Below are 57,671 nucleotides of genomic sequence, written 5' to 3'. Positions count from 1 at the left end.
TTGATTTAGCTGGAAATGCTGAAAATGCAAAAACAATAGAGCTTAGTGAAGATAAATTAGCTCCTACAACAACTTCAAATACATCTGAAGAATGGACTAAAAATGATGTATCAGTTAATCTAACAGCTACTGATTCTGAAAGTGGTGTTGCAAAAACATTCTATTCCATTGATGGTGCTAACTATACTGAAGGTACTTCTTTCACAGTTACAGAAGCAGGTACTCATAAGATAACATTCTATTCTGTTGATAATGCTGGAAATACTGAAACTGAAAAAACTTCATATGTGAAAATTGATAAAATTGCTCCTGTTACTACTTCAAATGTATCAAAAAGTTATACTGATAAATTCAAAGGATGTCCTATGATGTTTTCAGGATTTAATTGTATGTTTGAAGGATATATCAATATAGCATGGTTCAATTTCACATTTAATGGTTATATAGGTATAAATCCACACTGCAATAAAGATTCTATGTTAGTAAACTTAACAGCTACTGATTCTGAAAGTGGTGTTGCTAAAACTTTCTACTCTATTGATGGAGCTGATTATATTGAAGGTACTTCTTTCAATATTACTGGAGAGGGTGCCCATAAGATAACATTCTATTCTGTTGATAATGCTGGAAATATTGAAGAAACAAAAACAACTTATGTGACAACAGATAAAACGGCTCCTGTTACTACTTCAAATATAGATTGTGAATGGCATAAAGATAATGTAGATGTTGATTTAGCAGCTGTTGATAATGGAAGTGGTGTTGCTAAAACATTCTATTCTATTGATGACTCTGATTATCTTGAAGGTACTTCTTTCACTGTTACAGAAGAAGGTATTCATAAGATAACATTTTATTCAGTTGATGTTTCTGGAAATACTGAAAAAATAAAAACAGCTTATGTAAAAATAGATAAAACTGCTCCAACTATAGAAATGAATCTAGCTAATGAATATAACCTTGGTAGTGTACTACCAACTTATAAATCATCTGATAATCTTTCTGGTATTGCCAATGAAAAGATGGTTGTCTTTAAACCAGATGAAACTACTGGAAAAGTTATCACAAATGATACAGATTTTATTCTTGATAAACTTGGTACTTATAAAGTAAATGTTACTGTTACTGACTATGCTGGTCTTAGCACTACAATAGAAAAAACTTTTTCTGTAAAAAAGGGTCCAGAATTATCAGATAAGGATATACAAGTATTATCAAGAGATGATTGGCAAATGTGTGAATTTAATAATACACTTTATCCAAGAATAAAAATAAGGAATGTATCAAATAAAGATATAAATCTTTCAGATATGCAAATAAAATATTTCTTTACAAATGAAGGAAATGGAGAAAGTATATTTGACTGTGATTGGGCTGGTTTAAATTGGTGTCCAGTAACAGAAAGTGTAAAAGGCAATTTTGCTAGAGATAACGCTGGAAATACTGCTTTAACTATTTCATTCCAAAGTAACAGGAAATTAAAGCCTGGACAAGAATTAGAAATTCAAGGAAGAATTCATGATCCAAACTGGAAAATATACAATAGATTTAATGATTATTCATTAAATACTTGGTACTATTCTAAAAATGATAGAATATCTGTTTACTATGATAATACTAAAGTTTATGGTACTGAACCTAACTTAGAAACTAAAGATGATAACGAAATAACTAGCAACGACTTTACACTTTTATCTGAAGATGCAAATCAACAAGCACAATATAATAACACTCTTTATCCTAGAATAAAGATAAAAAATATATCTAACAAAAAAATTAGATTTTCAGATATGAAGTTAATGTATTTCTTCACAAGTGATGAGAACACTAAAAATATATTTGCTTGTGATTACCTTGCAGTTAATAATAGATACATGCCAAATAACATCAAAGGTGATTTTTCCTTAGACAGCTCTGGCAATACAGCTATGACACTTTCATTTAATGATGATGGAAAAATCTTTATGCCAGGAGATGAAATTGAAATCCAAGGCAGAATTTATAATTCAAATTGGAGATTATATAATAGGTTTAATGATTATTCATTAAATACAAAAGATTATTCACCTAATAATAGAATATGTTTCTATGTTAAAGGAATAAATGTTAATGGTATAACACCTTAACACAAAAAGTAGGACAAACTATCATCAAAATAGTTTGTCCTATTTTTTTTGTAATTCCACATCTACATTCTAATGAAAAAGAGATTTTTTTATATCAAAAATATCAATATCTACATCTGGTTTAAATTTTGCGGAAGATGCATAATTTAAAATACTAAACAAGAATTGCTTTCCCTCTGGCTTATCTACTATTTTTTCAAAGTTACAAGTACACACTAATAACTTGCCATTTAAAACATTACATTCAAACAACATTCCAAGCTTATGATTTCTCTCAAAATTATCAATAGTTTGAACCATAGGATTAAGCTTTTCGGATATTCTATCAAGTATAACCGAACGTGAATTTGAAACAATACTCCACCATTGATAAGTAGAATACTCCTCACAAAGAAAGTCCATAAAAATAGGATGAGTATTATCTATAAGTAACCCCATTGTTCCAATTGGCACTTCACGGTTCATGCTCTCAGAAATTGACCTAAACATTGGATAACACCAAAAATCTGAAGCATAAAAACCTTCAATAGAATTTATTAAATTATCTAGCTTTGGAAATAGCAATACATTTTCACCATTATCAAGTAATGAAATTGCCTTTTCAGATAATTCATTAAATATATTTAAACCTGATTTATCAATAAAAATCGTCTCAGGATAAACCCACAAATCATAACTTTTCTTGATATCAGTTCCTTCAAGTTCAAGTAATAGAGTAAACTTCTTCATAACCTCTACTTTTGGCATTTTAAAACTTATATCACAAATATCAATATAATTTTCATCACTAATATTTGAAACAAAAGCTTCTCCTTCTTCATATATATCCATACTATCTTTTAACTTCCACAACAGTTTAATATTTTTCAATTTAATATTACTATAATAACTTAACTCAATATGAGCACTAAAATTTTCTTTTTCTAAATAATTAAACTTGCAAAATCTTGCTAAAAGAACAGCATCTGAACAAAAACTACGCCATTCTTCTGGTGAAATTAAACCTTTAGAATCCATAAAAGCATCAAGAATTCCTACTAAAGCTGTTCCTTGTCCAGTGAAATCTTGAATATCTAAAATCTGAAATCCGCTTAACTTCCTTGAACGAAACGCTGCCTCTAATTCTTCTTTATAGCAACTAACAGCAAGCTTTCCTGAAGCCTTAAAATATTTTTCTGCTAAATGCCCTAATCCTTTTTCTTCAAGACGCTTTTTAAAAGTTTCAAAGTTTTTTGCCTTTAATGATCCCTTATATTTTTTTATTTCCTCAAAATTAGGGAAAGTTGCATATTGTCCAATTTCATGAGAAACTACAGGAATACTTGGAATAAGCTGATTGTTACTAGCAGTTGTTTTTACACTCTTTACTCCAGTACCAAATTGAATCTCCATAATATCTCCACCAGTATGTTTATTGTTTTCAACAGCAGTTGGAAAAATACTTTCATCATAATCTTTCAAAGTACTTGGCTCATCTGTTTGAACATGCCCAAGTGGAGCATCGCACATAGCATAAGATCCTCTAATAAGACGTTCCCTTGAAAATCTTACACCACAAAAGAAATCTTCATTTTCCAAAATTACAGGAGTAAACTGAAAGTTATTTGAACCTTGAGTATAAAGATGGCGATTGTCAAAACTCTTATAATTTTTTAAAATAGTATTTAATCTATCCTTACTTCCCCAAAGTTCATTTCCTAGAGACATCATAACAAATGAAGGATGGTTCCCAAAACTTTTTAGAATAGAATACCCCTCTTGAATTAAGAAATCTTGTTCAGCTTGATTATGATTTTCATCTCCTTCATCAGTAATTGTTCCCCAAAATGGGAGCTCTGGCTCCATATAAACTCCAAGTATATCAGCAGCTAAAAAAGCCGCTTGAGGTGGACAGCAAGTATGGAAACGATAATGATTTATCCCATAGGATTTTGAAATTTTTAATATGTCTATCCATTCATCAACATTTGTTGGGGCAAATCCAGTAATAGGAAAAATTAATCCATCATGCTTTCCTCGTAGAAAAGTTTTTCTGCCATTTACCTCAAATTTATCTCCAGCAGCTTTAAACTCACATATACCAAATATTAATTCTTTTGCATCAATAGATAAACCATCAATTATAATTTCAAGATTCAACTTATACAAGTTTGGTTCATATTCACTCCAAAGTAATGCTTCATCACCTAAAAAATATTTTACAGAAATATCATTAGAATCAAAATCAATTAGTTTTTTTTCTGCTCTATGTTTATTTTTACTATTAAAGCTTACTGCTGAAACTGATAAAATCCCATTATCATTTCCAATAACTTTTGCTTTTATTGTTACTGACTTATCTCTTATATCAGTATAAACTTGAACATCATCTATATATGTTTTATTAAAGATTTGTAGTTCTATTTTTCCTGTAATACCATTCCAATTTGTTTGTGTATCTGGAGATGTTAAATGTCCCCCTTTGGTAGGATAATCTGTGTTATCAACAAGTATAATAATTTTATTCTTACCCTTTAATAAATAATTTGTAATATTATAAATATGTGGAGTACATAAGCTGTTTTGTGTTCCTACTTTAATATTATTTATCCATATAGTTGTAATACGAGTTCTTTCTAAATATAGAAAACAGTTCTTATTATCAATATCATAATTAACTTCAATTTCTCTTGAAAACCAAGCATGTCCCTCAAATTTATATTCATCTGTCAAATATCCAATCTCAACACTTTGATTTTTCTTACCTTTTCTAGCATTAGATGTTGTCCCTGGAAGTGTAATTGTATCATTTAATAATTTCTTTAGTCCTTGCTTTTTTTCATCTAATTGAAATTTCCATATCCCACTTAAATCAATTTTTGTATACATAAGCTCACCTCTCATATAATAGTTTAAGACTTCTTTTATTCCATATATTCCCTCTTAGTTAATTTACTACTATTCTATTTTAATCCTTTACATATGTCAATTTAAGGATTTACCTTCAATACTATATTTACCAAAAAAGAAACCCACAAAAATCTAAATTCTAAATTTTTGTGAGCTATGAATTATATCTATTTATTTATAATCTTCTTTTCCTGGAACATATTGTACAGATATTTTTGAAACCTTTCCTGTTTGTTTATTAACTATTATCTGAACTTCTTCTAGAGTTTGTTTAGTATAAGTATAATATTCTAATGAAGCGCTATCTCCCTTTTTAATATTTGCTCCTGAATAAGCAGCTTGTACCTCTTCTCTAGTTGATCCAACTTTTATTCCCTTAGGCAATTCAATAGGAAAATTTGATGTATAATCATCACCAATAACTTGTGTTATAAAACAATTTTTTGCATTAGTAGATTTACCTGAATTATTAAAAACAGCAGTTCTAATGGTTTGATTACCCTTCCTTAAAACAATTCCATTTTGAAATTCTCTTGCAGAGATATCTCCTTTTGGTACATCTTGAAAAGACCATCCATTTTTCTCAAATTCAGAAAATGGAGCTGGCATATGATATAACACTCCATCATACTTTACATTAAAGCTTCCTATATCATCAGTAAGTTCAGTTGGAGCTTTATAACTTTTCACACTTTCAGGAACTTCTCCACTACTACTATCTGAACTCTTAGAATCTGAAGCTGATTTATCATTTAAATTTTGCAATTCTATCCTAGAAACTTTCCCTGATTTTTTATCTATGTTAATTTCTACTTTTTGATATGAATCTACTTCATAATACATATAAGTACTTGTATCTTGTTCACTAGTTCTTGTTGGATTTCCATAAGCTTTTATTACATCATCTTTTGTTGAACTAAAACTAATTCCTTTTGGTAATACAAGTGTTGCTCCATCTTTAAGCATAAAACTATCTAAATTAATGCCACCAACTTTACACTTATTTAATGGCAATTCATCTTTTCCTGTATTAACTACGCTAGCATATATTTGCTTGTCTCCATTTTTCATAACATTTGTAAGAGTATATTGGTTTGGAGCAAGTTTTTTATCCCCTATATTATCCTTGAAACTCCAACCATTCTTTTCAAACTCAGAGTAATCTGCTGGAAGTTTATATGATTGTCCATTTAAAACTATTTCAAAACTATAAAGATCATCTGATTTTGGAACTGAACTCTCTTCTTTTTTAGTTTCACTAGTATCTTCTACATTTTGTTCATTATTTGTATCTTCTGGTTTAATTGCCTTTCCACATCCTATAAAGAATGTAGTTGTAAGTAATAAACACATAATACTTAGTACTTTCTTCATTATTATCCCCCTTGTAATTCTATTTTCCAAGCCATCAAGAATTTTACCTCAAAGGTCACATTTTGTCAATTACAATTGAGCACAACAATTTTTTCTTTGTTTTTTCGTATATTTAGAGTATATCTATAATACTTTTAAACTTTAGCTAATAATTCAAATACTATTTTTCATATTAGCTATGTATAAATACTGTTTTTAGCTTTTTCATATAAATATTCTGTTGCAAACTGAATTCTTGTAGCATTAAATCCTTCTTCAAGAGGATACAAAAAGTAAGTGTTATCTAATGTTGAGAGAGTTATACATTGACCTTTTCCTCTATAATTGTATTCTGTATGAACAGAATACATAGTAATTGGTGAAAATTTTAATGTATTAATTTCATTTTCACCATAATCTTTAAATTCAAGTGAAAAACCATTTATATCATGTTGAAAGTAATTACCTTCTTCTATTTCTTTTATTACCTGTTTTCGTTGCCATTCATACCAATTAGGAATATGTGAGAAATCAATTGTATTATCTACTACTTTTGATAAATGTCCATCTCTCCTTTCCATTTCCCCATACTGTGTCATATGCCATCTACTCCCACATCTTTTGCAGAATATATCAGCATTTTCTGTTTCCATTTGAAATTTACTACTACATACTGGACATTGATATAATGCACATTCTATTCCTTCTGCTCTTTTTTCATAAGTAATTTTCTGTTTCGTTTCATACTGCCATTTATATTCATCATAAGTTAAATACTCCTGTATCTTTCTATTAACGCCATCTATTGATGTTTCAGCCAATTCTTCTTTTGTAAATATTTGTGTAATTGTAGCTTCAAGTTTTGCTTCTTTTCGGATTGTAGTATTCCATATAGGCGATTGCAAATAATTCCCTTTCATATTTAATACTACAACAGGAACCTTTAACATTTTTGCAAGTTTTCCTACAGCTTCAGGAATCTTAGAACTGGTTCCTACGTTTGCATATCTCGCTTCAGGATAATAAACCATAATTCCTTTTCTATCTATAACTTTTTTCATATTTTTAATAAGTGCTATATCATTTACAAATTTTCTTGTTCCAAGACATCCTATTTGGCGATATTTCCACTCTCCATAACATTCAAAACCTTCAAGTTCTGATATATAATTAGCTCTATGGGGAAATATAGTTAGTGGTGTTATACAGAAATCCATAAAAGAATGATGATTACAAAGTACTAAATAGGGTGGTTTTAATTTTTTCATTCCAACTTTATTTATTTTTAGTTTTGCTTTTTTTGTAGTAAACCAACAATATGGCCAAAAAAGCATCATTGCCAATAGATTTTGCTTTGGTGGAATCTTATTTCTATCAAATGGTGTTGTTACTATTTTCTTTTTTCTTCTCATATCAATAACCTCATTACTATATTGTAATTTCATTTCTGTCTTGCAAAAGATATCTATTTATACATGGAATTCTGCTTAACCCATAATATAACGCTCCTGATGTAAAAAATGAAAATCCTGTAGGGGTAAAATGAAATAGAAACATATTATGTACTTCTGCTGTTACAGGATTATAAATTATTAGTGACATTCCAATACCAACTACAACACACAGAAAACCAACCCAATTTATACCTTTGGTATACTTATATGCACAATATCCTTTTAAATTAAAAGCAGAACGAAGTGAAATTTTCTGTTTGCGTACAAAAAAGAAATCAACAAACAGAAGTGCAGCTAAAGGGGCATAAACAGAAGCACTTATAGTTAAGAAAGGCCCAAAAAATTGTATTATTCTTCCCCATATACAAAGTATGATTACATATACAGCTAGAATTACAATTATTACATTATATTTAGCTTTTCTAAATGACGACTTAAGCATTACTCCATATATATATGAACCAACTGCCTGTGTACCTATATTGGCAAATGCAACTAATAACAATGAAGCAAATGCAAGTGCTGGAACTGATAATGTTGCAATCATTGTGGTAGGATCATTTGTAGTCTTTCCTACTGCATATTGCATAGCAATAGACATTACTGCTCCTACAACAACGAAAAATGAACCAGATACGCCTTGTCCAAGTACACCTGCCCAATATCCAGCTCTTTCATTCTTTGTAAGCCTAGGAACTCCTGCCATTCCACCTACAAGAGTAATTACAAATGCAAAATTTGCTTCAATAGAAATAATGTATGGAATAATATTGTTTGAATATCCTGTGTTTTGAGGTTTATAATCCCATATTATATGAGCTGGCACTGATGTAAACCCTATAACAACAACCATTACGCCTGCAGCAAGAAGAAGTGGTACAAGTATACGAGTTGCCCAAGTGATTGTTCCTATACCTTTATATGCAATTAAAGTACCTATAATTACACATGATATTGCCAAAATTACGTGAATAAATGGAGGCAAGGAAATTCCAAAAATTTCAGCCAAATTAGTCATAGATGATGCAAACAAATCAGCACAAACAGCATACCAAGGATAATTAATAACTATAATTATTAATGCCATTATTTTTACCCCACTTATTCCAAAAACCGAACGTAACCATATCCATATATCAATTCCATATCTGACAGATAGAATAACAGGAAGTTGATATATTACAAGCATAAGTATTGCACCAATAAATGCTCCTATAAGTAATTGTTTAAACCCAACAAGTGTTGTAAGATATGTTCCTTGAGTATAACTCCATGTAGCAATGCAATATCCTGATAATATTAAAAATGCATCTAGAAAGCCGTATATTTTTTCATTTTGCAATACAGGAATAATTCCAAATACAGCTTCTCTTTCCATCTGTTTATCTACATTATTATCCATTTTAAAATTCCTCCTATGTTATAAATAAGCTCCAATAATAAGTATGATTATACATATAAATACCACCACTACTGTAGTTATATAATCTAATCTACTAAATCTTTTAGCAAATAAATGATTCTCACTTTCCATTAAATTAATACGATTCTCAATTTCTTTATCTACCTTATTTTCATAATCCATTTCCATATTATTATTCATTATACATATTCCTTTCTATAAATCAGATTTAATTATATTGTATATAAATATATATTGTCCATAACTTAAGGATTTGGTAAATAAATAAAGATTTTATTATAGAAAGCTTCTCTAAAAAAGGCTTAATTTCCTTAAATCTGTATTCTAGTAAAATAAAAAAGAACTATTTTTATCATATCTAAATAATCATTTTCTTATAAATACGATAAAATAGTTCTAAAATATTTTAAATTATATAATTTGTTATTTGAAAAATAATGTTTTGTAAAATTTATTTTTCACTAAGTTTACTACTGGTACTCCAACTATAGTTACAATAACAAACTCTCCAATAGCAACTTCTGCAATTGATAGTAAAAGTGGAAGTTGATAGAGATAATTAAGCATCCATCCAACTATTAATCCATTAAAAATAGTAGGCCAAAGTGATGCTATTATCAGAGAAAGATTTTTATTATTTACAAATTTTCCTGTGAGATATATAGCATAAACACTAATAAATGTTGCTACTGTACCAAATATAATATCCATTATTCCATTTGGTCCTAACATATTAGAAATAAAACATCCTAAAGTAAGTCCAACAATATAAAAAGGATCAAAAAATGCTAATAAAACCATTATTTCTGACACTCTAAACTGTATAGGTCCATAGCTAATTGGAGCTAAAACAAGTGTTATAACTGCATAAAGTGCTGCAATAATAGCTGTTTTAACAAGCCTTTGTACCATCTTATCATTATTCATATAACTGCCTCCATTTCGTTAATTATATTGAAAATCAATATTTTATATAATTTATTTAAAATCCACATAAAAAAATCGCAGGAAAAATCCTACGATAAATAAACTCAACAAAAATAAAAGATTTTATTAAATAAAATCTTTATACTTCTTAAATTATTTAACCGTAGTTTTGTTTTAAGTCAGGAGGCTTTCGAACTGACTAAATGTAAATTTTTATCCTAAATGATTATATCATATTTTTTTAGATATTAATACTAAATCAAATATATCAATTATGCCATCTTTATTGAAATCAAGGCTTGAGTTCCAATTATATCCTGTATTTCTAGTATTGTAACCATTAGCAACTAATGCTACATCTAGTATACTTACAATTCCATCTTTATTAATGTCATATGCCTCAAACATTTCTTGGAATGTTATAGAGTTACTCCCTGCATAGATCTGTGCATAAGATCCTCCAACTCCCTTTATTTTAAAATCTGTATTGCAACTATTAAACGTTAGAAATCCTATGCTACTAACGCTTTGTGGAATAGTCACTTCTGTTAAAGATGTACAATAATAAAAAGCATAATCTCCAATACTTGTAGCACTGCTTGGAATTATTATATTGGTAAAAGCATAACAATGGGCAAATGCATTAAAATCTATTATTTTAACAGTGTTTGGGATTGTTATGTTTTGAAGAACTTTACACATAATGAAAGCTCTATATCCTATTTTTATGACACCATTTGGGATTGTTATATTTGTAAGAGCTGTACAATTTTCGAATGCACTATTCCCAATATCGGTAAGATTACTTGGAAGTACAACACCTGTAAGAGAGAAACAATTGTAAAATATAAAATTGCCAGTATCCATAAGATTATTTGACAATCTTACATTTGATAAAAGTTGACAGTTATAAAACAAATAATTTCCTATACTTGTTACACTATCAGGCATTACTGCGGTTCTAAGAGATTTACAATCCTTAAATGCACCCTCACCAATGTATGTAACACTATTTGGTATTGCTATATTTGTAAGAGAAATGCATTCAAAAAATGCATAGGTTCCAATGCTTGTAACAGTATTTGGAATTGTTATTCCTGTAATTGCTTTACAATCTTGAAAAGTAGAATTTCCTATACTAATAAGATTGGTTGGAAGTGTTATATTCTGAAGTGATATACAATATGCAAATGCACTATCACCTATATTGATTATACTATTTGGCATTGATATATTTGTAAGTGATGAACAATAATAAAATGCAAAATCCCCTATACTTGTAATAGTATTTGGAATTATTACACTTGTCAGTGATTTGTTTTTAAAAGCATTACTTCCTATGGTTGTAACACTATGTCCATCTATTGAACTAGGAATTGTAATATTAGTATTGCCACCATTATAACCTGTTATTGAATATGTTACTCCATCATCAGATTGCCAAGTAAAACCATTTGCATCTATTCCTGTTGTAGTTGCAATAGCAGGTTTTACATTAAAGATTAAAAATAAACTTACAAAAATAAATATTAAGGATATTATCTTTAGTTTTATGTTTTTCATCTCTCTTCTCCTCATTAAAATAAAGAATCATACTATATTTTATTATCGTATTTTTCTTATTTAAATTTAATTTTAAATATAAAATAAACTTCATTATTTTATAAATATGAATTATACTTTAACTAAAAAATGCCCCTAATCCAAAAGCATTAGGGACACTTCTATTCTATTTAACTTTATAAAGTTAATATGTATTCCTCAACTAAATAAAAAAATACTGTTATTGCAAGTAAATCTGCACTTCCACCAGGACTTATGTTTTTTTCTATAAACTCTATGCTCAATTCATTTATTTTTTCCCTGCCTTCAACAGTATTCATTCCGCCAAGATCAATTATATTCTTTGCTTTTCTTTTTACTTCTTCTAATATTGGTGGATTATGCCTATGAATAATGGTAGTATCATTACAAACAACCATTATTTCAATTAAAGTATGAACCAACCTATCATTTAAATTTAAATTCGAATTTTCTTTGTAAAGTTTTAAAGAGTAATCAAAAACTGTTGGAATTCCTCTCTCTACTTCACCTCTCACGCCTTCATTCTTATATTTTAAATATAGTTTTTCACCATGTGATAGTTTAGACTCATCGTTTAAAGATAGTAACTCTTTATCCACTATGCCTTCTGTCATTTCTTTTATAATACTATGTATTTCATAAAATGACTTTTCTTCATACATAGCTTTTCCTGTAGCTGCACACGCAATTCCCATTAGAAATAACATTCCTTTATGAGTATTTATTCCTTTTGTTTTAGTAAACATATCTTTTTCAGCTTCTACTCCAATAGCTCTTATACTTTTAAAAATTTCCTTGCAGCATCTATGACTATAACCTTCTTGCACAAATAAAGCTAAATATTTACTAAATACTGCAGTGCTATCAATAAAAGTAAAATAATTCATATCTTTATGTGCTCCATTAGATACTGGTGATACCAACCCTGGAGACGGAGCGCAAGTTATTTCATATAACATTGCCTGCATTGCAAAACTACTAATTGTTAATGCTATTTCATTTAATTTAACTACATCTCTTTTTCCCATACTATTTCTCCATAAATTATTTTAATATAATTGGAAGTTATAATTTCTAACATAACCTATCTTAAACTTACTAAAACTTCATCATCTTTTATATCTTTTTCCTTACTTTTAAATATCTTTGGTAAATATTTAAAGATAAATTCTATTGTATACACTATAGTAAAAGAGAAAACTGCTGTCATTATCCATAATAAAATTAATCGTAAATTATATGGCATGATTTCTCCTGCTACTCCCATAACCTTTATCAAAATAGTTATTACAAAGAAATTAGCTAAATATGCTCTATATGCATATTGTGATAAAAATCTAAAAAAAGGCAATGTTCTAGAACTATTTTTTATTAATGCTAATGCAATACCATAAACTATTATTATAGCAAACATATTATATATAAATATTGAAGGTTTTAAATAAATCGCATTGGCTAAATCAATATTAGAGAATCCATTTGAAAATATCTCATTATTTGCAATATTAAATGCTATAAATAACAATGGAATAGCAATTAGTTTTGTTTTTGAAACAAATTTATTCCACTTTTCATAATTAGCTGAAGCAACTGTTCCAAGAATAGCATAAATACTGAATCCAATAAATGAACGGTCTAAATAAATTAAAGCTTTATTTGTTGTTACATTGAAAATATAATTTTGATAAAAAAATACAAATAGTATATAGAATATGAATCCTCCAATTAAAACAGGATATGCTTTCTTTTTATCTGATGTAAGTTTAGCATATAAATACCAAAGAACTGGTACCAATATATGAAATTGAAACATCATAACTAAATACCATGTGTGAGGAGCATTTGTACCTAAAAGATATCCTTCTACAAAATTTCCAATACTTTTATAATCAGAAATATTCATTAATATGTAAATAGTTGACCAACAAAAATATGGAACTAATAATTCTTTAATTTTGTGAGTCAATTGTGTCTTATATGGTACATTTCTTATTTTACATATATCAAAACATATAGCAAAAATAAAGAATGGTGCAGAATATTTTAAGAAATCAAGTATAATAACAGATTCTACCTGTTGGCCAACTTGTAAGTTTTGCTTCATCATTACTCCTAAAATTCCATGCCACATAACTGCTAGAACAGCAAAAACTTTCATTATATCAGGTTCTGATGTTTTTTTACTTAATGCTTCTCTTAAACCGTTACTATATTCACTTTTATCATTTAACATTAACTTCATCCCCTTAAATTTTATCCTTCTCTTTCACGTTTTATAAGGATACATGTAGATTCAATTCCACTATTTAATGCTGAAATACATCTAGCATCTAAGAACTCTTTTTGGGCCATATTAATAAGAGTTTCCCCTGGCCCAAGTTCCACAAATAATCTAACACCTCGTTCATACATTAATGTAGTAGAATCATGCCATCTAACTGTATTTGCAACTCCATTTGAAAGATCTTGTCCTATCTCTTCTACTTTTCGCAGCACTCTTGCTCTGCAATTACCAACAAATAATGCTTTAGGCAATTTTAATGTTGTATTTGATATTTTCTCTGCCATTTCCTTAGAAACACCTTCTAGAAGTTTGCAATGAGAAGGGACACTTACATTTAAAATTTTAGTCATATGAGCTCCCATAGATCGTGCTAATACAAATACTTTTTCAATTGCTGATATTAGACCTGCAATTGTTATCTGATCATATGTATTTAAATTAGCAATATAAACTGGGGAATTTTCTGTATTCACTTGATTTACTAGTAGATTTATACGCATTTCATCAAGTCCAACAATAACTCCCATACCATAATTTCTAGAATAACTCTTTTCCATGAGCTTTCCTCTAAGTTCAACTATTGAAACTGCATCTGAAAATTCTAATGCCCCAGATACAACTGCTGCTGAAAATGATCCTACTGAATGTCCTGCTACTATATCAGGAACTGCTCCTTCTGATTTTAATACTCTTGCCATGGCAACCCCTGAAATAAGTAAGGAAAGTTGAACTGAAACAGTTGACATAAGAGCTTCTTTAGTATCTAATTCAAATGCATTTCTTCCTAATACTTTACTTGCCTCTTCAATAGTCCTTTCAACTTCAATATGCTTTGGTAATTCATGAAGCATATTGGGATGCTGTGAACCTTGACCTGGAAATAAAAAAGCTACACTCATACTATCCCTCCATCTGTTCATCAGACCATGGATTTTTAACTAACTTTGGTCCATTAATAGTTCTAAGTAAAACGTTTCCATTACCTCTTGCATACTCCACTAAAGATATGCTTCCCTTTGATGTTTCAAGCTGGACGTCTATCTTCATAGGCATTTCTAATAATTCTTTTGTAATATCTTTAGCTATACAAATTGGTAAAATTTCAGGTGTCCTAACTATGATGTCTAAATCACTAGCATTAGTTATAGTTTCAATTCCACTTGCTAATTCAAAACCAACACTTCCTGTAGGTCCCCAAATTATGTTATAACTTTTGAAAATATTATCCACAGATTCAAGTGTTTTTAACATTTCAGTTCCACTGATATGCTTATTAAATCTCCATAACTTTCCTTCAACCAATTGTTCAGGTGTTATGACTTCAATTATATTACTATATGATACTGCTGCAGCTAATCTTTGACTTCTATTATCACCACGTATTCCTACTGGAACCATGTCATTTATTAGGGGTGCGCGACGCACCACTACTAATGGTGCTCGCTTCACTGCCTTATCAATCCAAGTAATGTCTCTAAAATCTACAATTAGATCATTTACTGTTTTAATCTTTAATAAATCATTAACCCTTAATTCCATTCTTCTTTTAACCTATTACGTACTTTAATTCCAGCAGCTCTTCCTGTAATAGCTTTTTCTGAAGTAAGACGATTGCTTAAATCTTTAACTCCAGAAGCACGAGTAACTTCTATTGCTTTGGTTAATTTTTCTTTAATAGTTTCAATATCTTCTACTTTTGGCGCTTCTGCATCAATTCCACTCACTAACTCTTCAAGAGCTCCTAAAGTTGAATATGACTTAATATCGTAAGCCATAGAAGGGACTTTTTTAGCTGCTTCATCTAACTCTTCTACAGTACGTTTAGTTATTCTAGCTGCAGATTGCTTTGACATTGCGTGAACTAATACTCCTGGATCATCTAATGCAATAATTCTATTTGCTTGATATCCATGTGTTAAAAATGCACCTGATATAGCTGGTCCAACTAATAAAGAAATAATTGGATGTCCTGCATATCTTGCTGAGGCATATGCATCAACAGCACCTGCACAAGACTGGAATATACCAAGTAATTCTTCTTTATACCCATAAGCTTGGCTTGGTACATCTACAACTGCAATTATTGGACGCTTCTTTTCTTTATCTGCATCTTCTTCCATTGCTTCTCTTACATATTTAGCAATAGTCCAACCTTCTTCTAAACCAACTTCTCCTTTTCTAGCTCTTGGAAAACGGTTATTTGGATTAGGTACAACTGCTATATATCTAACATTTTCGCCATCTAATTCAACATCAGCATATAATACTGACTCTACATTTCCTACTTTTATGTCTGATATACCTGTCAATTTTTCAAACCATAATCTTCCTCTGCTCATTACCTTTTCAGTTTTTGCAGATTCTTCTACCTTCACATTTTTAGCTTCTTTTGAAATTTCATCATTTGTCCACATTTTACGAACATCCATTGGTCCTATTGCTTTAGACGGATCAATCTTCTCAAGACGTGATAAAAATAAATCTATCTGTTTGCTTCTAAGAGTAGAAGGTTTTCCTTCTTTAACTGCAGCCTTAACAGCTTCAACAATAGTAGTTATATCATCATCTACAAGCACATCTGCAAGTCCTATAGCTTGACGTTGTGCTCCACCTGTTGTATCCCATATAAGTTTCTTATCACTAGAATCAAATTCAGCTACGCCTGCTTCCTGCTCAATAACTTCTGGTCCATTTAATGTCATTCTTCCCTCACGAGTAATAATGATTTTACTAAATAAACCTGCTGTCATAGACATTCCACCAAAACATCCTATCTTTCCTGGTACAACACCTATTACAGGTACATAATTACGTAATGCAACAATTGCTGACTGAATTTCAGAAATAGACATAAGTCCATAGTTGGCTTCTTGAAGTCTAACTCCACCACTATCATGTACTATTACTGTATTAGTCTTTATTCCTTCTTCATTATCTTTAACAGCTCTTTCTAATGCTCCAGCAATTTTAGCTCCTGAAACTTCACCAATACCTCCACCTTGGAAGGCACCTTCTATTGAAATAACAACAGTTCTTTCATTACAAATTGTTCCACGTGCTACTACTACTCCATCATCACATTCAGGTACAATGCCTTGTGGTTCTAAATGTGGTGATTCAATTCTTTCAAATGGTCCGAGTAACTCCCTAAAAGTACCTTCATCAAGTATTGCTTTTGCACGTTCACGAGCTTTTAATTCTACAAAACTATTTTTGAGTTTTATCATCATTGCTCACCTCCAAAGCTTGTAATAATCTTAATGTAACCATACCTGGTGTTGCACCAAAGTCATTAATTTCAATCTTTGCTGCAATATTATTATCTCTAAAGAATTTATCTAATATATCCTTCCATATTTGTCCGAATCCATCAAATCTAGTTCTTACTACAACATAAGCCTTTTTTTCTTCAAGTGGTTCTAACAAAATTTCTAAATCACCAGAACCAACCACTCCAACATATGCACGTTTAGGTACAGATTTAGTTGCTGAATATTCAAAGGTTAATTTTTCCATATCTAGCTACCTCCAAATCTTAATTTTTTAATTTTTTCTATTAAAATTTATAATGTACTTACCAACTTCTAAATTTAGCAGGTGGTTCATATAACCCTCCTGACCAATCTACAAGATCATCAATACTCTTTGCCGCAAGCAGTGAACGTTTTGCATCTGTACGTTTTATCTTAAGATCTTCTGGGAATGCAACTATTCCTTCTTTTCTTAATTTATTAGTAATTTCTGCACTGCTTCCTTTACCAAGTGGAGTTACTCCTGCGATAGCAGCTAATGCTTGTTTACGTTCCTCCTCATTTTGAGCTTTATATAAATAAGCAATTCCTTCTTCTGTTACTACATGTGTTACATCGTCACCATATACCATAACTGGTGCTATTGGTAATTTAGCATCCTTTCCAACTTTGATGGCATCTAAAGAATCTACAAATACAGGTTTATTACCTTGTTGGAAAGTTTCAACCATCTGTATAACTAGCTTTCTACCACGCTGAATATCACTTTCTCCTGTAATCATGTTTAACCAAGCATCTGAAGAATGTCTTCTTCCATGTGGATCTGCTCCCATATTAGGTGCTCCACCATAACCTGCAAGTCTTCCAAGAGTAACTGTTGATGAATTACCACAAGCATCCATCTGAAGTGTTGATCCTACAAATGCGTCTACTGCATATTGACCAGCTACCTGACACATTGCACGATTTGATCTTAAACTTCCATCTTTACCTGTGAAAAATATATCTGGTCTTGCTGCAACATATTTTTCCATTCCCAATTCCCCACCAAAGCAGTGAATACCTTCTACCCATCCACTTTCTATAGCTGGAATTAAAGTCGGATGAGGATTAAGAACCCAATTTTTGCATATCTTGCCCTTAAGACCAAGCGACTCTCCATATGTAGGAAGAAGTAATTCAATTGCTGCTGTATTAAAACCTACTCCATGATTAAGTGATTGTATATTATGACGTTCATATATTCCTCTAATAGCCATCATCCCCATAAGAACATGCATTTCACTAATTTGTCTAGGATCTCTAGTAAATAATGCTTCTAATTGATATGGCTTATCAGATACAACAACAAAGTCCACCCATGAACCAGGTATATCTACTCTAGGAACCTCATCAACTAACTCATTAACTTGTGCTATAACAATTCCATCACGAAAGGCTGTAGCTTCAACAATAGTTGGAGTTTCTTCTGTATTTGGTCCAGTATAAAGATTTCCTTGTGCATCTGCCTTATCTGCAGCAATTAAAGCTATATTTGGCGTAAGATCAATAAATAATCTTCCATATAATTCAAGATAGGTGTGAATTGAACTAACATTCACTGTTCCATCCTCAATCATTTGGGCCATTCTAAGACTTTGTGGTCCTGCATAGGAAAAATCTAATAATTTAGCGATTCCTTTTTCAAAAATATCAAGATGCTCTGGTCTAGACACACTTGACATAACCATGTGTAGATTGTTTATTTTATTAGGATCCACTTGATTAAGTGCATTAGAAAGAAAACTTGCTTGTTTTTGATTATTTCCTTCTAAAGCTACACGGTCACCAGGTTGTATAAGCGTCTCAAGAGCTTCCACTATTTTGTTTGTTGGAATTACTCGTCCATTCACTAACTTTTCCACTTTAGAAATTTGACGTGCTTTTCTATCACGACGGGTAGTCCACAAACGATTTGAACCATTAATTAATGTTGACTTATCCATGATTTATTCCCCTTTCTTCAGGTAACGTTTTTATAACTAATCGTATAAATTAAGATTGGTAAAAGTACATAATCTCATAAACATATTTTACGAATTATCTAAATTTACTTACTTCTTGCCTATAATTATAAGCTTGATATATATATAACGTCTAATATATAATTATGTATGATATTAATACATTCTAATGTATGAAAGGGTGATATTATGGAATTGCTACAACTTAAATATTTTCAATCTGTAGCTCGTCTTGAACACATGACACATGCAGCAGAAGAACTTCATATTCCTCAACCAGCACTTAGTAAGACAATTTCTCTTTTAGAAAAAGAGCTTGGTGTTTTATTATTTGATCGCCGAGGAAAATATATATTTTTAAATGAATATGGTAAAACTTTTTTAAGAAGAGTTGACCAAGCATTAACAGCCTTAGAAAATGGAAAACATGAATTAAATGATTTATCAGGAAAAGAATTTGGGGATATTAAGCTAGTTATTCTTTCTGCATCACCACTTATTCCTGATCTTTTAACTTCATTTCGTAAACACCACCCTCATATAAATTTTAACCTTATTCAACATTTCTCTAACTCAGTTTCCACAACTGATTTTGACTTATGTATATCTTCTTCATTACAAAGAGTTGATAACACTACTACTATACCTTTAATAACTGAAGAAATCTTTTTAGCAGTCCCACTAAATCATCCACTCTCTAAACGTACTAGTATAAATTTAACGGAAGTTACAAATGATGATTTCATTAGTTTAAAACGTGGCAAAGATCTTAGAGAAATAACTGATACTTTCTGTAAATATGCTGGATTTACTCCTAATGTCATTTTTGAAAGTGATGACCCTGCAACAGTACGTGGTTTAATAAAGGCTGGTCAAGGTATTGCATTTATTCCTGCAATTTCTTGGGGAGGGACCACTGGCTCTTCTATTAAACTCTTACATATAAACGAACCAACATGTGAACGTGTTATATCTCTAGGATTTACAGCAGAGCGATATCTTCCAAATGCTGCACAATTATTTCGTCAATTTACTATTGATTATTTTACTGAACTCAATTTAAAAACTCACAAAAATCCAAACTAGAACTTTATAAATTTTTGCTAACCATGTGAAATTAATTTTCAAATATTTCAAACAAAAGAAAAGGAACTTACTACAGAAAATAGCAAGTCCCTTAATTTTGTTATAAAAAAAACTAGATTAATATTAATACTAATCTAGCTTTATTTTTAATTTAAATCCATCTATGTTGGTATTTTTGCTTATCTCTAGCTAATTATCAACTCTTCTTAAATCTCGATTTTACTGCTCGTTTCACTACATCAAAAAAACTTAATGAATAAACCATATGATCTGAATCAACATAATTTCGAACAGTACGAAGTACTTTTTTTGCTTCTTTAGAAGAAAAAGTATACGTACCATTTTTCTTTGTCCTTATTGCATATCTTGGAATCCACTTTCCTTTAAACAGTACAGATGCAATTACATAATCAACCTCTTCCCAAGGAATTTGAATATATTTGCGAAAATCACGAGAATTATAAAACTCAAAGCCTTTATCACCAATCATTATTTTCCCATAATCCGCAAAACCTGTGAAAGATGTTGCATCAATTGCTAGATCTACCTTTGTATTGAGTGATTGAACCATCTAATCTACCTCTTTTCTACTTATATACACATTTATTTTTATTATATATTTTTCATATATAAAAGCCTAGACTAAAAAGCCTAGGCTAAGAAAAAAATATTACATTAAGCCAATTAAATGGAACACAATTCCAATTATAAACAATCCAAGAATAATAACAATTGGAGATACCTTCTTTTTAAGTAACCACATACAAAGAAGTGTAATTAATAATCCTGCAAGTCCAGGAATTAATGAATCCAAGTTATTTTGAAGTGTTGTAACTTTAGTATCAGTTAATGATAAACCTGATGCTTGTTGTTGTAGAGCTTGTTGAATACCATTTGCTCCATCAGCAAGTTTGCTCCAATCAATGAAGGCACCATCACTTAATTTAACAGATGATACTACTGGTGTAAATTTAACAGATACCCATCTATTAACTAATGATCCTAAAATGAACATACCAAGGATAGATGCTCCTTTTGTGATATCTTGTAATAAACTACCTGATAAATCATCACTAATACGAGATCCTGCTTTGTAACCAAACTCTTGTGTATACCACATAAATGCCATACGGATGATATTCCAAGCAAAGAAAAATATAATTGGTCCAAGTATATTACCACTCATAGCAAGCGAAGCAGCTAATGCTCCTAAGATTGGTCTAACAGTAAACCAGAAAACTGGATCTCCAATACCAGCTAAAGGTCCCATCATACCAACTTTAACACCTTGAATAGTTACATCATCAATTGGCATACCATTTGCACGTTCTTCTTCTAAAGCTAATGTTACACCAAGAACTGGTGAAGCTACATATGGATGAGTGTTAAAAAACTCTAAGTGACGTTCTAATGCAGCTGCCCTATCTTCTTTAGTCTTATATAATTTTTTGATTGCAGGGATCATTGCATATGCCCAACCACCATTTTGCATTCTTTCATAATTCCAAGAACCTTGAAGGAAAAATGAACGGAACCAAACAGAAATACGATCTCTTTTTGTTAATTTTAATTCTTTTGACATTTTCGTGTTCTCCCCCTTCTTAGTAATTATCAATAATATTGCCTAATGGATCACCTGTATTCGAACCTCCACCATTACCTGAGCCACCTTGTTTGCTAAGTGCTAAGTAAAGAAGAGCTAACGCTATACCTATTGCACCTAATCCTATAAGTGTAATTTGTGTAACAGTTGCTAATACAAAACCAATTGCAAAGAATGGCCATACTTCTTTTGTAGCCATCATATTGATTACCATTGCATAACCAACAGCTACAACCATTCCTCCACCAATTGCCAAACCATCTGTTAACCAAGCAGGCATAGAATCAAGTAATGAACGAATTGGCCCAGCACCAATTGCTAAAATCAATGCTGCTGGAATTGCTATACGAATCCCTTGTAAACAAATTGCAGCTATTTGCCACATTTCAATAGCTTTAAGATTTCCTTGTTTTGCAGCCGAATCCATAAAATGTACAAATGCTGTGGCAATAGTACGACAAATAATTGTTAATAATAGTCCTGCAACTGCTAAAGGAACAGCAATAGCGATTGCTGAAGAAACGCCTTCTCTGCCTTGTCCTCCAAGAACTAAAATAATTGCAGATGCAACAGATGCTAATGCTGCATCAGGTGCTACAGCAGCACCTATATTTGCCCAACCTAGAGCAATCATTTGAAGAGTACCACCTAAGATTAGGCATGGTACTAAATTACCTGTAACTAAACCAATTAATGTACAAGCAATTACTGGTTGATGGAATTGGAATTCATCCAAAATACCTTCTACACCAGCTAGAAATGCTACAATAATGACTAATATTATTTGAACTATATTTAAAGTCACGATTATTAATCCTCCTTTTTTATTTAAATTATTTTAGTTTATTTAATTCCTCTTGTGCTTTTTTAATTATTTCATCCATATTACCTTTTGAATCATTTGGCACTTTACGAACATCAAAATTAAGTCCAGCTTCTTTAAGTTTTTTGAATATATCAATGTCTTCTTGATTGAAAGCAAGAACTTTGTTTGGTTGAACCTTACCTATAGAGTGAGCCATTGAACCAATATTAATCGTCTTCAAAGGTACTCCGCCTTCTACCGCTCTAAGTACATCTTTTGGATTTTCAAAAAGAAGCATTGCACGTTGTCCACCAAAATGTTGATCATCTTTTGCAAGCTTAATCATATGTTCAATTGGAACAACATGGGCTTTAACTCCTGGAGGAGCAGCTTGTGTTATTAAATTCTTACGAAGCTCATCTTTAGCTACTGCATCTGAAACTACAATAATTCGTGTAGGATTTACAGTTTTTGTCCAAGCAGTTGCTACTTGCCCATGAAGTAAACGAGAGTCAATTCGAGCTAAAACATATTCAAATGTTCCAGGTGCACCTGCATTAGATTGCTTAGCTGAAGTTTCCAAAACTTTACCAGTATCTGCTAGTTCCAACTCTTCAGGCTTAACTTTAACTCCTTCTTTAGCTGAATTTAAGATAAAAGCCGCAATTTCCTGTGCAGATTCCATTGAAAGACGTGAACCATAAGCTTCAATCAACATTGGTAGATTCAAACCAGCTACTATTGCCCATTTATCTTTATGTTCTTCAAATAGAGTATTAGCTTGGTTGAATGGTGTACCACCCCAAAGATCAACTAAGAATAAAACCTCATCTTGGTTGTCAAAGGATGCTATTGCGTCTTTCATTTTTGCTTTAATATCATCAGGTCCTTCACTAGGCATCAACGTAACAGCTTTTACGTTTTCTTGTTCTCCGAAAATCATTGCCCCAGATTGTAAAATTCCTTTAGCAAAATCTCCGTGACTAGCAAGAATAATTCCTACCATTTTTATACCTCCTATTTTTTATTTGTTACAAAAACAAAAGGCATGAGCATTGTGAAATAAAACCCAATAATATATGTTCAAATTTCATCACACTACTTGTACATCAAATTGAATCATAAAAAATATGATAATACCTTGTAAGACTGTACAAAACATGTAATATAATAAACAAATACTAATTTATTTTATTACCTATGCTTATGCCTGATCGAATCAGTAACACGCTAGATGTTATTATTTTATTATAACCAACTTTAAGAAGCATAAATATATGCTCCTTACTTGTCTACGTTTTCAATCATAACACTTTATTCCATGTAATTCAATGGATTTTTTAACATTTTTAAATTTATATATGCTTCAAATATTTTTTGAATTCCAACACATAGTTTGTATTCAATATTTTTACATTATTATAACTCAATCTTCATAATAATTCTTATTTTATAGAATTCATGATTAACTACATTATTTGTAATACTAAAAATCACGATTACCTGCAAGCAACTATTAAAGCTCCTTCCAAGTAATCGTGAATATTCATAGTTAGCCTATCTTAATTTAATAATTTTTCACCTTCAAATTTTTCTTCTTTTTGAGTATTCCCTTTGTAAATGCCAAAAATGAAATAAGCTATAGTGATAATTACACAAAACACAACTCCAATAAATAATGACATTTGTGTATCAGAGTTAATGCACATACCGATTATAACTAAACAAAGATATACCACTACAATATAATTTGCATATGGGAAAAACTTTGATTTAAAAGGATGTGCTGCCATTTCCTCTGCATGCTCTTTTCGAAATTTTATTTGACTTATACATAAAACAATCCATGGAGCCATTCCTGGAAAAACACTGGCGCTGTATATATAAACAAATAATTTAGAATTTGGATAAATATAATTTAAAATTACGCCAAAAAGCAAACAAGCCAAAGTTGTTTTAATAGCATTTCCTGGCACTCCATCTTTATTTAATTTACCTAAAAACTTAGGAGCCTGTCCATTTTTTGATAATGTATAAAGCATACGGCCACAACTATAAATTCCACTATTACATCCAGACATTGCAGCTGTCAAAACTACAAAATTAACTATACCCGCAGCTGCAGCAATTCCAACCTTAGAAAAAGTCAAAACAAATGGACTGCCAAGAGTACTAATTTGATTCCATGGATAAATTGTTACAATTACAAATATAGCCCCAACATAGAAAATTAATATACGCCAAATAACATTTTTAGTTGCTTTTCTTAATGTATTTTTTGGATCTTCTGCTTCACCAGCTGTGATCCCAATAAGTTCTACCCCTTGATATGATGCTGTTACCAGACATAACGCAAACAACCAACCTTTCAATCCACCAGTAAAGAACCCACCATTTGCTGTGAGATTTTCTAGTCCAATGGCTACACCATCATTACCAATTCCAAAGAAAATCAAGCCAAATCCAATTATAATCATAACTACAATTGTAACAACTTTAATCAAGGAAAACCAAAATTCAAATTCACCATAAAACTTAACTGAAACCATATTTGCTGCAGCAATAATAACCACACCGATTAATGCAGGAATCCAAGTTGGCAACCCTGGGAACCAATAATTAACGTAAATACCTATAGCTGTGACTTCTGACAAGCAAATAGCTATCCACATAAACCAATAGCACCATGCTGTCATATATCCAGCCCAAGGTCCTATATATTTCTGTGCATAATTTGCAAAGGAACCTGTCAATGGTTCTAAATAAAGCATTTCTCCCATAATTCTCATAATTATATACATTGCAATACCTGCTACTCCATAAGCCAACAGTACTGATGGTCCTGCCCATTTTATTGTACTAGCTGATCCCATGAATAAGCCTACTCCAATTGTTCCACCTAAAGCAATCAATTCAATATGACGTGCTTTTAGTCCTCTTGATAACTCTTTTTCTTCCACCTAAAATGTCCCCTTCCCAAAATGTCTATCAAAAGATTGTCTTTCCTATGCAGACATTTGTTTTTTATTTAATAATATATTAACACAATTTTAGGTTTTTTTCATTTTTTAGACAATATATATAATGCAAGAGTATAAATCTAAAACCTTTACTTCTATGAAAAATTAGATTTCCTCTTAAAAAGCCCCATTTTGAAGTACTTCCTTTATCATTCCAATATTTTTATAATAAGTAACCTTGAAACTTTATATTTTTTAAGGCTGCTTTAGAATATAACCTCATTAACAATTAATTAGACTAAAACTAAAAATAGAACCTTTTTCTAGTTCACTTTCTACCCAAGTCCTCCCACCTAAGAGTTGAATTATTTCCTTTACTAAGGATAGTCCTAACCCAGCACCTTCTTTTGATAATTGCCTTGTTTCATCAATTTTATAAAATCTTCCCCACACCTTAGTAAGGTTTTCAGGTGAAATCCCTATACCTGTATCAATAACATGGACATAGACCTCATTTATATCTTGCTCCACTTTTACTTCTATACTTCCACCTGCTGAAGTAAATCGTACTGCATTTGTAATATAATTAATAATTACCTGCTGTATTAAATCCTCATCTCCCCAAACCATTGGCAATTTTTCTGGAATATCTAATACTAATACAATATCCTGATCCTCTACTATTGGTTTAAGCTTCATTACTGTTCTGTTAACAACTTCTGATATATTTAACCTCTTTTTATTTATCTTAATTTGTCCTGATTCGATTCTTGATAAATCTAAAAGGCTATTTACTAATCTATGCATTCTAAGTGTTTCTTTCAATATAATGCTAAGATATCTTTTTTCCTCTTCCTTGCTCTTAATTACACCATCAAGAATAGCTTCAACATATCCTCTCACTGAAGTTAATGGTGTTCGCAGCTCATGAGCTGCATTAGCTACAAATTGCCTTTGCAATCTTTCCAACTTTGACATTTTGTTTTTTTCATTCTCTAAATCCCTCATTGTCTTATCTAGTGTTACCATCATATAATTAAAGGTATCTGCTAATTTCCCAATTTCATCTGAAGAATTTACTGGAACCTCATGAGAAAAATTACCTTTTGAAATTTCTAAAGAAACATCTGTTATTTCTTTTATGGGCTTTACTATAGACATTGAAATAAAATAACTTACAAAAATTGAAATAATAATAGCTATACCACCAGCAACAATTACAATCCTAAATGTCTGCATAATACTATTGATAATATCTGATAATGGATTACAAACAAAAATGGCTCCTTGGATTTTATCTTGTGCATATATTGGTAAAGCTACTGAAAGTACTGGCTCATTTACATATTTTATTATTCCTTTATTGTAAACCTCTTCACCATTAAGAGCTCTTTCCACTTGGTTGCTATTTGGACATATTTTATCATCATGATTTAATTCATTAGTACCACTAATGATGTTATTATTTTTATCTAATATCCACATATGACTAATATTTACCTTATTAAAATTATCTACTAGCTCATTAATCTTTTTAAAATCTTTATCTTTAATATAGTCACTTAATATATCAGCCATTTCTTTACCTTGAATAAGAAGTTGTTTTTCTTTTACTGTAAGGTAATATTGACTAAAAAATATATAAAAAAACAAACTTACTATTATAATGCAAATAAACGTAACTAAAGTATATGTTCCTAAAAGCTTAACAAAAAGATTTTTCTTAATTCTCATTCTTTAACCTCAAACTTATAACCAACGCCCCAAACTGTATATAAATATGTATATACATGTCCCTTTTCTATTTTCCTACGCAAACGCTTAATATGAGTATCCACAGTACGTGAATCACCTAGATAATCATATCCCCATATTTTATCTAGTAACCTTTCCCTTGTAAAAACTATTCCTGGATTATTAGCTAAAAACCACATCAATTCCACTTCTTTAGGAGTAGTTACTATTTTTACCCCACTCACAATAATCTCATATTTTGAAAAATCAATAATAAGTTCTGGAAATCTTATTACATCATTCTCCTGATCTTCTGTTTTTACTCTTCTTAAAATTGCCTTCACTCTTGCTGAAATTTCTCCTGGAGAAAATGGTTTAGTCACATAATCATCTCCACCTATTTTCAATCCAAGTATTTTATCTGACTCATCACCTTTTGCTGAAAGCATAATTATAGGTGTATCCATATCCTTTCGTAATTCTTGTGCGACTTGTAATCCTCCTTTGTAAGGCAGCATAATATCTAAAATAATTAAATCTGGATTCATTTTTCTAGCAAGTTCTAATGCCTTTAATCCATCGTCAGCTATCTCCACTATAAATCCCTCTGCCTCTAAATATAATTTAAGAAGTTCTGAAACATTTTCTTCATCATCTACAACTAATATTGTTTTCTTTACAAAGTTATTGATCATTCTCCATATCCTTTCTTAATAGTTTATCTATAATTACAATAACCAATTTTAATATATATTTAATATAAACTTTCCTACTATTTTATTCTGTAATCTCTGTTACACATTATAAATTTCCCCTCAGATAGCTGTATAAAAAAATTACCTTCCTCATACAAATTGAGAAAGGAAATCTTATAATTCATATTTAGGTTATCTTTTATTTTGAAGCCTTTTTATGATAAGCAACACCTAATATTAAAGTAGTAATAGAAAATACTCCTGCTAAACTCCAAGGAAGCAATGGTAAAGATTCTACTTTATCATTATTTTTTTCAGCATTAACAGCTTCTGAATCGTGTCCAGTTTCAGTAGCATGATGAGCCCCCTCCTCTTCTTCTCCTGCTGCAAAGTGTATAAATTTCACATATGCTTCAACATATTCCCTTCCCGCTTCAACATTATTTGCATCAAAGTTCTTTAAACTCGTTACTTTCTCAAATTTTTCTTTAAGTTCAGGCATTCTCTCCTTTTCTACTAAATTTTCTAAAGGAGATAAATTACCAGCCTCAATACTCTTATCTGCTGCAGCTTCTTTAGGATCAATAACTGTTCCTGAAGGTTTTATCCCTGTATAAGGTGCACCTTCTCCTGCTCTATGAATTCTAACTAGATTTTCAAAGAAATAGTTTTCTGAAAGCTCCTTAGCTTCTGAATTTAGTCCTTTAACCCTCATAGTAAGATCAAAGATTTTTGATATTTCCTTTTCATTTTCTGGGGTAACCCATTTTAAAACATATTTAACATTATTACTTTCAATTGCTTTTTTTGCATCTGTAATAGTTGGGCCATCCATTGTATCACAATGAGCACTTGCCATTGTAGGTATTGAAACAACAAGAGTTAAAGCTATTAAAAGTGTTGATATTATTTTTGATTTTTTCATATAAAAAGTTCCTCCTAAAATATAATTTATTATCTAGTTGAAGATACTTATTTCATATCTCGTTGATGATATTTATATTTTAGATAGACTTTTTGTACTACATAGGGACTATTTGTGAACTTTTTTTGTTCATTTTTAATTATCAGTAGAGAAATTTTTATCTAACAATCCAGAAAAAGACTTCTCCTCTAACTCTTCTTCTGTAAAAGAAAAAATCTTATATTCATGTGTTAAAATAATGTAGATATTTGTTGTTGCTTATATGAAATGATTGAACTTAGCTGAAAAAAGTGTTATGCTATTCGTATTAAACTTAATAAAATGTATTTATTACATAAAAATCAAATATAAAATTTCAATTACTAAAAGAATATATTAAGGTGCCTATTTTTATAGGCTCTTTTTTAATTATAAAGAGAGGTATACTATGCTAAAAATCGATAACTTATCTTACTCATTTCCTAATAAGGATCTATATAAAAATATTTCATTTACATTAGAATATGGACAGCATTGTGCTTTTATAGGAACAAATGGCAGTGGTAAAAGTACATTTATAGATATAATTATGGATCCAGAAAAATATATGTTTGATGGTACGTTAGAAATATATCCAAATTGTAGAATTGGGTATGTAAGCCAATTCTCTCAACTAGACAAAATGAAAGAAATTACTGTTTTCGAATATATTGGTGAAGAGTTTATTAAACTACAAAATGAAATAACATCTATTTGTACTGAAATGGAAACATCTTCAGATATTGATACTTTACTAGAAAAGTATCAACAAGCTCTTGACGCATTTAATGCAATCAATGGAGATTTTTTTGAAGATACTATTGAAAAAAATTTAAATCTTGCAAACTTAATCAATTATAAAGATTTAATGATATCTGAACTTAGTGGCGGAGAATTCAAGCTTATCCAAGTAATTAAAGCAATGCTAACTAGTCCAGACTTAATTATTATGGATGAACCAGATGTGTTTTTAGACTTCAAAAACCTTAATTCCCTTAAAGATTTAATTAATTCATACAAAGGAACAATGTTAATTATTACACACAATAGATATCTATTGAATCATTGTTTCAATAAAATTATTCACCTTGAAAACAAGGAACTACAAGAATTTGATGGAAGCTATATCGATTATAACTTTTCATTACTTCAAACTAAAATTGAATTACAAGAACTGGCTGCTGCTGATACTGCAGAAATTGAGAGAAATCAGATCTTAATAGATAAACTAAGAGTTATTGCTAGTGAGAATGCTGAATCTTTTAGAGGTAAAACTCTAAATGCTAGAGTTAAAATTCAAGAGAGATTAGAAAAACGTAGAATAAAAGCACCATTTGTAGATATTAAAGAAATGAATATCAGTTTAGTTGCAGATAATGAAATAGAAGAAGACATTGCTTTAAAAGTTAATAATTACAGTGTTGCCTTTGATGATGTACTTTTAGAAAATGTTAACTTTGAGATTAAATCAACTGATAAAGTAGCCATTATTGGTTCAAATGGTACTGGGAAAACTACTTTAATCCAAGAAATCTTTGAAAATAATCATGATTCTATTGAGATAAATGAACATATTAAAATAGCTTATTTATCCCAACTCCAAGGTAAAACACTAAATGATTCTAATACGATACTTGAAGAGTTCTTTGATTCTGGTTTTAAAACTTATGAAGAAATTAAATCATATATTTCAAACTATGGTTTTGAAGAAGAAATAATTAATCAAAAAATAGGTTCTTTATCTGGTGGCGAAAAAAATATGCTTCAATTAGCTAAGCTTTCTTCTAGCAAAGCAAATATGTTGCTTCTTGATGAACCTACAAGTCATTTAGACACTTATTCACAAATAGCATTAGAAAAAGCCCAAAAAAACTATAAAGGTTCGATTCTAATGATTTCTCATGATTTCTATTCTATAGTGAACTGTATGGATTTTGTTTTAATCATTGAAGACAAGACAATTAGAAAAATGAGTATGCGTAAATTTAGAAAAATGATTTATGCTAATCATTTTGACAAAGACTATTTACAAATTGAACAAAATAAAAAATCAATTGAAACCAAAATAGAATTAGCTTTAAGAGATAATGATTTTATCCTTGCAAAAGCTTTATCTGAAGAGTTAGAAGAACTAATTAAGTTACTCTAATTTCAGTATTGTGTCAATTCCGCCTTTATAAAATATTAATACAGTTAAAAGCCACTAATTTTACTGATATTAGTGGCTTTTACTATAAATTAAAAATCTAGTTTATTTAATAATTCTTTTAACTGTTTTAACTCATCAATACTTAAAGTAACACCTTTAACCATCTTCTTATGCTATGGTGCCCACTCTCTTAAATCATATTTAGCTTCTTTTCCATCCCAACTTATTGGATTTAATATATTTTACCCACACATTATTTCTAATTTTACTAAAGTAATTTCTTTGTTTTTATAAGATCTTGGGACAATCCATGTTTCACTAAAATCCCCCACTACATCAATATTATTATTTTTTATATAATCAGTAAGCTTTTTATAATATTTATGTTTATTATAACTATTATCATCAAATATTATTGAAACATAATACCCCTCAGGTAATATATTATAATTATTAGCATCATATTTATTATCAATATAATATCTAATATCCATATTAACAACCTTATTTTCTACTATGTATTTTTCATATAAAGTTCCAACTCCAAAAATTGAATATACTTCCCTTTGCCTGCTTTCAACATCCAAAATTACTCTTCTTAAGTTAACTTCTTGTTCTTCAATATTCCTTGAAATATAATTATAAGAAATATATCTTCGTTCTTTATTAAATGCTATAAATACCTCATTATTTTTCAAATTCATAGCATCAGTTATAGTAGTTCTTAACTTTTCCATAGAATTTTTTATTTTTAGCAATTCTGATATTTTTGAATCAAATACATCTATTTGATTCTCCATAATTGACAAAGTGTCTTCCACTGAAGAATTATAATTAATAAGATTTCTTATTTCTTGTAACGACATCCCCATTAATTTAGAATTCTTTATAATATCAATAATTACAAATTGATCAATTGAATAATATCTGTACTTACTTTGTTTATCAATAAAGGCTGGTTTAAATAATTCTATATCATCATAATATCTTAATGTTTTTACTGGTATATTAAATAATTTTGATATTTCTCCAATAGTAAAATATTTACTCACTTCATCCTCCAAGTTAAAACTAATTAATCTCAATTACATTATAATATTTTTAGTGTAATTAGTCCTTTCATTAGTACTCTGTTTTGTTTAACATTGTACCATATGAACCTATTGGGAAGTTTGTCACCTTTCCTATTTCATATGATTCATATCCATATATTTTCCCATAGGAACGCATTTTATTTAAATCTAAATCTTCAACTACAGTTCCTACTGTTGGTACTACCCTCTCCAACCAAGTAAACCAATATAAATTTTCTTCTATTTTTAAATAAAAGCATCTATCAGTATCACAAAGTCCTTTTTCTATTCCACTTACACAATGCCATGTATAATAATTTTCATTTAAATATATATGCTCATAAGTATCCTTTGAACTATACTTAAACAATATTCTTTTTCCTATTAAATCACTTGTAAACTCATGTTTTAATGTATTACTATTAAATTTTGTATCTATTGACGCATGTACAAACTCTGCTTTAACTGATGTTAACGGTAATCCCTTATCACCTCTCTCAAACTGTGAAATAGATACTTCTTCTTTGTTAGGTAATTGAGCTATTAATGTTGTTGCTATATTTTTATTAAAATCAATAACTGTAGTAAATGATTTAGTCTCTCCAAATGACCATATAAAATCTATTATATATATTCTTTTTCTTGGCGCTACTACTGTATAAATAGATGATACTTTTTCTTCTAGTTTCTCATTTATACATTTAACTCTTATAGTCTCATTATCTAAAAATTCATAAATCACTTCATATCCATTTTCATAATTTAGTATTACCTTTGTTCCTACTAATTCATTTGCTTGAGACAACTTAAATTCACTAAATCCTTTTGATAATTCTTCAACTGTTGGAAAATCTCTTTCTTGTACATTTTTCATAAAGCTTATCTCTCCTTATACTTTGTAATTTTCTTGTAATTAAAATTATAGAAGATACAGTAGATGGAGAGTCAATAATATTTTTTACAATATGAAAAATAAAAAGCCCACGAAAATCCAAACTTTAAATTTTCGCAGACTTCATTGTCTAATGACTTAAATATTTTCTCCTCTTAAATAAGCTTTTACGTCTTCTTCAATTGGATCATATAAATCAGGTTTAATACCAATATATTTACATGCTTCATATAATACTGGAACTACATTTTTATGAATTCCTACACAATGATGTATATAAGGTCCTTCAACAATTTTTGCTTCAAGTCTCTTAATATTTTGTACTTCTACCCATAAATAAGTTCCCATACATTTTGGTCCATCAATTCCTTTAGCATTTCCTAATAGTAATGAATATTCTCCATTATCACCATCAAATCTAACTAAAGATACATCTCCATGTTTTGCTTCTGCTGTAAGGCTGCCTGGATGATCAAATGCAAGTGGATAAGTAAGTTTTGCTTTCTCTTTTGCAATAGATATTGGCCATGGTCCACAATGTTGCAATAATTCTCCATTCTCTACATCTGGATGACGGATTGTCCAATCTGCAAAGAAACTCCTAGTTTCATCCATTCCAGCTGCTTCAACCATTAGAGTAGTTATAGCACCATGAATATCTGTTTCACATACAACAGGAATTCCTTCATCATTTAAAAGAGAGTTTGCTGCACATGGCATAATTCCAAGTTCACTTTGAAGTTGATTCCAGCATTGAATTGCTACTGCCTTACATCCATATTTTTCAACTAAATTTTTCATTGCAACTTTTAATGCCGCAACATTTTCTAATTCATTATCTTTAATGCATATTTCCATATTGTCTTTGCAGTGAGAAACAACTTTCTTAACCTCTATCTTCTCTTCCTTTACACGTTTTACTTCATCAGTTAACTCTGGCATTGGAATTGGAGATAATTGAATATTGAATTTTTCAAGTAATTCTCCTTCATTACACATTGTACTCCAAAAATCATATGGTCTTGTAGATATTTGTAAAATCCTGATATTTTTAAATGTTTTCACAACATTACATACCGCCATGAAATCCTTTACTCCTCGCTCAAAGACAGGATCATTTAAACGACAATTAGTAAGGTATGTAAATGGTATATTAAATCTTCTTAATACCTTACCTGTTGCAAATAATCCACATTGAGTATCTCTTAATCTATTTCCATCTGCCTCTGGTCTCTCATCAAGTGGTCCCCATAATAACACTGGAACATTCATTTCTTTTGCAAGCCTTCCACATTCATATTCAGTTCCAAAATTACAATGTGGTAAAAAAAGCCCATCTATTTTTTCTTTTTTAAATTTTTCTGCAATTTTAATTCTATCATTATCATCATATAAAAGACCTTCTTCATTAATATCTGTAATATCTACAAATTCTACTCCTAATTCTTTAAGCCTCTGTGCCGTTAACCCTCTATACTTAATAGCATCTGGTGCACTAAATATACTTCTTCTTATTGGTGCAAAACCAATTTTAATTTTTTCCATATCGTCTACCTCCTATGTTTTGTATATTTTTTGTATAAACATATTATAGATAACGTTTAACTTTATTAAAATAAAAAATAAAGTAAAGTTAACTTTATTTCAACTAAATATTATTTAAATTAACTCAACCTACAATTAAGTATCTTATAATAATACTGTTCTTTTATATTTTAAATTATCTTAAGCAAAAAGTTGGGCTATTTTTATTGAAACCCAGCCAACCGGATTAACAAATGGAACATTTAGAGAGCTCATAATATCCATTCCAGCTGGAAATGTTGCATGAGAAGAAACAGCTGCCTGAGAATATACATCAGCCAAGTTAGTAGCTGCAAATAAAGCAAATGCCATCATAAAAATTCCCGCTACTAACATCCTTAATATATCTTTTTTACAATATGCAGCACCTACTGTAAATAAGAAAAGTAAAGATGATAAATCTACAAAAGGTAATACTTTATTATAAGGTAATACAATAGCTAACAATAACGTAATAGGTATCATTAAAAGTCCTGTAGCAATAACAGATGGATTTGCTGCTAAAATAGCTACATCCATTCCAATGTAAAATTTTCTATTAGGGAACTTTTGTTTAAGTTTTAATTCAACAGCATCTTTAATTACATTAAGTCCTTCCAATAATATCCCCACCATCCTTGGAAGCAATACCATAGCAGCAGATACTTTAACTGCTAGTGCTAAAATATTCCCAATATCACATTTAGCTAATAAACCAATTGCTGCGCCAAGAATAAATCCTATTACTGTACTTTCTCCAAGTACTCCAAATTTCTTAGTGATCTTTTCAGGATTAACTTCAATTTTCCTTAAAAATGGGATTTTTTCAAAAAACCAATCTACAGCCATAGTAAAAACTATCCATGGCAATGCAGAAACATGTGGAAACGATATGCCTTCACATCCAAATTCTTTTGAAACTTTACCTGCAGTCAAATCTGCAACTTTTAAACAAATTGCAAATAAAACTACCATAATTCCTATTGATATTGCTACACTTCCTGTTACTGCATAGATTATAGCATCTATACATAAATATAACCAATAATTAAAAATATCAATATCTACTGTATTAGTAAGCTTGAACACAAGCATAATAAAATTCACTACTAATAATGAAATAAAACCAATAACCATTATTGGGGATCCCCATCCTACTGTAGACGCTACTGGCCATCCTGCATCTAATACTTCTAACTTGACTCCAAGATTATTTGTCATAGATGTTACAACAGGCCCTAAATTATCTAATAAAAGATTAATGACAAGATTTAATCCTTCAAATCCAATTCCAACATAAAGAGCTGCTTTAAATGATTTTCCTATTTTTACTCCAAATATTATTCCTAAAAATAGGAATATAATTGGCATCATAACAGATGTTCCTAAACCTACTATATAGTTAATTACGCTCATCAACATTTCCTCCTTTTTATATCATTTATCTAATTACTTTTTCTACAACTATTTTCCACCCCATATATTTTTCTTCTCTTTCTTCTTTTGATATAGATGGTACAAACTTATTTCTCTTTGTTTCAACAAAAAGTTTTTCCTTTTCATAAAAGCCATTACAAATTCCAGCCATGTATCCAGCTCCCTGTGCAGAAGACTCTTCACATCTTGGCAATTTAACAGTTGTATTTAAAATATCACATTGAAATTTCATCAAATATTGATTTGCTGTTGGAGCCCCATCCACACATAATTCTTTTACCTTAATCTCTTTGTCTGATTCCATTGATTTAACCACATCTGTAATCTGATATGCAATTGATTCTAATGCTGCTTTTACAATTTCTTTTCTTCCAGTTGTTCTACTCATTCCTGTAATCATAGCTGTTGCATCACTTTTCCAATATGGTGCTCCTAATCCTGAGAATGCTGGAACTAAGTATGTTTTATCATTCTTATTTGCTTCATATGCTAATTCTTGTGTTTCACCTGCCGATTTAATTAAATCGATTTCATTTTTGAGCCAAGTAATTACAGCTCCAGTATAATTTATATTTCCCTCTAAGACATAATACACTTTACCGTCTAATCCCCATGCTAATGAAGTAACTAATCCAAATCGTGATTGAATTGCTTTTTCTCCAATATTCATCATTACTGAAGACCCAGTGCCATAAGTAGCTTTTACCATTCCTGCTTCAATACATGCTTGTCCAAATAATGCTCCTTGAGAATCCCCTATTATACTACATATAGGAATTGGAGTATCAAACAATCCCTCAAAACCTGTATCACCATAATGATGGCTAGAATCCTTTACTTCTGGAAGAGCAGTTTTATCAATATTGAACCAATTACAAATTTCTGCATCCCATTCAAGATCATGTATATTATAAAGCTGTGTTCTAGATGCATTTGAATAGTCTGTAGCATAAACTTTTCCTTTTGTAAGTTTATAAAGCAACCATGTATCAATTGTTCCAAAACATAAAGAACCTTCTTCTCTTTTTCTCTTTATACTTTCAACATTTTCTTGTAACCAAGCATATTTTGCTGCTGGGAAATATGGCGATAGGGGCATACCTGTCTTTTCCAATACCTTTTCAGAAACACCCATTTCTTTTACTTTTTCGCAAATATTTTCTGCTCTGCTGCATTGCCAAACAATTGCCTTCGCTAAAGGTTCTCCTGTTTCTCTGTCCCATGCAGCAGATGTTTCTCTTTGATTACTAATCCCAAGACAGGCAATTTGTTCTTTTTTAATTCCTGCTTTCTCTATAAGATTTTTAACAACTAAAATTGTATTTTTATAGATTTCTTCTAAATCATGAGAAACCCATCCTTTTTCATTTATATATTGCTTATGTGGTAAATCTGCACGACAAACAATATCTCCATTTTTATCAAATAGCAAGGCTTTTGTGCCTTGCGTACTTTGATCAATTGATAATACATATTTCTTTCTCATTTTATTTTCTAACCTCTCTATATAATAATTTTACAAATTTTTCTTTACCATATCTGCAATGCCTTCTGCATTCATATTATAGTAATCAAATACTTCCTTTGATGTACCCGTAATCACTGGAGCATCTGGTAATGCTATGTTAATTACCTTCTTTGGGCATTCACTACTAACTACTTGACTTACCATAGACCCAAGCCCACCATAAGGAGAATGTTCTTCTACTGTAATTACTAATTTTGCTTTTTTAGCTGCTTTAACAATAGCTTCTCTATCTAATGGTTTTATACAATACATATCTAATACTGTTGAACTTATACCTTCTTTTTCTAATAATTCAGCTGCATCTACTGAAGGCTGTACCATTTCTCCACATGCGATAATTACTACATCATTACCATCACATACAACAGTTGCCTTATCCATTTCAAAAGGACAATTATTCTCTTCATAAATATCCTCCACTGAATTTCTTCCTACACGTATATATGCAGGTTTATTATCTTTTAATAATTCAGTAAAAAGTTTTTCTGTCTGCAAATGATCACTTGGAATATATACACGCATATTTGGTATTGCTGATAATGCTGCAATATCTTGTGCAGAATGATGGCTCATACCAAGTGCACCATAACTTATTCCTCCACTAATCCCTATTAATTTGACATTTGTATTGGAATATGCCACATCTATCTTGCATTGTTCATAGCTACGAGTAGACAAGAAGCATGCTGGTGATGCTGCAAATGACTTCTTTCCACATTTTGCAAGTCCTGCTGCTACACTAACAAGATTCTGTTCCGCAATTCCCATTTCAATAAACTGTTCTGGATAAGTATTAACAAAATCAGTCAATGAAGCAGAACCTCTAGAATCACTACAAAGAACTACAATATCTTTATCCTTTTCTGCCTCTTTTACTAGTACATTACATATTGCTTTACGATTTGCTATTTTATTCATAACTAAATTAACTCCTTTCTTTCTTCAAAGTCCTTCATAATTTGTTTGTACTCTTCTTCATTTGGTAAATGATGATGCCATGCTGCTTTATTTTCCATAACTGCAGAACCTTTTCCTTTAACTGTATTTGCAATTACTACAGACGGTTTATATTTTGTGACTTTTGCTTCTTCAAATGCTGCATTAAGTTGTTCAATATCATTTCCATCTTTCACTTCAATAACATGCCATCCAAAACTTGCAAACCTCTCTCCAAGATTTTCATGTGCCATAACATCTTCAGTATTTCCAGAAATCTGTAGATGGTTTCTATCAATAACAGCACATAGATTATCTAATTTATATTGATTTCCAGCCATTACCGCTTCCCAAATAGAACCTTCAGCTAATTCTCCATCTCCCATTACTGTATAGACTCTTGCATTACTTTTATTCATCTTCTGTGCTAATGCCATACCAACACATACAGGAAGGCCATGTCCTAAAGAACCTGAATTCATCTCAATACCATCAAGTTTATTATTAGGATGTCCAATATATTTAGATCCAAATTTACTAAAATTTAATATTACTTCATCTATATTTAAAAAACCTTTTTTAGCTAATAATGCATAATAAGCTTCAACTGAATGTCCCTTACTTAAAATGAAAAGATCTCTGTTTTTCTCATTCATATTTTCAGGGCTAATGTTCATCTGTTTAAAATATAATGTAACTAAAATTTCCATAACACTCATATCTCCACCAATATGTCCTCCCTTTCCTTCAACAATCATATTTACTGCATCTTTTCTTAAATCATATGCCATTTTTTTTAATTCCTTCATGACTATATATCCCCCTTCTAACAAAGATATCTTTCTCTTCTAAAACAAAGTATACGTATTCATTAACTTTATTTCAATTTGTTATAAAGTAATTTTCACTTTATTCTAACTTTATTTTTTCTTAGACAAAAAGTTGTTTTCTATATATAATGTATCTATAATATCATTCCGATAACTGGATAATCTTATAGATATTTCAACATAAGACATAAAGAAATAGTATGTACTATTTCTCTACTGAGTTGTATGTGATTTATCTAGTAACAAAGTTTTAACTTAAAATGATAAGAGTTAAGCAGAACACCCTCATATTAGAATTAAGGAGGTATATTTATGTCTATCACAGCAAAAAAATTATCTGAAATACTTGGATTATCAGCTACTGCAATATCTATGGCTCTTAATAATAAACCAGGTGTAAGCATAGAAACTCGTCAAGCTGTTATTAAGGCTGCTGAAAAATATGGATATGACTTTTCAAAATTATCACTAAAATCCACACCTGAAGGTGAAATATATATTATATTTTATATCTCTGCCAATGCTATTATTTCTTATTCTCCTATTTTTGATGAGCTGCAAAATGGCTTAGTGAGAGAACTAAAAAAAGAAAATTATCGTATGAAAATATTATATTTTTATGAAAAAACAGATGATATCAATATTTTTCTTGGCGATATTAGAACATCTGACTGCATCGGCATTGTCCTTCTAGGAACTGAGCTGTCTGAAAATGCTGCTAAACAATTTTTATCGCTGTCTATTCCTACTGTAATTCTAGACTCTTATTTTAAATGCTTAGATTGCAACCACATTTTAATTGATAACTATCAAGGTGGGTATATTGCTACAAATTATTTAATTGCACATAGACGTCACCAGCCAGGACTTTTAAAATCAACTTATTCTTTGCATAATTTTAGAGAAAGGGAATTAGGTTTTCGTGAAGCTCTACAAGCAAATGGAATGTCTTACTCCTGCTCAGTTGTTCATACATTATCTCCATCTATTGAAGGTGCCTTTTCTGACATGTTAGAATTGTTAAATCAAAATGTTTTGCTCGCAAATTGCTATTTTGCAGAGAATGATTTAATTGCAATTGGAGCCATGAAAGCCTTTAAGTCTAAAGGTTATCGCATACCACAAGATATTGGAATTATAGGCTTTGATAATATTTCAGAAAGTCTTGTTGTAGATCCACCTTTAACAACTGTTAACGTTTCACGAATATATATGGCAGAATTTGCAGTAAAATCACTATTAAACTCTATAAAAAATCCTATTTCTTATACACATAAAATACAGATTTCAACTGCACTAATAGAACGATCTTCTATATAAACGAAATGATCTCTTTAAAATCCAATAGGATTTTAAAGAGATCGCTATGTTTGCTCTGTTATAAATTATTCTTTATTATTTTTCTGGATCTAATCCACTAATTATTCTTTGTGCATCATCAGAAGATAAGTCATAGTCTAAAAATTGCTTATAGAATTCTTGAGTTTTTTTAACCAAATCTAAATCCTTGAACAAATCTGGATAAAAAGTTTTTGCTGCCCAAAGGATTTGTAAAGCCTCTTCAGCACTGTATCTATCCCAATTGAATGTTCCAACTGGATTAGAATAAATTTGGTTATTTTTCACTGCAGAAAGACTTGACCATGTAGGGTCATTTTCTATAGCTTCTTTTCCTTTGCTTGCAGATGTCCCACCAATTATAATTACATCAGGATTTGATTTGATTATATCTTCCATTGTTATTGTAATCATATTCCCTTCTGTATTTATAGCATTTACACCACCAGCTAAATTAATCCATTCATCTATCATTGATTTCTTACCATCTACTTTAAGAAGATCAGTTCCATCAACTATATGTAAGACCTTTGGTCTTTTCTCTTCTAGCACATTTTTTGTACGTTCTGACACATAACTTATGTTTCCATCTAAATATTTTAAATATTCATCAGCTTTTTTTTCGGCATCTTCTCCTATTACTTGTGCTGTAAGCTTTACAGTCTCCCTCATTTGATCGAAATTTTGAAACATAACCTTTACAGCTTTTATACCAGCATTACGTGCTGATTCAATTTGTGAATCTGTTGAAGAAAGAACTACATCAGGTTTTAAGGACATTAATTCTTCTATTTGTACATCATTCCCATTAAGAGGTGATTTTACTTCTTTTATACGTGGATAAACCTTATCAAACCATGCTATTTTTTTTACATTATCTGTAGTTGCAACTAGCTTATCAGCACCTCCTAGTAATAGTACAATTTGATTATTTGCATGCCACAAATCTGCAATTTTAGTTACTTTGTTTGGAATTTGTACTTCAGTTCCTCCTTGGTCTTTAACAGTTCTTGTATCTATTTGTTCACCTTGATTAGTTTTACTTGTAGTACATCCAGCTAAAGTTGCTGTTATTGTAATTACTGAAATCATTACTACAAGTAATTTCATTACTTTTTTCATATTTATTCTCCCCATATAGTATATTTTTTGTACCTTAACATATTTATAAATGCTGTTTTACTAATCATCACTTTTTCCTTTGTAGCAGGTATAATTATAAATTTTCAGAAACGCATACCATCCGGTCTATTTCACTCATGTATATTAATCTTAATTTAGTTTTATATACTTCACTAAGAATGTCTTCTTTTATAATTTCTGTTACTAAACCAATTTCCATGTTTCCATCTGTATTTAATATTCCCACATGCCCTCCTAAAAGTATTGGATGATTCGGATTATGAGTAGTCATTATGATTGAATATCCATTTTCTGAAAGCTGTTTTACAATTCTCATTATCTTTAGTTGATTACCATAGTCTAAAGCTGATGTAGGCTCATCAAATATAATTAATTTAGGCTGCTGCACAATAGCCCTTGCAATATTAGCTAATTGTCTCTGCCCTCCACTAATATTACTATAAGATTTATTATAGTAATGATTTATTTCTAACATATCAATAGCTTCATCAACAATTTTATAATCACTTTTAGCTGGCATTAAAAACATTCCAAGATGTGGTGCTCTCCCCATTGCAATATAGTCTCGTACAGAATATCCATAACTATTAATGCTAGTTTGTGGTACATAAGCAACCTTTTGAGCTTTTATTTTAGAAGGTATTTTTATTATATCCTTCCCCTCCAATAGAATTTGTCCATTATTTGTTTGAAACAGTCCAGCTATACAATTTAACAAAGTCGATTTACCTGCTCCATTGGGCCCTAAAATAGTAAAAATTTCTCCTTCTTCAATAGAAAATGAAATGTCTTTAATTATTGTAGATGAACTTTTATATCCATATGAAATATTATTTACTTCCAATAATTTCCCCATAACTTTCACATCCTTATATTTCATAATTTTAACTTTCCATCTTCTGTTTAATTAACATCCAAGCAAAAAATGGTGTGCCAATCAATCCGGTTAAAATCCCTAATGGAATCTCTCCTACTGAAATTGTTCTTGCTAAGGTATCGATAATTAGTAAGAAACCTCCACTCATTATTGTAGCAACTGGTAAACATCTCACATTGTTATTTCCAACTACCATTCTCGCAAGATGAGGCATTACAAGACCAATCCATCCAATAGTACCACTAATACATACAGACGATGCAGTCAAAATAGTTGCACATAGTACTGCTAGTCCTTTTTCAATTCTCAAGTTTACGCCAAGTGAACGTGCCTCATTGTCACCTAATGAAAGTATATTTATTCTCCATCTCAAGCAAATAAGAATACTAGCTGCTATAATAATAATTGGAGCAGTTTTTAAAAGACTGCCATATGTAACTTTTGCAATGCTACCTAGTTGCCAGTATGTAATGTCTGCAAGTTGTGTTTCTGGATTTGCTATATATTTGATAAATCCAAGTACAGAAGACATAAATCCACTTACAATGACTCCTGAAAGTACTAACATAATAGTAGAATCTCGTTTCATAATTCTAGGAATTAACATAGTTATAGCTACAGTAACTATACCAAAAATAAACGCTAATATTTGAATTCCATAAATGTTCTGACCTAATAGGATTGCAATAGCTGCGCCTACACATGCTCCACTTGAAACCCCTAAAATATCTGGTGACACTAACGGATTTTTAAAAATACCTTGAAACGTGATCCCTGATAGTGATAAAGCACCTCCAATTAAAATTGCTACAATAATTCGTGGTAACCTTAAGTTAATTATTACATTATAAGTAACATCATCAATTTTAACATCAGGAATAAAACACTTTGGAACTATAACCTCCATCACTTGGGATAATGATATATTATAACGCCCAACACAAAGCGAAATTAAGGATAAAAAAAATACAGTAGTACTAGTTATTATTACTACCGCTCGAAGAGATCTTCTATCAGATACTATTGCATCTTTGCTATATATTTTTCTTTTTTCTTCCATCTTAAGTTAAAACACTCCTCCATTTTATTTGCCTCAAATAATTATTAATCTAATATAAATCATTTCTTATAAATCAATTTAACATATTAATCCATATGTGTCCAGATTATTCCATGATATTCCCCTGATTCTCATATTTTGGAACATAATATATAAATTGATACACTTATTTCATTTATTATTTAATAACTCAATTATTTTTGATAGATATTATTCATTCTTTAATTAATCTATTCATAAAAAAACTCAGTATTAGTATAATCAAATAAAAAAGAAGAAGGAGAAATGATATATGAGTAATATAAGAGTAATTATTATGGATGTAGATGGTACATTAACTAATAATAAAAAAGTAATTACTAAAAAAACTAAAGATGCTTTAATCAAAGCACAAGATAATGGTGCTATCTTAATTCTAGCATCAGGAAGACCTACATCTGGATTAATGGATTTTGCCAGAGAATTAAAAATGGATAAAAATCATGGACTTTTAGTTTCTTTTAATGGAGCTAAGGTTGTTGATTGTGAAACTAATAAAGTTTTATTTAATGAAACTATGAGCGTTGAACAAGGACAAGCAGTTCTTGAGTATATGAAGAAATTTGATGTTAAACCTATGATTGACAAGGGTGACTATATGTATGTTAATGATGTTTTCAACAATCAGATACATTACAATGATACACTTATTAACATAATTCAATATGAATCTCGTGGTGGTAAATTTAAGTTATGTGAAAAAGATGATTTAGCATCTTTTGCAGACTATCCATTAAATAAAATTTTAACTGCTGGCGACCCTGAATATCTACAGGAACATTACAAAGAAATGATGGAACCATTTAAAGACTCTTTAAGTTGTATGTTTACTGCCCCTTTCTACTTTGAATTTACTGCTAAAGGAATTGATAAGGCTAAAGCATTAGATACTATACTAATTCCTATGGGATATAAAAAAGAAGAAATGATTGCTTTTGGCGATGGTCACAATGATGCGTCAATGGTCAAATATGCTGGTATAGGAGTTGCCATGGCTAATGCTGTAGATGATTTAAAAGCTGTAGCTAATGAAATTACTTTATCTAATGAAGAAGATGGTATTGCTTATACTCTAAGTAAATACATCTGGTAAATATGGATATAAGAAAAAATAAAGTTATAATTTCATTGAGATTTTATCTCTTGAAAAGAAATGAAGTGTAAAGTGAATACAGAAAATATTAATAAAAAAGAATTTTATTCTACATTGTTTGCATTGATAATACCAATAGCTTTTCAAAATTTAATGACTTCAGCAGCAAGCTTTGTAGATGTTATGATGCTTGGATATGTGAATCAAGCATCACTTTCTGGAGTATCCTTAGCAAATCAGATACAGTTTATTTTAAACCTTATTTTCGCGGGGTTAACAATAGGTACAACAATGTTAGTATCACAATATTGGGGTAAGGGAGACAAATTAGTTATTAATGAAATACTTGGTATAGCTCTAAAGATATCTATCTGTATAACAACAGTATTCTCAATCAGTTCCTATTTTTTCCCTAAGCTTTTGATGCAAATATTTACCTCTGATATGGAACTTATAGAGATAGGAGCATCTTTTCTTAAAATAATCAGTATATCTTATATTTTTATGAGTATTTCACAAATGTATCTTTGTGTTATGAAAAGCATGGAAAGAATTAAGCTTAGTGTATTTATAAGCTCTCTATCTTTACTATTAAATATTTTTCTTAATGCAGTATTTATATTTGGACTATTTGGGGTACCTAAAATGGGGGTAATTGGTGTTGCAATAGCAACAACCATTGCAAAAGCTGTTGAATTAGCATGTTGTATTCTTGATTCATTTTATTTTAAAACCATAAGTTTAAAACCTTATTACATTTTTAAACACAATCCAGTACTTTTTAAAGATTTTCTCCATTATTCAATGCCAGTGTTAGGAAATGAAATTATTTGGGGAATTGGATTTACAATGTATTCAGTAATTCTTGGGCATCTGGGTGGTGATGTAGTGGCAGCAAATTCTGTAGCTACTGTAGCAAAAAATCTCGCCACTATAGTATGCTATGGTATTGCTAGTGGAGGTGCTATACTTCTTGGTAATGTACTTGGAAAAAATCAGTTAAACCTTGCTAAGGATTATGCATTACGACTATTTAAGGTAAGTCTTATTTCTGGTATAGTTGGAGGAATTATAATAATACTGCTACGACCTTATATCTTAAATATGGTTTCATTATCAGAAACTGCTTATCAGTATCTGAATGATATGCTTTTTATCAGCGCATATTATGTAATTGGAAAAGCTGTTAACACTACAGTTATTAGTGGTATTTTCTGCGCAGGTGGAGATTCACGATTTGGCTTTGTTTGTGATGCAATTGATATGTGGGCTTTTTCAGTTCCATTAGGCTTTTTATGTGCTTTCGTTTTTAAACTTCCTGTTATGATAGTATATTTCATAATTTGTTTAGATGAATTTGTTAAAATGCCATTTGTATATAGACACTATAAAAATTATAAATGGCTAAAGAACATAACTAGAAATTTTTAAATGGTAATAACCAAAATATACCCAATAGTAAAGAGGAGGATTTTTGAGATGAGTCAAAGAGAAAATATAGCTAATGGAAAACTTTTCACCGATATGTGTGAAGGTTTACCAGAAGAGAGATTGAATGCAAAAGAATTAGTATATGAATTTAATCATACACGACCTTCAGATATAGAAAAACGAATCAAGCTAATGAATGAAATGTTCGGATTATTAGGAGAGAATTGTTGGGTAGAACCTCCAATTAATTTATGTTATGGTACCAATGTCTTTATTGGAGATAATTTTTATGCTAATTATAATTTATCTCTTATAGATGATTATAAAATCACTATAGGAAATAATGTATTAATAGCTCCCAATGTAACTATTGCAGTAACAGGGCACCCTGTTCATCCTGAGCTTCGTCAACATGGAGAAATGTATGCATTTCCAGTAACTATTGAAGATTATGTGTGGATTGGAAGTGGTGTAATTATATGTCCTGGAGTAACTATTGGAAAAAATTCAGTTATTGGTGCTGGAAGTGTAGTGACAAAAGATATTCCTGCAAATTCTATAGCAGTGGGAAATCCTTGTAAAGTAATACGTGAAATAAATGATAATGATAAAATTTATTATTATAAAAATCTAAAAGTTGAATAAAATTAACAAAATAAGTTAATAAAATACTGTATAATGTTCATGAGGTGATCTTCATGAACATTTTTAGTAAATTAAATAAATTAACCAACTTAACTGAAAATGAGAAAACTCTAGTCAACTATATGCAAGATAATCCTGAAACTTTTGTGAAAATGAGTGCTCTTGAAATTAGTGAATCATGCTTTATTTCAACCTCAACTATTTATAGACTATGTCAAAAATTAGATTTATCAGGACTATCAGAATTAAAAGTTCAAGTATCTGTATCTATTAACGAATATTTAAAAGAAAAAAGCCCAATAGATTATAACTATCCATTTAAGCAAAATGAAACACAAAATCAAATTGTACTGAAAATGAAGGAATTATATGAACAAACATTAGTATCTTCATTAAATTTAATAGATTTAGAGCAACTAAGATTAATTGCTACTGTTTTAAAAAAGGCACAGCACATTGATTTTTATACATCTGCTGGAAATCTATATTTTGCAGAGAACTTTAAATTTCAAATGCAAGAAATTGGGACCTTTATTAATGTTCCAATAGAAGAGTATCATCAACTCTTAACTGCATCTACTAGCAATGAAAATCATGTTGCCATAATAGCTTCCTTTGAGGGTAGAGGAATAATAATAAAAGATATAGCTAATGTATTAAAAGAAAATAAAACACCAATTATATTAATATCTTCTACAAATGAAAATCCTCTTACTAAATATGCAAACTATCAATTGTATTTAAGTTCAGATGAAAACCACTATAATAAAATTTCATCTTTTTCAACACGATTATCTTTATTGTATATTTTAGATTCTATATACACATGTTATTTTAAATTTGACTATGACAAAAATGTACAATATAAACTTAATGCGTATAAACGATTATCTGAAAAGCAAGTATAGATAGTGAAAGTAAAGGAAAAGAGCTAATCTTATCATTGCTAGGTATAAAGAAATCCCCCTAGAAATGGTAGATATAGCTCTGAAATGTTGAAATTAAAAGAGAAATTTTATTTAGATTTTATGGAAATCTCTAATTAAAATTCATTATTATTTTTGCCCAATTAAGTAAATTCCTATCATACCATATCACTTTACGATTCCTTATAGATATTATTTACTCTATATAAATTGAAAAACTAAATATCAAAATCAAATTTTAGCTGTATCTTTTTGCCTTTAAAACAACAAAAACCCTTGAAATCAAGGGTTTTACATTGTATCACAATCTCGGTGATTATTTGGTGGAGGCGAGGGGTCAGTGGCATCCATTATTACTAATGGTCCTGACTATATCTTATACAAGTATCCTTGTATCTTGGCGTATTATGAAAGCTCAATATAGTTTAACGTCTTTCATCCTAGTATTCCATAACTAAAAGCTTTAGGAACCTATAAGTCGATACGAGGCTGTTAGGTTTCCCTACATACCTCTCGGTATTACCGTCAACGTCACTTGCTACGGTTTCACCGATAAAGCCAAGTTATCACTTATGTATTGCTACATAAGGCGACTCTATTGAATCGAACCCCTGTCCGAAAGCAGACCAGCTTGACTTTCTACGAGCGTAGTCTGTATATTAAATTTCGCTCCTTAGAACCCCTACAGACAGGAGACTAATTCGCTAGCTTCATAAATACCCCTCTAGCTCAAAGCTTTGCTAGGCTTCGTTTCCTACTTAAATGACACCCGTGATCCAAGCCGTAGGCAGCCTGGGCGGATGAGCGGCTATATTAAGCTGCTAATGCAAAATTGTCTTCTGCGTTTATCTTTAATGCATACTTGATTATCGAGGGAACATGCTTACCTCGGCCCGCTTATCAAACCCACCTTACCCCCGTCGAAGCCATAACGCCCCCATGTTTGTAAGAAGAATTCTCAAAACCTTGCTATTCAGTTTTAATTTCTTCAGTAACTAGATTATATATCACTTAATTTTGCATGTCAAATGTTAATGACTTCATTGTTTTCTAATAACTTTAGGGACAATCAAAAAAATAACAAGTCAATCCGCCAGAATATTTCCCATCATCCTGTGTCAGCAGATTGCCCTAATAGCCAGCTATGAGACCAATCTGCTTCCTTGCCTGATGAAAAATATTCATGGCAAATTTGGACTTGTTATTTATTTTCATGTCCCTTAGACTTTACATCTTTTAAATGTAAAAAAATAAAATATTTAATATAAATTTCACCTATAACTACTTTCATCTTCATGATGTGTTTATTACCATCATAAAAATAGCTTAAAATGCTAATACTATCCTTATTCCACGGAAAAGGAGGAAAAAGAATGTCACTTTGGTTTCATGACTTTAAAGCATTCATTAAAGAAAACTATATAACCTTAAAAGTTTTTTTCTTAATCTTTATTTTATTTTACCTACTAACAGGCGCTATTATTTTAGTTTCCAAAGATTATCCCAGAACCACCAGTTATGCTAACAGTTTTAATGCATGCACAAATGCAAAAACCATAAAAGCAGTCAATCCTGATATTGATCCTGCAGAAATTCCTGATGATCAAGAGGCCTTAAAGGCCTCTATTTCCACCTTCTTTAACAAACTCTACTCTACCCGTAATTCTTCTTTCATTACAGGTAATGTAGAAAATCTCTATAATTATTTTATTATGAACACTAATGATGGTAGTTATTCTTTGCACCATGAATTTAAGCGAATTGCATATTTAAGAGATTGGGCTAATGAACGTAATATTACTTTTACTTCAATTACATCTTACCCTAACATTCGATATATTAGAGGTGGTCCTAATACTTTTAATATACGAGTAGATGAAGAATATAAATTTGAATATGTATATAATGATGAACCTGATGTAAAAAATGAATTTGGAGTATCTTTATTTCATATAATTAAGTTAAATAAAAATAACACTTCATATAAAATAGCAAATGATTATTATTTAGATTGTTTTGAAGATGGACTAAAAAGATATTCATTTACTTTAAAAGAAAAAGAGATTCCCATAACAAAAGAATCTACTTATAATATAAATTTAAAAAGAAATGATGTTAAAACTCCTAAAAATAAAAAATTAAATAGAGAAGCTTGCAAAGGATATGCTAATAAATATTGTGGTGTAACATGGGCCAGTAAAAACCCTACCAAATATAACAAAAAATATTTTAACTTCACAGGCTCTGGTGGAAATTGTACAAATTATGTGTCTCAGTGTCTTGGAGATAAAGAAGGTGGTGCTCTTCCTAATGACTCTAGTTGGTACTTTGTAACTCAAAAACAAGAAGGAAGCGTTGCTTGGCTTAATGCTGATGGATTCAAAAATTATATTTTATATAGTGGTAAAGGTAAGGTAGTTAAAAAAGCTGACTTTCCTAATTCTCTAAAACCCCTTAAGGATGGAAGCTTTGTATTTAAAAATCTTTATGTTGGAGATCTTGTTTCTTATGATAAGAAAAATGATATTGATCATAATGCTATAATCACTGGATTTGATTCTAAAGGTTATCCCCTAATAAATTCTCATACTGTAGATAGATATCAAGTTCCATTTGATTTGGGTTGGGGTGATAAGGATATTAACTTTTACTTTATACATGTGGTGGCCTAAAACTAGACAATATATGTAATATGTTGTAAACTATATATTAGAAACGATTATTTAGCCCAACAATTTTTTTATATACAACTTTACATTTCCACCCAAAAATGTAAAAATAAAAAAGAGGATTAAACTTAAGCCCAACTTAGTTTTAACCCTCTTTTTAATTTTAGTATTTACTTCTTTCTTTCATTTCCCTATCAATATCTCTCTTATGAGCCTTTTCAAGCATTGCATCTCTCTTGTCATAATTCTTCTTACCTCTACAAATTCCAAGAGCTACCTTAACCCTTCCATTCTTAAGATATAATGATAATGGTACTAAAGTATATCCATCTCTTTGAACTAATCCAGATAATCTAAATATTTGTTCCTTATGAAGTAGCAGCTTTCTCTCCCTTAAAGGATCTACATTAAATATATTTCCTTGTTCATAAGGGCTTATATGCATGTTTTTAATAAACATTTCACCATTCCATATATCTCCATAACAATCTTTTAAATTACACTTACCATTTCTTATAGATTTAACTTCTGTTCCAACTAAAGCAATACCTGCTTCTATTGTTTCTTCTATAAAATAGTCATGTCTAGCTTTTCTATTTTCAGCTAAAGAATTACTATTTTTCTTTCTAACCATCTTCTCACCCACTTTAGGTATATTTTTTTATATAATCTTAATTATAATATATCATCATTCTTTTCTTCAACTTCTTCTTTTAAATCTTGTTTTACTTCTGGTAACTTTTCTATAAGTTCCTTTGTAGCTTTAATTTCTTGTCTTGTATATTCATCTTCTAGCATCTCAAAGAAAATTTCACGATTTGGAATATCTACTCTGCTACATTTAACCTTAACAGAATCTCCAAGTCTATAAACCTTCTTAGTTCTTTCTCCTATTAAGCAAAGATGAGCTTCATCATAAATATAATAATCATCATCTAAAGCTGTTATATGAACTAAACCTTCTATAGTATTAGGAAGCTCTACAAACATACCAAATGAAGTAACAGAAGAAACTATTCCTTCAAATTCTTCACCAATTCTATCAAGCATATATTCAGCTTTCTTTAAATCATCAACTTCTCTTTCAGCTTGTTGTGCAACTCTTTCAGTTTCTGATGACTGCCTTGCTGCATAATCAACTAAGGTTGTAAGCTTCTTATGTCTTCCTTCATCTATTTTCCCATTTATATGTTCCTTAATAATTCTATGAATTTGTAAATCTGGATATCTTCTAATTGGTGATGTAAAGTGGCAATAATACTTAGCAGCTAACCCAAAGTGCCCTGTACATTCTGGAGAATATCTAGCTTGCATCATACTTCTTAAAAGTAATGTACTTACTACAGTTTCCTCCTTTTTACCATGAACTTTCTCTAAAATCTCTTGAAGATTTCTTGGCTTAATTTCTCCAGTCCATTTAATTATATATCCAAGATTATATATAAATTCTTTGAATTTTTCTAATTTTTCTTCATCTGGATCTTCATGAATTCTATATACAAATGGCATATTGGCCCAATACATAGTTTCAGCTATTGTTTCATTACAAACAAGCATAAACTCTTCTATTATTCTATTTGCAATTTCTCTTTCATAAGGCTTAACATCTATAGGCTTACCAAACTCGTTTAATATAATTTTAGATTCCTCAAAATCAAAATCTATAGCCCCTCTTTTTAACCTCTTATTATTTAAAATATTACAAAGCTCCTCCATTGTTTTAAAGTCATCCACAAGGTCACTATATCTCTTTATAAGTTCTTCATCATTATCCTTTATAATCTTTGTAACATCTGTATATGTCATTCTTTCATTTGTTCTAATTACAGATTCCATTATTTCACTATCAAGAACTTTTCCATTGTTATCTATAACCATAAAACAACTCAAAGCAAGTCTATCCACTTTAGGATTAAGTGAACATATTCCATTAGAAAGTTTTTTAGGAAGCATTGGAATAACTCTATCTATTAGATAAACTGATGTACCTCTATTTAAAGCCTCTTTATCAAGAGGATTCTTTTCTCTTACATAATGTGTAACATCAGCTATATGAACTCCTAATTTATATCTTCCATTATCTAATTTTTCTATAGATACAGCATCATCTAAATCTTTAGCATCCTCTCCATCTATAGTAACCATAGTAACATCTCTAAGGTCAGTTCTTCTCTTATATTCTTTTGGTTCTATCTCTTCTTCAATTCCTTCTGCAAAATTTAATACCTTAGAAGGGAATTCTTCTGGAAGCCCAAACTTCTTTATAATAGTTAGTATATCTAAGCCTTTATCACCTTTTTTACCTAGTACTTCTACTACTATCCCTTCTGGACTTCTTCTTTTTTCTGGCCATTTAGTGATTTCTACAACTACAACATCACCATTTTCTGCTCCATTTTTGTCTTTTTTAGATACAAATATATCTTGACTTATTCTTGTATCTTCTGCTACAACAAATCCAAAATTTCTACTATCTTCATACACTCCAATTATCTTAGAGTTTCCTCTTTCAATAACTTGGACTACTTCTCCTTCTCTCTTCTTTCCATTTTTATCTTCCCTTGTAACTTGAACAAGTATTCTATCTCCATTCATAGCTCCATTCATAGAAGATCCTGGTATAAATACATCCTTTTCTCCTTCTTTTTCAGGAATAAGGAATCCGAATCCTTTTGCATGTGCTTGAAGTTTTCCTGTGACAAGTCCTAATCTTTCTGGTAAAGCAAATTTATCATTCTTAGTTCTAATAATAATTCCTTCCTTTTCCATAGTTCTTAAGACCTTTTTAAAGGCTTTATATTCATCTTTATTTATATCAAATACTGCTACTAACTCTTGGATATCCATAGGTCTATATGCTTCTTCTCTCATGAATTCCAACAAAGCTTTTTTTATTCCCATTAATTTACCTCCTACTAAAATATATATCTATATTTTAGCCAATCTTTCCTTTTCTTACTCTTAAGTATATATTACCATAATTAAAGACTTTAATGCTTTTTTATTAGGAAAATTAAGAAAAAAGTAGACTTCATCTAGAAATCTACTTTTTTCTTATTATAATCCAACTTTTTCAAGAGCTTGTCTTATGTCATTAATAAGATCTTCTGCATCTTCAATACCTACACTAAGTCTAAAGAATCCATTATGAAATTCCTTTGGATATAAATATTGTCTTTCATCATCTTCTCCTAAAAATACTATCAAGCTTTCATCATGTCCTAAAGAAACAGCTGATGTTATCACCTTTAGATGACTTACAAATTTATTATGAGTATCATGATTAGCCTTCAATCCAAAAGAAAGAACTCCTGAAAATCCACTCATTTGCTTCTTAGCAATTTCATATCCCTTATGACTTTCAAGTCCTGGATATGCTACAAACTTTACAGAATCTAAACTTTCTAAGTATCTAGCTATTTTCAAAGCATTTTCATTATGCTGTCTCATTCTTAGTGGCAATGTAACTGTACCTCTCATTATTAGCCAAGCGTTGAAAGGACTTATTGTCCCTCCAAGGTTAATCATTGCATCTGCTCTGATTTTATCAATTATCTCCTTAGGCCCAATTACTGCTCCTCCCATTGCATCTCCATGTCCATTTATATATTTAGTTAAACTCTCTATAACCAAATCTGCACCTAATTCAATTGGTCTTTGGTTATATGGTGATGCAAAAGTGTTATCAACTGAAAGAAAAACATTGTTTTTATGAGCTATTTCTGCGATAGCTTTTATATCTGAAATCTTTAAAGTTGGATTTCCTGGTGTCTCTATATGTATTAGCTTTGTATTTGGTCTAATAGATCTTCTTATAGCTTCAATATCACCAGTATTTACAATTGTTGTTTCAACTTTATACTTATTATTTAAAAGTTCATTTAGTAATCTATATACTGCAATATAAGTAACATCTGAAAAAATCACATGATCTCCTGCATTTAACAATGTGAAAAACACACTAGACAATGCTGCTACTCCACTTGCAAGCGTAACACAATCTTCTCCATTTTCTAACGAAGCCAATTTTTCTTGTAAGTATTGTTGATTTGATCCTCCATTTCTTGTATAAAGAGCCTTTCCAGCACTACTCCAATTTAAATCTGTTGGATCATAAGGCAGTTCATAACTATTTGCCATAGTAATTGGTCTTTTTATTGCCCCAGTATCTTTATCAACATCGTTGCCAGTATGTACTGCACGTGTTAAAAATCCATATTCTCTTCCATAACTTCTCTCTGTCATAAATAATGCCCCCTTTTATATAATTATATTATTCGTAAAAGATTAGTATGTATTCTTTTAATTGATTATATTCTTGCTAGATATTATTGTCAATTAGTCCTATTATTTATTTTTGTCACAAAGTAATATATTATGGCTGTAATAAATGAAAATATACTATTTATAATCAAGTCTAACATTGTATCTTCAAACCCATTATCAAGCATGTCTGTTTTTAATAATAAATCTCCAAAATACTCAAAAACTTCCCATAAAGTTCCTGAAGCAATTGAAAGAGAAAATGCAAATATAGCAATTAAAATAGCAAATCGTTTCTTAGTTGCATCAAACTCTTTTGAAAATACACCTTTAACCAAATATACTCCTATAATAACTGTATAAGCACCAAATGTACCATGAAGAAATAAATCCCACCACCAAATCATCTCATAAAACTTCATTATTTCTCCAAAATAAAGTGAAAATGTAATGAACCAAACTGCTAATATTTGAAAATTGAAAGGTAATAATATTTTTCTTCTATTAGCCCACTTAGTTAAAATGAAAGGTATTGGTATACATGCAATGGCTAAGCATGTTTGAGCTAACTCTTTCCATTGACTTAAAATAATATCAATAATTCCTGTGTATATTAGTATTACTTCAAACAATATTGCTATAACAATGGCTGCTTTGCTTTCTCTATTATGCATAAATATCTACTCCTCTTAATTAATAATCAAAACTAATATTCCTACTTATAGCCTTTCCTACAATATGTTAAAATATTAAACTTAACACCACTTATTCACTCCAGATTTACAAGTTGATTTTTTATATTTCTTTTCTTCTAATAGATAAACAGTTATAATATACGAAAGGAGGTGGCTTTTTGCATAAAAAAATCGTATATTTTGTCACATTAATAACATTCTTAGTTACACTTAGTGGTTGTAATAATAAAAGCTATGAAGAAAATAACAACTCTACTAACTCTGAATCTACTGAAACACCTGAAGTTAAACCAGATCCCATAAAAGAGCAAATTAGTAAAATGACTATAGATGAAAAAATAGGTCAAATGATTATAGTTGGACTTGATGGTTATTCAATGGATGATAATGCAAAAAAAATGATTGAAAATTATCATGTAGGTGGTTTCATATTGTTTTCTAAGAATGTAAAAGATTCTGCTCAAGTAGTCTCTTTAACTAATTCTTTAAAGCAAACCAACTCTGCAAATAAAATTCCTCTCTTTGTATCAGTTGATGAGGAAGGAGGCAGAGTTAGTAGAATGCCTAGTTCTTTCAAAAAACTTCCAACAAATAAAGTAATAGGTACTAAAAATAATTCTGAATTATCTTATAAAGTTGGTGAATTACTTGGAGATGAAGTTAAATCATTAGGATATAATGTTGATTTTGCTCCAGTACTTGATATAAATAGTAATCCCAAAAATCCTGTTATAGGTGATAGATCATTTGGTTCAACTCCAGAAATTGTAACGAAGTTAGGTATTCAAACAATGAAAGGAATTCAATCCAAAAATGTTATTCCTGCTGTTAAGCACTTTCCTGGACATGGAGATACATCTGTAGATTCACATAAAGGATTGCCTACAGTTAATAATGATTTAAATAGGTTAAATAGTTTTGAACTAATTCCTTTTCAAGAAGCTATAAAAGAATCTACTGATATGATAATGGTAGCTCACATTCTACTACCAAAAATAGATGCAAAATATCCTGCCTCTATGTCAAAAACAATTATTACAGATACTCTAAGAGGACAACTAAAGTATGATGGTGTAGTAATAACTGATGATATGACCATGGGTGCTATATCAAAAGGATATAAAATTGAAGATGCTGTTGTAACATCTGTGAATGCTGGAAGTGATATAGTTTTGGTTTGTTATGAAAATAATACTCAAATTGCAGCTATAAATTCATTAAAGAAAGCTGTAGAAACTGGAGTTATTAAAACTGAGACAATAGATAAGAGTGTTTATAGAATTTTAAAGTTAAAAAATAAATATAATCTTCAAGATACTTCTATTAATAATCCTGATGTTACTAAAATAAATAATTCCATTGATAGTGTTTTAAAGACATATAATAAATAAAAAACTTTATTTAATGGCAAAAAAATAAACAGCTACATATACAGCTGTTATTTTTTTATCTTATTTTACCAAATGTAAACTTATTGCAACTACTGCAAATAGGAACATTGATATCATTGTTAATCTTTCAAGCTTTACTTCTTTTGTTCTAGATTTGTTTCTTGAATAAAATGTTTCGTTATTGCTTCCTTGTACTAATCCGCTTAACGCATCAGATTTACTTGGTTGTGCTAATACTGCTATGATTACTACTAAACCTAAAATTACTTCTAAAGCTAAAAGTGCAGTTCTCATTTGAACACCTCCGAATTTCTATAATTCCCTTACATAATTAATTAATGTTAGCATAACATATTTTGTATTTTTTTTCAAGAATAATTCCTTTATCCATGAAAAATTTACAATATACATTAAAAAGTGCCTTAGAAATAAAATTCCTTGGCACTTTTGATGTTATTTTATATTAAAGAAAGTTTTTCTTCCTCTATATTCCGCTACACCTTCTAATTCTTCTTCTATTCTTATTAATTGATTATACTTAGCAACTCTTTCACTTCTTGCTGGAGCTCCTGT

48 protein-coding genes, 1 other RNA gene and 1 pseudogene (1 of these 50 running past the window's edge) are annotated in these 57,671 nt (G+C 30.1%); 10 read left to right on the top strand and 40 right to left on the bottom strand.

The genetic code is table 11. From position 1 onward, the window contains the following. On the top strand, nucleotides 1–2,126 hold part of the coding region annotated (locus tag NNC19_RS09185; protein ID WP_310938339.1) for an OmpL47-type beta-barrel domain-containing protein (this coding region is incomplete at its 5' end). 609 nt of the annotated region lie to the left of the window's left edge; 2,126 of 2,735 annotated nt are visible. A gap of 69 nt (nucleotides 2,127–2,195) precedes the next feature. Here the strand turns inward: NNC19_RS09185 and NNC19_RS09180 are convergent. From NNC19_RS09180 to mdcA, 14 genes are all read right to left on the bottom strand, one after another. Next, the gene (locus NNC19_RS09180; RefSeq protein ID WP_310938338.1) at nucleotides 2,196–4,994 is read right to left on the bottom strand and encodes a sugar-binding domain-containing protein; all 2,799 of its coding nucleotides are present in this window, start codon (nucleotides 4,992–4,994) and stop codon (nucleotides 2,196–2,198) included. A gap of 192 nt (nucleotides 4,995–5,186) precedes the next feature. Continuing rightward, nucleotides 5,187–6,389 carry a hypothetical protein gene (locus tag NNC19_RS09175; RefSeq protein WP_310938337.1) on the bottom strand — a complete coding sequence of 401 codons (1,203 nt, stop codon included), beginning with the start codon at nucleotides 6,387–6,389 and terminating at the stop codon, nucleotides 5,187–5,189. A 176-nt stretch (nucleotides 6,390–6,565) separates the two neighbouring features. Beyond that, nucleotides 6,566–7,780 (bottom strand): hypothetical protein, encoded by a 1,215-nt coding sequence (locus NNC19_RS09170; RefSeq protein WP_310938336.1) that lies wholly within the window; start codon nucleotides 7,778–7,780, stop codon nucleotides 6,566–6,568. Nucleotides 7,781–7,796: 16 nt separating this feature from the next. Then, nucleotides 7,797–9,224 carry a cytosine permease gene (locus NNC19_RS09165; RefSeq protein ID WP_310938335.1) on the bottom strand — a complete coding sequence of 476 codons (1,428 nt, stop codon included), beginning with the start codon at nucleotides 9,222–9,224 and terminating at the stop codon, nucleotides 7,797–7,799. A gap of 18 nt (nucleotides 9,225–9,242) precedes the next feature. Beyond that, a complete protein-coding gene (locus NNC19_RS09160) occupies nucleotides 9,243–9,425 on the bottom strand; it encodes a hypothetical protein (protein ID WP_310938334.1) in 183 nt (60 codons plus the stop codon). 243 nt (nucleotides 9,426–9,668) lie between these two features. Further along, nucleotides 9,669–10,172, bottom strand: a complete 504-nt coding sequence (locus NNC19_RS09155; protein ID WP_310938333.1) for a QueT transporter family protein — start codon at nucleotides 10,170–10,172, stop codon at nucleotides 9,669–9,671. Between the two features lie 231 nt (nucleotides 10,173–10,403). Beyond that, a complete protein-coding gene (locus NNC19_RS09150; protein ID WP_310938332.1) occupies nucleotides 10,404–11,735 on the bottom strand; it encodes a leucine-rich repeat protein in 1,332 nt (443 codons plus the stop codon). Nucleotides 11,736–11,911: 176 nt separating this feature from the next. Then, the gene (gene citG, locus NNC19_RS09145) at nucleotides 11,912–12,784 is read right to left on the bottom strand and encodes a triphosphoribosyl-dephospho-CoA synthase CitG (RefSeq protein ID WP_310938331.1); all 873 of its coding nucleotides are present in this window, start codon (nucleotides 12,782–12,784) and stop codon (nucleotides 11,912–11,914) included. Between the two features lie 56 nt (nucleotides 12,785–12,840). Further along, complete coding sequence (locus NNC19_RS09140) at nucleotides 12,841–13,989, bottom strand: acyltransferase (RefSeq protein ID WP_310938330.1); 1,149 nt, start codon at nucleotides 13,987–13,989, stop codon at nucleotides 12,841–12,843. Between the two features lie 20 nt (nucleotides 13,990–14,009). Beyond that, nucleotides 14,010–14,939 (bottom strand): malonate decarboxylase subunit epsilon, encoded by a 930-nt coding sequence (locus NNC19_RS09135; RefSeq protein ID WP_310938329.1) that lies wholly within the window; start codon nucleotides 14,937–14,939, stop codon nucleotides 14,010–14,012. Nucleotide 14,940: 1 nt separating this feature from the next. Next, nucleotides 14,941–15,579 carry a malonate decarboxylase holo-ACP synthase gene (locus tag NNC19_RS09130; protein WP_310938328.1) on the bottom strand — a complete coding sequence of 213 codons (639 nt, stop codon included), beginning with the start codon at nucleotides 15,577–15,579 and terminating at the stop codon, nucleotides 14,941–14,943. Then, on the bottom strand, nucleotides 15,570–17,270 hold the full coding sequence (mdcD, locus tag NNC19_RS09125) for a biotin-independent malonate decarboxylase subunit beta (protein WP_310938327.1): 1,701 nt from the start codon (nucleotides 17,268–17,270) through the stop codon (nucleotides 15,570–15,572). The genes NNC19_RS09130 and mdcD overlap by 10 nt, the downstream gene beginning before the upstream one ends. Beyond that, nucleotides 17,248–17,556, bottom strand: coding sequence for a malonate decarboxylase subunit delta (locus tag NNC19_RS09120; protein ID WP_310938326.1), 309 nt, complete (start codon nucleotides 17,554–17,556; stop codon nucleotides 17,248–17,250). The genes mdcD and NNC19_RS09120 overlap by 23 nt, the downstream gene beginning before the upstream one ends. A gap of 58 nt (nucleotides 17,557–17,614) precedes the next feature. Beyond that, a complete protein-coding gene (gene mdcA, locus NNC19_RS09115; RefSeq protein WP_310938325.1) occupies nucleotides 17,615–19,276 on the bottom strand; it encodes a malonate decarboxylase subunit alpha in 1,662 nt (553 codons plus the stop codon). A 207-nt stretch (nucleotides 19,277–19,483) separates the two neighbouring features. On the opposite strand from mdcA, the gene NNC19_RS09110 reads away from it, so the two are divergent. Further along, on the top strand, nucleotides 19,484–20,380 hold the full coding sequence (locus NNC19_RS09110; protein WP_310938324.1) for a LysR family transcriptional regulator: 897 nt from the start codon (nucleotides 19,484–19,486) through the stop codon (nucleotides 20,378–20,380). Nucleotides 20,381–20,576: 196 nt separating this feature from the next. On the opposite strand, the gene NNC19_RS09105 is transcribed toward NNC19_RS09110, so the two are convergent. The 8 genes from NNC19_RS09105 to NNC19_RS09070 all read right to left on the bottom strand — a co-directional run bounded on the left by NNC19_RS09105 (nucleotide 20,577) and on the right by NNC19_RS09070 (nucleotide 29,102). Then, a complete protein-coding gene (locus NNC19_RS09105) occupies nucleotides 20,577–20,951 on the bottom strand; it encodes a DUF956 family protein (protein ID WP_310938323.1) in 375 nt (124 codons plus the stop codon). 99 nt (nucleotides 20,952–21,050) lie between these two features. Beyond that, nucleotides 21,051–21,962, bottom strand: a complete 912-nt coding sequence (locus NNC19_RS09100) for a PTS system mannose/fructose/sorbose family transporter subunit IID (RefSeq protein WP_310938322.1) — start codon at nucleotides 21,960–21,962, stop codon at nucleotides 21,051–21,053. A 19-nt stretch (nucleotides 21,963–21,981) separates the two neighbouring features. Continuing rightward, complete coding sequence (locus tag NNC19_RS09095) at nucleotides 21,982–22,788, bottom strand: PTS mannose/fructose/sorbose transporter subunit IIC (RefSeq protein ID WP_310938321.1); 807 nt, start codon at nucleotides 22,786–22,788, stop codon at nucleotides 21,982–21,984. Between the two features lie 28 nt (nucleotides 22,789–22,816). Next, on the bottom strand, nucleotides 22,817–23,794 hold the full coding sequence (locus NNC19_RS09090; protein ID WP_310938320.1) for a mannose/fructose/sorbose PTS transporter subunit IIA: 978 nt from the start codon (nucleotides 23,792–23,794) through the stop codon (nucleotides 22,817–22,819). A 556-nt stretch (nucleotides 23,795–24,350) separates the two neighbouring features. Beyond that, a complete protein-coding gene (locus NNC19_RS09085) occupies nucleotides 24,351–25,748 on the bottom strand; it encodes an amino acid permease (protein ID WP_310938319.1) in 1,398 nt (465 codons plus the stop codon). 282 nt (nucleotides 25,749–26,030) lie between these two features. Next, nucleotides 26,031–27,482: an ATP-binding protein gene (locus NNC19_RS09080; RefSeq protein WP_310938318.1), complete on the bottom strand. Its 1,452-nt coding sequence runs from the start codon at nucleotides 27,480–27,482 to the stop codon at nucleotides 26,031–26,033. After that, on the bottom strand, nucleotides 27,479–28,177 hold the full coding sequence (locus tag NNC19_RS09075) for a response regulator transcription factor (RefSeq protein ID WP_310938317.1): 699 nt from the start codon (nucleotides 28,175–28,177) through the stop codon (nucleotides 27,479–27,481). The genes NNC19_RS09080 and NNC19_RS09075 overlap by 4 nt, the downstream gene beginning before the upstream one ends. Before the next feature lie 199 nt (nucleotides 28,178–28,376). Next, complete coding sequence (locus tag NNC19_RS09070; protein WP_310938316.1) at nucleotides 28,377–29,102, bottom strand: DUF6448 family protein; 726 nt, start codon at nucleotides 29,100–29,102, stop codon at nucleotides 28,377–28,379. Nucleotides 29,103–29,529: 427 nt separating this feature from the next. Here NNC19_RS09070 and NNC19_RS09065 point away from each other — a divergent pair, with 427 nt between their 5' ends. Beyond that, complete coding sequence (locus NNC19_RS09065) at nucleotides 29,530–31,269, top strand: ATP-binding cassette domain-containing protein (protein WP_310938315.1); 1,740 nt, start codon at nucleotides 29,530–29,532, stop codon at nucleotides 31,267–31,269. A gap of 89 nt (nucleotides 31,270–31,358) precedes the next feature. Here NNC19_RS09065 and NNC19_RS09060 read toward each other — a convergent pair. The 8 genes and pseudogenes from NNC19_RS09060 to NNC19_RS09025 all read right to left on the bottom strand — a co-directional run. Further along, nucleotides 31,359–31,505: pseudogene (locus NNC19_RS09060) on the bottom strand (PC4/YdbC family ssDNA-binding protein); the annotation flags it as partial. A gap of 6 nt (nucleotides 31,506–31,511) precedes the next feature. Beyond that, nucleotides 31,512–32,321, bottom strand: a complete 810-nt coding sequence (locus tag NNC19_RS09055) for a helix-turn-helix domain-containing protein (protein ID WP_310938314.1) — start codon at nucleotides 32,319–32,321, stop codon at nucleotides 31,512–31,514. 70 nt (nucleotides 32,322–32,391) lie between these two features. Then, nucleotides 32,392–33,216 (bottom strand): molybdenum cofactor biosynthesis F family protein, encoded by an 825-nt coding sequence (locus NNC19_RS09050; protein WP_310938313.1) that lies wholly within the window; start codon nucleotides 33,214–33,216, stop codon nucleotides 32,392–32,394. Nucleotides 33,217–33,372: 156 nt separating this feature from the next. Further along, nucleotides 33,373–34,779, bottom strand: a complete 1,407-nt coding sequence (locus NNC19_RS09045) for an L-fucose/L-arabinose isomerase family protein (protein ID WP_310938312.1) — start codon at nucleotides 34,777–34,779, stop codon at nucleotides 33,373–33,375. 180 nt (nucleotides 34,780–34,959) lie between these two features. Then, on the bottom strand, nucleotides 34,960–36,213 hold the full coding sequence (locus NNC19_RS09040; RefSeq protein ID WP_310938311.1) for a PTS transporter subunit IIC: 1,254 nt from the start codon (nucleotides 36,211–36,213) through the stop codon (nucleotides 34,960–34,962). A 25-nt stretch (nucleotides 36,214–36,238) separates the two neighbouring features. Then, complete coding sequence (locus NNC19_RS09035; RefSeq protein ID WP_310938310.1) at nucleotides 36,239–37,720, bottom strand: glycerol kinase; 1,482 nt, start codon at nucleotides 37,718–37,720, stop codon at nucleotides 36,239–36,241. A gap of 30 nt (nucleotides 37,721–37,750) precedes the next feature. Beyond that, nucleotides 37,751–38,680 (bottom strand): transketolase C-terminal domain-containing protein, encoded by a 930-nt coding sequence (locus tag NNC19_RS09030; protein WP_310938309.1) that lies wholly within the window; start codon nucleotides 38,678–38,680, stop codon nucleotides 37,751–37,753. Nucleotides 38,681–38,682: 2 nt separating this feature from the next. Next, the gene (locus tag NNC19_RS09025) at nucleotides 38,683–39,507 is read right to left on the bottom strand and encodes a transketolase (RefSeq protein ID WP_310938308.1); all 825 of its coding nucleotides are present in this window, start codon (nucleotides 39,505–39,507) and stop codon (nucleotides 38,683–38,685) included. A 333-nt stretch (nucleotides 39,508–39,840) separates the two neighbouring features. Between NNC19_RS09025 and NNC19_RS09020 the strand changes: the two genes are divergently transcribed. Beyond that, a complete protein-coding gene (locus NNC19_RS09020) occupies nucleotides 39,841–40,848 on the top strand; it encodes a LacI family DNA-binding transcriptional regulator (RefSeq protein ID WP_310938307.1) in 1,008 nt (335 codons plus the stop codon). A gap of 75 nt (nucleotides 40,849–40,923) precedes the next feature. Here NNC19_RS09020 and NNC19_RS09015 read toward each other — a convergent pair whose 3' ends face one another. From NNC19_RS09015 to NNC19_RS09005, 3 genes are all read right to left on the bottom strand, one after another. After that, nucleotides 40,924–41,988 carry an ABC transporter substrate-binding protein gene (locus NNC19_RS09015; protein WP_310938306.1) on the bottom strand — a complete coding sequence of 355 codons (1,065 nt, stop codon included), beginning with the start codon at nucleotides 41,986–41,988 and terminating at the stop codon, nucleotides 40,924–40,926. A 94-nt stretch (nucleotides 41,989–42,082) separates the two neighbouring features. After that, entirely contained in the window at nucleotides 42,083–42,865 is a 783-nt protein-coding gene (locus NNC19_RS09010) for an ABC transporter ATP-binding protein (protein ID WP_310938305.1), read from the bottom strand. Between the two features lie 28 nt (nucleotides 42,866–42,893). Beyond that, on the bottom strand, nucleotides 42,894–43,946 hold the full coding sequence (locus NNC19_RS09005) for an iron ABC transporter permease (RefSeq protein WP_310938304.1): 1,053 nt from the start codon (nucleotides 43,944–43,946) through the stop codon (nucleotides 42,894–42,896). Nucleotides 43,947–44,238: 292 nt separating this feature from the next. On the opposite strand from NNC19_RS09005, the gene NNC19_RS09000 reads away from it, so the two are divergent. Genes NNC19_RS09000 through NNC19_RS08985 form a run of 4 tightly spaced genes read left to right on the top strand, consistent with a single transcriptional unit; the run spans nucleotide 44,239 to nucleotide 48,062 of the window. Next, nucleotides 44,239–45,078 carry a Cof-type HAD-IIB family hydrolase gene (locus NNC19_RS09000; protein WP_310938303.1) on the top strand — a complete coding sequence of 280 codons (840 nt, stop codon included), beginning with the start codon at nucleotides 44,239–44,241 and terminating at the stop codon, nucleotides 45,076–45,078. Nucleotides 45,079–45,138: 60 nt separating this feature from the next. After that, a complete protein-coding gene (locus NNC19_RS08995) occupies nucleotides 45,139–46,509 on the top strand; it encodes an MATE family efflux transporter (protein ID WP_310938302.1) in 1,371 nt (456 codons plus the stop codon). Nucleotides 46,510–46,557: 48 nt separating this feature from the next. Next, on the top strand, nucleotides 46,558–47,154 hold the full coding sequence (locus NNC19_RS08990; protein WP_310938301.1) for a maltose acetyltransferase domain-containing protein: 597 nt from the start codon (nucleotides 46,558–46,560) through the stop codon (nucleotides 47,152–47,154). 53 nt (nucleotides 47,155–47,207) lie between these two features. Next, the gene (locus NNC19_RS08985; protein ID WP_310938300.1) at nucleotides 47,208–48,062 is read left to right on the top strand and encodes a MurR/RpiR family transcriptional regulator; all 855 of its coding nucleotides are present in this window, start codon (nucleotides 47,208–47,210) and stop codon (nucleotides 48,060–48,062) included. 617 nt (nucleotides 48,063–48,679) lie between these two features. Here NNC19_RS08985 and ssrA read toward each other — a convergent pair. After that, nucleotides 48,680–49,011: a transfer-messenger RNA gene (gene ssrA / locus NNC19_RS08980) on the bottom strand. 442 nt (nucleotides 49,012–49,453) lie between these two features. Between ssrA and NNC19_RS08975 the strand changes: the two genes are divergently transcribed. Further along, on the top strand, nucleotides 49,454–50,752 hold the full coding sequence (locus tag NNC19_RS08975) for an amidase domain-containing protein (RefSeq protein ID WP_310938299.1): 1,299 nt from the start codon (nucleotides 49,454–49,456) through the stop codon (nucleotides 50,750–50,752). A 160-nt stretch (nucleotides 50,753–50,912) separates the two neighbouring features. Here NNC19_RS08975 and smpB read toward each other — a convergent pair whose 3' ends face one another. From smpB to NNC19_RS08955, 4 genes are all read right to left on the bottom strand, one after another. Further along, on the bottom strand, nucleotides 50,913–51,383 hold the full coding sequence (gene smpB / locus NNC19_RS08970) for an SsrA-binding protein SmpB (protein WP_310938298.1): 471 nt from the start codon (nucleotides 51,381–51,383) through the stop codon (nucleotides 50,913–50,915). A gap of 41 nt (nucleotides 51,384–51,424) precedes the next feature. Next, entirely contained in the window at nucleotides 51,425–53,650 is a 2,226-nt protein-coding gene (gene rnr, locus NNC19_RS08965) for a ribonuclease R (protein ID WP_310938297.1), read from the bottom strand. Nucleotides 53,651–53,806: 156 nt separating this feature from the next. Then, the gene (locus NNC19_RS08960; RefSeq protein WP_310938296.1) at nucleotides 53,807–54,994 is read right to left on the bottom strand and encodes a PLP-dependent aspartate aminotransferase family protein; all 1,188 of its coding nucleotides are present in this window, start codon (nucleotides 54,992–54,994) and stop codon (nucleotides 53,807–53,809) included. An 89-nt stretch (nucleotides 54,995–55,083) separates the two neighbouring features. After that, a complete protein-coding gene (locus NNC19_RS08955) occupies nucleotides 55,084–55,686 on the bottom strand; it encodes a hypothetical protein (RefSeq protein WP_310938295.1) in 603 nt (200 codons plus the stop codon). Between the two features lie 179 nt (nucleotides 55,687–55,865). Here NNC19_RS08955 and nagZ point away from each other — a divergent pair, with 179 nt between their 5' ends. After that, nucleotides 55,866–57,098, top strand: coding sequence for a beta-N-acetylhexosaminidase (nagZ, locus tag NNC19_RS08950; protein WP_310938294.1), 1,233 nt, complete (start codon nucleotides 55,866–55,868; stop codon nucleotides 57,096–57,098). A 60-nt stretch (nucleotides 57,099–57,158) separates the two neighbouring features. Here the strand turns inward: nagZ and secG are convergent, their stop codons facing one another. Then, a complete protein-coding gene (gene secG / locus NNC19_RS08945; RefSeq protein ID WP_310938293.1) occupies nucleotides 57,159–57,392 on the bottom strand; it encodes a preprotein translocase subunit SecG in 234 nt (77 codons plus the stop codon). 159 nt (nucleotides 57,393–57,551) lie between these two features. Then, nucleotides 57,552–57,671: hypothetical protein (locus NNC19_RS08940; RefSeq protein ID WP_310938340.1), on the bottom strand; the 120-nt coding region annotated here is incomplete at its 5' end.

The organism is Clostridium sp. SHJSY1, assembly GCF_031626875.1.
Taxonomy (GTDB): Bacteria; Bacillota; Clostridia; order Clostridiales; family Clostridiaceae; genus Clostridium.
The sequence above is the reverse complement of the archived record's forward strand: the minus strand, read 5'-3'. Positions and strand labels throughout refer to the sequence as shown.

Excerpts from the sequence above, each read along its gene's own strand:
- NNC19_RS09180 (WP_310938338.1), bottom strand. The coding sequence starts at position 4,994 with ATGTATACAAAAATTGATTTAAGTGGGATATGGAAATTTCAATTAGAT.
- NNC19_RS09175 (WP_310938337.1), bottom strand. The coding sequence starts at position 6,389 with ATGAAGAAAGTACTAAGTATTATGTGTTTATTACTTACAACTACATTC.
- NNC19_RS09170 (WP_310938336.1), bottom strand. The coding sequence starts at position 7,780 with ATGAGAAGAAAAAAGAAAATAGTAACAACACCATTTGATAGAAATAAG.
- NNC19_RS09165 (WP_310938335.1), bottom strand. The coding sequence starts at position 9,224 with ATGGATAATAATGTAGATAAACAGATGGAAAGAGAAGCTGTATTTGGA.
- NNC19_RS09160 (WP_310938334.1), bottom strand. The coding sequence starts at position 9,425 with ATGAATAATAATATGGAAATGGATTATGAAAATAAGGTAGATAAAGAA.
- NNC19_RS09155 (WP_310938333.1), bottom strand. The coding sequence starts at position 10,172 with ATGAATAATGATAAGATGGTACAAAGGCTTGTTAAAACAGCTATTATT.
- NNC19_RS09150 (WP_310938332.1), bottom strand. The coding sequence starts at position 11,735 with ATGAAAAACATAAAACTAAAGATAATATCCTTAATATTTATTTTTGTA.
- citG (WP_310938331.1), bottom strand. The coding sequence starts at position 12,784 with ATGGGAAAAAGAGATGTAGTTAAATTAAATGAAATAGCATTAACAATT.
- NNC19_RS09140 (WP_310938330.1), bottom strand. The coding sequence starts at position 13,989 with ATGTTAAATGATAAAAGTGAATATAGTAACGGTTTAAGAGAAGCATTA.
- NNC19_RS09135 (WP_310938329.1), bottom strand. The coding sequence starts at position 14,939 with ATGAGTGTAGCTTTTTTATTTCCAGGTCAAGGTTCACAGCATCCCAAT.
- NNC19_RS09130 (WP_310938328.1), bottom strand. The coding sequence starts at position 15,579 with ATGGAATTAAGGGTTAATGATTTATTAAAGATTAAAACAGTAAATGAT.
- mdcD (WP_310938327.1), bottom strand. The coding sequence starts at position 17,270 with ATGATGATAAAACTCAAAAATAGTTTTGTAGAATTAAAAGCTCGTGAA.
- NNC19_RS09120 (WP_310938326.1), bottom strand. The coding sequence starts at position 17,556 with ATGGAAAAATTAACCTTTGAATATTCAGCAACTAAATCTGTACCTAAA.
- mdcA (WP_310938325.1), bottom strand. The coding sequence starts at position 19,276 with ATGGATAAGTCAACATTAATTAATGGTTCAAATCGTTTGTGGACTACC.
- NNC19_RS09110 (WP_310938324.1), top strand. The coding sequence starts at position 19,484 with ATGGAATTGCTACAACTTAAATATTTTCAATCTGTAGCTCGTCTTGAA.
- NNC19_RS09105 (WP_310938323.1), bottom strand. The coding sequence starts at position 20,951 with ATGGTTCAATCACTCAATACAAAGGTAGATCTAGCAATTGATGCAACA.
- NNC19_RS09100 (WP_310938322.1), bottom strand. The coding sequence starts at position 21,962 with ATGTCAAAAGAATTAAAATTAACAAAAAGAGATCGTATTTCTGTTTGG.
- NNC19_RS09090 (WP_310938320.1), bottom strand. The coding sequence starts at position 23,794 with ATGGTAGGAATTATTCTTGCTAGTCACGGAGATTTTGCTAAAGGAATT.
- NNC19_RS09080 (WP_310938318.1), bottom strand. The coding sequence starts at position 27,482 with ATGAGAATTAAGAAAAATCTTTTTGTTAAGCTTTTAGGAACATATACT.
- NNC19_RS09075 (WP_310938317.1), bottom strand. The coding sequence starts at position 28,177 with ATGATCAATAACTTTGTAAAGAAAACAATATTAGTTGTAGATGATGAA.
- NNC19_RS09070 (WP_310938316.1), bottom strand. The coding sequence starts at position 29,102 with ATGAAAAAATCAAAAATAATATCAACACTTTTAATAGCTTTAACTCTT.
- NNC19_RS09065 (WP_310938315.1), top strand. The coding sequence starts at position 29,530 with ATGCTAAAAATCGATAACTTATCTTACTCATTTCCTAATAAGGATCTA.
- NNC19_RS09050 (WP_310938313.1), bottom strand. The coding sequence starts at position 33,216 with ATGAAAAATGTACAAGAAAGAGATTTTCCAACAGTTGAAGAATTATCA.
- NNC19_RS09045 (WP_310938312.1), bottom strand. The coding sequence starts at position 34,779 with ATGGAAAAAATTAAAATTGGTTTTGCACCAATAAGAAGAAGTATATTT.
- NNC19_RS09040 (WP_310938311.1), bottom strand. The coding sequence starts at position 36,213 with ATGAGCGTAATTAACTATATAGTAGGTTTAGGAACATCTGTTATGATG.
- NNC19_RS09035 (WP_310938310.1), bottom strand. The coding sequence starts at position 37,720 with ATGAGAAAGAAATATGTATTATCAATTGATCAAAGTACGCAAGGCACA.
- NNC19_RS09030 (WP_310938309.1), bottom strand. The coding sequence starts at position 38,680 with ATGAATAAAATAGCAAATCGTAAAGCAATATGTAATGTACTAGTAAAA.
- NNC19_RS09025 (WP_310938308.1), bottom strand. The coding sequence starts at position 39,507 with ATGAAGGAATTAAAAAAAATGGCATATGATTTAAGAAAAGATGCAGTA.
- NNC19_RS09020 (WP_310938307.1), top strand. The coding sequence starts at position 39,841 with ATGTCTATCACAGCAAAAAAATTATCTGAAATACTTGGATTATCAGCT.
- NNC19_RS09015 (WP_310938306.1), bottom strand. The coding sequence starts at position 41,988 with ATGAAAAAAGTAATGAAATTACTTGTAGTAATGATTTCAGTAATTACA.
- NNC19_RS09010 (WP_310938305.1), bottom strand. The coding sequence starts at position 42,865 with ATGGGGAAATTATTGGAAGTAAATAATATTTCATATGGATATAAAAGT.
- NNC19_RS09005 (WP_310938304.1), bottom strand. The coding sequence starts at position 43,946 with ATGGAAGAAAAAAGAAAAATATATAGCAAAGATGCAATAGTATCTGAT.
- NNC19_RS09000 (WP_310938303.1), top strand. The coding sequence starts at position 44,239 with ATGAGTAATATAAGAGTAATTATTATGGATGTAGATGGTACATTAACT.
- NNC19_RS08995 (WP_310938302.1), top strand. The coding sequence starts at position 45,139 with ATGAAGTGTAAAGTGAATACAGAAAATATTAATAAAAAAGAATTTTAT.
- NNC19_RS08990 (WP_310938301.1), top strand. The coding sequence starts at position 46,558 with ATGAGTCAAAGAGAAAATATAGCTAATGGAAAACTTTTCACCGATATG.
- NNC19_RS08985 (WP_310938300.1), top strand. The coding sequence starts at position 47,208 with ATGAACATTTTTAGTAAATTAAATAAATTAACCAACTTAACTGAAAAT.
- NNC19_RS08975 (WP_310938299.1), top strand. The coding sequence starts at position 49,454 with ATGTCACTTTGGTTTCATGACTTTAAAGCATTCATTAAAGAAAACTAT.
- smpB (WP_310938298.1), bottom strand. The coding sequence starts at position 51,383 with ATGGTTAGAAAGAAAAATAGTAATTCTTTAGCTGAAAATAGAAAAGCT.
- rnr (WP_310938297.1), bottom strand. The coding sequence starts at position 53,650 with ATGGGAATAAAAAAAGCTTTGTTGGAATTCATGAGAGAAGAAGCATAT.
- NNC19_RS08960 (WP_310938296.1), bottom strand. The coding sequence starts at position 54,994 with ATGACAGAGAGAAGTTATGGAAGAGAATATGGATTTTTAACACGTGCA.
- NNC19_RS08955 (WP_310938295.1), bottom strand. The coding sequence starts at position 55,686 with ATGCATAATAGAGAAAGCAAAGCAGCCATTGTTATAGCAATATTGTTT.
- secG (WP_310938293.1), bottom strand. The coding sequence starts at position 57,392 with ATGAGAACTGCACTTTTAGCTTTAGAAGTAATTTTAGGTTTAGTAGTA.